Source organism: Nostoc sp. NMS2, from assembly GCF_017115105.1.
GTDB lineage: Bacteria > Cyanobacteriota > Cyanobacteriia > Cyanobacteriales > Nostocaceae > Nostoc.
On sequence record NZ_JABXKH010000042.1, the window covers coordinates 115344 to 173014 of the forward strand.

Annotated in this window: 46 protein-coding genes and 3 tRNA genes (2 of these 49 cut by a window edge); 26 read left to right on the forward strand and 23 right to left on the reverse strand. The window is 43.3% G+C overall.

The annotated features are described in order from the left end of the window. Window positions 1-2007, forward strand: partial view of a DUF3769 domain-containing protein gene (locus tag HWQ36_RS06045; protein ID WP_292699111.1) — the 3' portion only. It extends 930 nt beyond the left edge of the window; only the last 2007 of its 2937 coding nucleotides appear in the window; its start codon lies off the left edge, out of view; the stop codon is at window positions 2005-2007. Window positions 2008-2515: 508 nt separating this feature from the next. Continuing rightward, window positions 2516-2674: a hypothetical protein gene (locus HWQ36_RS06050; RefSeq protein WP_292699114.1), complete on the forward strand. Its 159-nt coding sequence runs from the start codon at window positions 2516-2518 to the stop codon at window positions 2672-2674. Window positions 2675-2790: 116 nt separating this feature from the next. Here HWQ36_RS06050 and HWQ36_RS06055 read toward each other — a convergent pair whose 3' ends face one another. From HWQ36_RS06055 to murJ, 3 genes are all read right to left on the reverse strand, one after another. Then, window positions 2791-3069 (reverse strand): hypothetical protein, encoded by a 279-nt coding sequence (locus HWQ36_RS06055; protein WP_292699115.1) that lies wholly within the window; start codon window positions 3067-3069, stop codon window positions 2791-2793. A 222-nt stretch (window positions 3070-3291) separates the two neighbouring features. Further along, entirely contained in the window at window positions 3292-3804 is a 513-nt protein-coding gene (locus HWQ36_RS06060) for an outer membrane beta-barrel protein (protein ID WP_292699117.1), read from the reverse strand. A gap of 263 nt (window positions 3805-4067) precedes the next feature. Then, entirely contained in the window at window positions 4068-5672 is a 1605-nt protein-coding gene (gene murJ / locus HWQ36_RS06065) for a murein biosynthesis integral membrane protein MurJ (protein WP_292699119.1), read from the reverse strand. A 649-nt stretch (window positions 5673-6321) separates the two neighbouring features. On the opposite strand from murJ, the gene HWQ36_RS06070 reads away from it, so the two are divergent. After that, entirely contained in the window at window positions 6322-7521 is a 1200-nt protein-coding gene (locus HWQ36_RS06070; RefSeq protein WP_292699121.1) for an acyl-CoA dehydrogenase family protein, read from the forward strand. 108 nt (window positions 7522-7629) lie between these two features. On the opposite strand, the gene HWQ36_RS06075 is transcribed toward HWQ36_RS06070, so the two are convergent. Together HWQ36_RS06075 and HWQ36_RS06080 are read right to left on the reverse strand one after the other, a co-directional pair. Beyond that, window positions 7630-8232, reverse strand: a complete 603-nt coding sequence (locus HWQ36_RS06075) for a hypothetical protein (protein WP_292699123.1) — start codon at window positions 8230-8232, stop codon at window positions 7630-7632. A gap of 169 nt (window positions 8233-8401) precedes the next feature. Continuing rightward, window positions 8402-9286, reverse strand: a complete 885-nt coding sequence (locus HWQ36_RS06080; protein ID WP_292699126.1) for a LysR family transcriptional regulator — start codon at window positions 9284-9286, stop codon at window positions 8402-8404. A 105-nt stretch (window positions 9287-9391) separates the two neighbouring features. Between HWQ36_RS06080 and ilvD the strand changes: the two genes are divergently transcribed. Next, window positions 9392-11080 carry a dihydroxy-acid dehydratase gene (gene ilvD, locus HWQ36_RS06085; RefSeq protein ID WP_292699128.1) on the forward strand — a complete coding sequence of 563 codons (1689 nt, stop codon included), beginning with the start codon at window positions 9392-9394 and terminating at the stop codon, window positions 11078-11080. A 194-nt stretch (window positions 11081-11274) separates the two neighbouring features. On the opposite strand, the gene HWQ36_RS06090 is transcribed toward ilvD, so the two are convergent. Beyond that, window positions 11275-12621, reverse strand: a complete 1347-nt coding sequence (locus HWQ36_RS06090; RefSeq protein WP_292699130.1) for an NAD(P)/FAD-dependent oxidoreductase — start codon at window positions 12619-12621, stop codon at window positions 11275-11277. A 383-nt stretch (window positions 12622-13004) separates the two neighbouring features. On the opposite strand from HWQ36_RS06090, the gene HWQ36_RS06095 reads away from it, so the two are divergent. Together HWQ36_RS06095 and HWQ36_RS06100 are read left to right on the forward strand one after the other, a co-directional pair. Next, entirely contained in the window at window positions 13005-13361 is a 357-nt protein-coding gene (locus tag HWQ36_RS06095) for a hypothetical protein (protein WP_181930530.1), read from the forward strand. Window positions 13362-13645: 284 nt separating this feature from the next. Beyond that, window positions 13646-14665 carry a spore photoproduct lyase family protein gene (locus tag HWQ36_RS06100; protein WP_292699363.1) on the forward strand — a complete coding sequence of 340 codons (1020 nt, stop codon included), beginning with the start codon at window positions 13646-13648 and terminating at the stop codon, window positions 14663-14665. 65 nt (window positions 14666-14730) lie between these two features. Here HWQ36_RS06100 and HWQ36_RS06105 read toward each other — a convergent pair whose 3' ends face one another. Continuing rightward, window positions 14731-14877: a hypothetical protein gene (locus HWQ36_RS06105; protein WP_292699133.1), complete on the reverse strand. Its 147-nt coding sequence runs from the start codon at window positions 14875-14877 to the stop codon at window positions 14731-14733. A 416-nt stretch (window positions 14878-15293) separates the two neighbouring features. Here HWQ36_RS06105 and HWQ36_RS06110 point away from each other — a divergent pair, with 416 nt between their 5' ends. Further along, window positions 15294-16775, forward strand: coding sequence for a site-2 protease family protein (locus HWQ36_RS06110; RefSeq protein WP_292699135.1), 1482 nt, complete (start codon window positions 15294-15296; stop codon window positions 16773-16775). A 336-nt stretch (window positions 16776-17111) separates the two neighbouring features. Here the strand turns inward: HWQ36_RS06110 and HWQ36_RS06115 are convergent. The 4 genes from HWQ36_RS06115 to HWQ36_RS06130 form a co-directional block, all read right to left on the reverse strand. Continuing rightward, window positions 17112-17185, reverse strand: a tRNA-Pro gene (locus HWQ36_RS06115). Window positions 17186-17235: 50 nt separating this feature from the next. Beyond that, window positions 17236-17601 (reverse strand): DUF1818 family protein, encoded by a 366-nt coding sequence (locus HWQ36_RS06120; protein WP_292699366.1) that lies wholly within the window; start codon window positions 17599-17601, stop codon window positions 17236-17238. 287 nt (window positions 17602-17888) lie between these two features. Further along, entirely contained in the window at window positions 17889-18497 is a 609-nt protein-coding gene (locus HWQ36_RS06125; RefSeq protein ID WP_292699137.1) for a hypothetical protein, read from the reverse strand. A gap of 24 nt (window positions 18498-18521) precedes the next feature. Further along, complete coding sequence (locus HWQ36_RS06130; RefSeq protein WP_012412301.1) at window positions 18522-18758, reverse strand: DNA-directed RNA polymerase subunit omega; 237 nt, start codon at window positions 18756-18758, stop codon at window positions 18522-18524. A 159-nt stretch (window positions 18759-18917) separates the two neighbouring features. On the opposite strand from HWQ36_RS06130, the gene HWQ36_RS06135 reads away from it, so the two are divergent. Beyond that, a complete protein-coding gene (locus tag HWQ36_RS06135; RefSeq protein WP_292699143.1) occupies window positions 18918-19337 on the forward strand; it encodes a fasciclin domain-containing protein in 420 nt (139 codons plus the stop codon). Between the two features lie 127 nt (window positions 19338-19464). On the opposite strand, the gene HWQ36_RS06140 is transcribed toward HWQ36_RS06135, so the two are convergent. Next, window positions 19465-20919: a glycoside hydrolase family 13 protein gene (locus tag HWQ36_RS06140; protein ID WP_292699146.1), complete on the reverse strand. Its 1455-nt coding sequence runs from the start codon at window positions 20917-20919 to the stop codon at window positions 19465-19467. Between the two features lie 723 nt (window positions 20920-21642). On the opposite strand from HWQ36_RS06140, the gene HWQ36_RS06145 reads away from it, so the two are divergent. From HWQ36_RS06145 to HWQ36_RS06155, 3 genes are all read left to right on the forward strand, one after another. Next, a complete protein-coding gene (locus HWQ36_RS06145) occupies window positions 21643-23370 on the forward strand; it encodes a S8 family peptidase (protein ID WP_292699149.1) in 1728 nt (575 codons plus the stop codon). Window positions 23371-23444: 74 nt separating this feature from the next. Beyond that, window positions 23445-23579, forward strand: a complete 135-nt coding sequence (locus HWQ36_RS06150; RefSeq protein WP_292699152.1) for a pentapeptide repeat-containing protein — start codon at window positions 23445-23447, stop codon at window positions 23577-23579. Window positions 23580-23848: 269 nt separating this feature from the next. Next, complete coding sequence (locus tag HWQ36_RS06155) at window positions 23849-24148, forward strand: hypothetical protein (protein WP_292699155.1); 300 nt, start codon at window positions 23849-23851, stop codon at window positions 24146-24148. A 43-nt stretch (window positions 24149-24191) separates the two neighbouring features. On the opposite strand, the gene HWQ36_RS06160 is transcribed toward HWQ36_RS06155, so the two are convergent. Continuing rightward, on the reverse strand, window positions 24192-24323 hold the full coding sequence (locus tag HWQ36_RS06160; protein WP_292699158.1) for a hypothetical protein: 132 nt from the start codon (window positions 24321-24323) through the stop codon (window positions 24192-24194). A gap of 117 nt (window positions 24324-24440) precedes the next feature. On the opposite strand from HWQ36_RS06160, the gene gshA reads away from it, so the two are divergent. From gshA to HWQ36_RS06185, 5 genes are all read left to right on the forward strand, one after another. Then, the gene (gshA, locus tag HWQ36_RS06165; protein WP_292699160.1) at window positions 24441-25580 is read left to right on the forward strand and encodes a glutamate--cysteine ligase; all 1140 of its coding nucleotides are present in this window, start codon (window positions 24441-24443) and stop codon (window positions 25578-25580) included. Window positions 25581-26054: 474 nt separating this feature from the next. Further along, window positions 26055-26516, forward strand: a complete 462-nt coding sequence (locus HWQ36_RS06170) for a tRNA (cytidine(34)-2'-O)-methyltransferase (protein WP_292699163.1) — start codon at window positions 26055-26057, stop codon at window positions 26514-26516. Window positions 26517-27307: 791 nt separating this feature from the next. Then, window positions 27308-29623, forward strand: coding sequence for a peptidoglycan DD-metalloendopeptidase family protein (locus HWQ36_RS06175; RefSeq protein WP_292699166.1), 2316 nt, complete (start codon window positions 27308-27310; stop codon window positions 29621-29623). A gap of 168 nt (window positions 29624-29791) precedes the next feature. Further along, window positions 29792-29865 (forward strand) — tRNA-Met (locus HWQ36_RS06180). 81 nt (window positions 29866-29946) lie between these two features. Beyond that, entirely contained in the window at window positions 29947-30276 is a 330-nt protein-coding gene (locus HWQ36_RS06185; RefSeq protein WP_292699168.1) for a DUF3596 domain-containing protein, read from the forward strand. A gap of 21 nt (window positions 30277-30297) precedes the next feature. Here HWQ36_RS06185 and HWQ36_RS06190 read toward each other — a convergent pair whose 3' ends face one another. Further along, window positions 30298-30834, reverse strand: coding sequence for a transposase (locus HWQ36_RS06190; RefSeq protein ID WP_292699171.1), 537 nt, complete (start codon window positions 30832-30834; stop codon window positions 30298-30300). A 563-nt stretch (window positions 30835-31397) separates the two neighbouring features. Further along, window positions 31398-32735: a DEAD/DEAH box helicase gene (locus HWQ36_RS06195; protein WP_292699174.1), complete on the reverse strand. Its 1338-nt coding sequence runs from the start codon at window positions 32733-32735 to the stop codon at window positions 31398-31400. Window positions 32736-32993: 258 nt separating this feature from the next. Between HWQ36_RS06195 and infC the strand changes: the two genes are divergently transcribed. Next, window positions 32994-33461 (forward strand): translation initiation factor IF-3, encoded by a 468-nt coding sequence (infC, locus tag HWQ36_RS06200; RefSeq protein WP_292699369.1) that lies wholly within the window; start codon window positions 32994-32996, stop codon window positions 33459-33461. A gap of 180 nt (window positions 33462-33641) precedes the next feature. Here the strand turns inward: infC and HWQ36_RS06205 are convergent, their stop codons facing one another. Next, complete coding sequence (locus HWQ36_RS06205) at window positions 33642-34256, reverse strand: TetR/AcrR family transcriptional regulator (RefSeq protein ID WP_292699177.1); 615 nt, start codon at window positions 34254-34256, stop codon at window positions 33642-33644. 367 nt (window positions 34257-34623) lie between these two features. On the opposite strand from HWQ36_RS06205, the gene HWQ36_RS06210 reads away from it, so the two are divergent. The 5 genes from HWQ36_RS06210 (at window position 34624) to HWQ36_RS06230 (ending at window position 39648) form a co-directional block, all read left to right on the forward strand. Then, a complete protein-coding gene (locus tag HWQ36_RS06210; protein WP_292699180.1) occupies window positions 34624-35931 on the forward strand; it encodes an HlyD family efflux transporter periplasmic adaptor subunit in 1308 nt (435 codons plus the stop codon). Between the two features lie 165 nt (window positions 35932-36096). Next, window positions 36097-37272: an ABC transporter permease DevC gene (gene devC / locus HWQ36_RS06215; RefSeq protein WP_292699372.1), complete on the forward strand. Its 1176-nt coding sequence runs from the start codon at window positions 36097-36099 to the stop codon at window positions 37270-37272. Between the two features lie 68 nt (window positions 37273-37340). After that, window positions 37341-38045 (forward strand): DevA family ABC transporter ATP-binding protein, encoded by a 705-nt coding sequence (locus HWQ36_RS06220; protein WP_292699183.1) that lies wholly within the window; start codon window positions 37341-37343, stop codon window positions 38043-38045. A gap of 151 nt (window positions 38046-38196) precedes the next feature. Beyond that, window positions 38197-38281 (forward strand) — tRNA-Ser (locus HWQ36_RS06225). A gap of 194 nt (window positions 38282-38475) precedes the next feature. Then, entirely contained in the window at window positions 38476-39648 is a 1173-nt protein-coding gene (locus HWQ36_RS06230; protein WP_292699186.1) for a CapA family protein, read from the forward strand. Window positions 39649-39691: 43 nt separating this feature from the next. Here the strand turns inward: HWQ36_RS06230 and HWQ36_RS06235 are convergent, their stop codons facing one another. The 4 genes from HWQ36_RS06235 to HWQ36_RS06250 form a co-directional block, all read right to left on the reverse strand. Then, a complete protein-coding gene (locus HWQ36_RS06235) occupies window positions 39692-41293 on the reverse strand; it encodes a protein kinase (protein ID WP_292699189.1) in 1602 nt (533 codons plus the stop codon). 585 nt (window positions 41294-41878) lie between these two features. Then, a complete protein-coding gene (locus HWQ36_RS06240) occupies window positions 41879-43207 on the reverse strand; it encodes an ATP-binding protein (protein ID WP_292699192.1) in 1329 nt (442 codons plus the stop codon). A gap of 96 nt (window positions 43208-43303) precedes the next feature. Beyond that, on the reverse strand, window positions 43304-44593 hold the full coding sequence (locus HWQ36_RS06245; RefSeq protein ID WP_292699195.1) for a tellurite resistance TerB C-terminal domain-containing protein: 1290 nt from the start codon (window positions 44591-44593) through the stop codon (window positions 43304-43306). Between the two features lie 253 nt (window positions 44594-44846). After that, window positions 44847-46202 carry an ATP-binding protein gene (locus HWQ36_RS06250; RefSeq protein ID WP_292699197.1) on the reverse strand — a complete coding sequence of 452 codons (1356 nt, stop codon included), beginning with the start codon at window positions 46200-46202 and terminating at the stop codon, window positions 44847-44849. Between the two features lie 189 nt (window positions 46203-46391). On the opposite strand from HWQ36_RS06250, the gene HWQ36_RS06255 reads away from it, so the two are divergent. Continuing rightward, window positions 46392-46712, forward strand: a complete 321-nt coding sequence (locus HWQ36_RS06255; protein ID WP_292699374.1) for a TMEM14 family protein — start codon at window positions 46392-46394, stop codon at window positions 46710-46712. A gap of 212 nt (window positions 46713-46924) precedes the next feature. Here the strand turns inward: HWQ36_RS06255 and HWQ36_RS06260 are convergent, their stop codons facing one another. Next, window positions 46925-47785: a fructosamine kinase family protein gene (locus HWQ36_RS06260; protein WP_292699200.1), complete on the reverse strand. Its 861-nt coding sequence runs from the start codon at window positions 47783-47785 to the stop codon at window positions 46925-46927. Window positions 47786-48461: 676 nt separating this feature from the next. Here HWQ36_RS06260 and HWQ36_RS06265 point away from each other — a divergent pair. The 3 genes from HWQ36_RS06265 (at window position 48462) to HWQ36_RS06275 (ending at window position 55614) form a co-directional block, all read left to right on the forward strand. Further along, window positions 48462-49724 (forward strand): DUF4912 domain-containing protein, encoded by a 1263-nt coding sequence (locus HWQ36_RS06265; RefSeq protein WP_292699203.1) that lies wholly within the window; start codon window positions 48462-48464, stop codon window positions 49722-49724. 262 nt (window positions 49725-49986) lie between these two features. Beyond that, a complete protein-coding gene (locus tag HWQ36_RS06270) occupies window positions 49987-50913 on the forward strand; it encodes a phosphodiester glycosidase family protein (RefSeq protein ID WP_292699206.1) in 927 nt (308 codons plus the stop codon). Window positions 50914-51339: 426 nt separating this feature from the next. Further along, complete coding sequence (locus tag HWQ36_RS06275; RefSeq protein WP_292699376.1) at window positions 51340-55614, forward strand: ATP-binding protein; 4275 nt, start codon at window positions 51340-51342, stop codon at window positions 55612-55614. Between the two features lie 267 nt (window positions 55615-55881). On the opposite strand, the gene HWQ36_RS06280 is transcribed toward HWQ36_RS06275, so the two are convergent. Both HWQ36_RS06280 and HWQ36_RS06285 read right to left on the reverse strand, forming a co-directional pair. Then, window positions 55882-56355: a response regulator gene (locus HWQ36_RS06280; RefSeq protein ID WP_292699209.1), complete on the reverse strand. Its 474-nt coding sequence runs from the start codon at window positions 56353-56355 to the stop codon at window positions 55882-55884. Then, window positions 56352-57671, reverse strand: partial view of an ATP-binding protein gene (locus tag HWQ36_RS06285; protein WP_292699212.1) — the 3' portion only. It continues 939 nt past the right edge of the window; only the last 1320 of its 2259 coding nucleotides appear in the window; its start codon lies beyond the right edge, outside the window — the gene reads right to left on this strand; it ends in the stop codon at window positions 56352-56354. Before HWQ36_RS06285 ends, HWQ36_RS06280 begins: the two co-directional genes overlap by 4 nt.

Sequence of the window (57671 nt, forward strand, 5' to 3'; positions counted from 1 at the left end):
CTAAAATTCCAGTCTCGTAAACCGACAAAGGAACTTTCAACGCCCATCACTGTAGAATTCAGTTCCCAAGTCCAACAACAAACTCAAGCACCAACATCTACACCACAAGTAAATACCACCAATCAGCCACAAGCACCAGCTAGCAAGCCGCCAGCCAAACCGAGAATTGTAGAAGTCACTTCAGATCGGCAAGAGTATGATGAGCAACGACGAATTATTACAGCTGTTGGAAATGTAGTTGTGCGATTTGATGGGGCAGTGGTGGATGCCGATCGCTTGCAAGTCAATTTGGACAACTTAATTGCCGCAGGGGAAGGCAATGTAACTTTAACCAGGGGCGATCAGATACTGCGTGGACAACGCTTTACCTATAACTTTGTTCAAGATAGTGGAGAACTCTTAAATGGTACAGGAGAAATTTATGTGCCCTCAGCACAAACAGATTTTGCTTTTTCACCCATAGATGCAACTGCTGGTGGAGTTACAAAACGCCCGCCCAGCGATCGCATTAGAGCCAATCAGCCCCTTTCGGCTGTGAGCAGCCCTGGACAACTTGATTTGACATTGGGTGGTCAGGCTGATGCTAGCAACCTCTCACCCCCGAAAACAGGGGGTGCAGTCAATCGGCTCAGATTTGAAGCTGAACACATTGATTTTTATCCGCAAGGCTGGCAAGCAAGAAATGTTCGCCTTACCAACGATCCTTTTTCGCCTCCAGAACTAGAGTTACGCGCAGATACAGTAACTCTGACGCGAGAAACACCCTTGCTAGACCGCATCAGGACACAGCGACAGCGTTTGGTATTGGATCAAAAAATCTCCTTACCAATTCCGGTGAATCAGCAGAAGATTGACCGCCGGGAGCGGGACGTTACACCTGCAATTGTTTCTCCTGGCTATGATGGAGATAAGCGGGGTGGTTTGTATATTGAGCGTGGCTTTCCAGTGATCGATACAGAGCAGACAAGCTGGACGATCACGCCTCAGTTATTAGTACAGAGAGGTGTGCAAGAAGGTGCGGGTAACTTAGGCTCGCTGTTTGCTATAAAGACAAAGGTAAATTCTGTTTTGAATCCACGAGCAGTAATTGAAGGAACTGGGGAGTTAACCAGTTTTGACTTAGACAAGGTGGAAGACAATTTGCGGGTGAATTTGGGATTGCGCCAGACAATAGGCACTTCCCTTCCTCATATATTGAATGTGCAATATAATTACCGCGATCGCCTCTACAACGGTACTCTCGGTTTTCAAACTGTCCAGAGCAGTTTTGGCGGCATTCTTACCTCTCCTGTGATTCCTTTAGGAAAAAGTGGCATCAACCTCACCTATCAGGCAAGCGCCCAGTATATCGATGCCAATACCGATCGCCAAGACTTACTAGAACCCCTACGGCAAAACGATCGCATCTCACTAGGTCGTTTACAAGCTAGTGCTGACCTCAGTACTGGGGTGTTACTGTGGCAGGGAAAACCATTACCACCCACTGCCACTGAAGGATTACGATACACGGCTAACCCTGTAGTTCCTTACTTGCAAGCGATCGCTGGACTTACGGGCACTACGAGTTATTACACCAATGGTGATAACCAAAGCACCCTAACTGCTAAAATTGGTTTACAAGGACAAATTGGTCATTTTTCTCGCCCTTTTTTCGACTATACCGCCTTTAATATTAGTTACTCTCAAGGCTTAAACAACGGATTATCACCCTTTTTGTTCGATCGATCCGTTGATAACAAAGTTTTGACTGCTGGGATATCACAGCAAATCTACGGCCCTTTTCGCTTAGGCTTTCAAACATCTGTGAACTTGGATACAGGTAGAGAATCTAGTACCGACTACATTTTAGAATATAGCCGTCGCACCTATGGCATCACCTTGCGTTACAATCCGGTGTTGGAATTAGGCGGCTTTAGCATCCGAATTAGTGATTTTAACTGGGGTGGCGGCACTGATCCATTTTCTGAAGTTAAGCCAGTAGTAAACGGTGTGCAACAGAATAATTAACGAGAAGGAGGCAGAATAATGCCTCCGGCACGCTCTTCGCGTTCAGAATTTTGAATAAGGGACTTCCAACAAATAAATTATCCAATCTTGTGAGGTGGGCCGAAAAGCCATTGGTGTCAACTTAACGTGAAACCCTCGCAATGACGTTATATTAAGCCTACTCAATTACCAATTAAGTCGTCGGAACCCCACCCCGCTTTTGTCTAGCGACAAAATCTCCCCTCCCCGTGAACGGGGAGGGGATTAAGGGGAGCCAGTGCGGTCTTGGGGTCTCCCCAAGTGGAGCATCTGGCGTGTGGGGTAAAACGCCTGTGGAATAGGCTTTCTGACTTAAGTTGACACCAATGGCTTTTCGGCCCATCCCACAATAAATAGTTGAATATTTTTTATTTGGAAGTCCTTAACCATAATAAAGTAGGACTTACGCATTGACAGGAAAGACCAAGTATAGATGATTTGAAAAACCAGATCAGTTGTAAGGCAATACAGTTCGGTTAAGGTTTTTTTGATGAAAATTTTAGATCGCAAAGACGCGATAAATCGCTGTCAAGACGAAAGACCGATTATTGTAGAGACGGCGATTCATCGCGTCTCTTGCCTTAATAGACGAAAAGGATTTGCCCTCATCCCCCAACCTATCCCCCAAATATGGGATTCGGGGAGCTAGAATTTCAAAGTCCCTCTCCCATATCTGGGAGAGGGATTTAGGGTGAGGGCGAAAACTACGGTTCTCAACTTAGATGAGGCTTAAGTCTTTAAGCGGAGATGATTTAAAGTGCAACCTCACATAGAATCTGTATGAGGAATCGCACAATTGGTTGATGCACCCCCAGGTATTCTCAGGTTGGCATAGTCGCCGCTTAATTGAACACGTGAAGGTGGTTGATGTAGGATTGCACAACATCTTTGAACTGCGGCTTGATATTCTCGCCATTGCTTACGGATTGCAATACTGGCGGCATCGTTACCTAAGTCTGAAAATCTTAGCCCAGACCGAATTAGCCAAGATTCTACATCAGTTGTTTCACCCAGTATTTCTGAAATGGGATTAATCTTTTCCATGAGTAATATCTTTTATTCATATTTAAAATCGGTCATTTCACTTTAAGAGAAACTATTCATAATAGCTAATATAATTGGTTATCAAAATCATAAATAAAAATGATTAAAAAAATGTGTCATATCTGAGTATCCATACTCAGATATGACAGAACGAATCACTATTACGGCTGGTAAACATCATTGCTTTAGCTTGCGAATAAGCTGTTTCCTAGCTCGTAATCACTAGAAGCGATAGCCTAATCCAGCTTGGAAGCTGACAGCATCAGCATTACTATTTCTGTAGGCATCAATGCCCCATTTAGTATCGCCATAAGCGATGACATTATTGCTAACTTCTGATTCAATACCAAGGGTGACTACAGGTGCATTCTGGTTGCCCAATGGAGTTTTTTGACCTTCGTCAGTTACAAAAGAATAACCACCACCGAAGTAAACGTTAGTATTTTTGGCGATGGGCGCATCGTAAGTCACGATGGGCATAATTGCAGCAGCATCACCACCATACAGCACAGAACCCCGTAGTGAAACAGGCGCATTGGGAACGGCGTAACGTCCTTGAATATTACCGCCAAGTTGTGCTTCATCGTTTCCTTGTCCGCCACTGGTTGCACCAACCGCAATCCCAGCACCGATATAATTACCGTTTGTACCAGCTGTTTGAGCAGAAGCAATTCCCGCCGAGAGGACAATGGAAGCAACAGCAAAGAAAGAGGCAGCGAATTTTGTCAGTTTCATAGAATTCTTCTCACTAGAGTTAGGTAAAATCAATGTTCTCTAGTACTAGAATCTCTTTTTTTACAAAATGTAACCTCGCACACTTGGTTCACCCTACTGGCTGAATTATTTCTCACCCACTTGGGTATACGATGTTGCGGAATAGAAGTATGAATCTGGATGTAGAGACGTTGCAATGCAACGTCTCTACAAGGATTTTGAAATTACGCAAAATTATCACCCTGGCTACTTCGGTGTATTTAACTCAAAAATTAAAATACTGGTTATTTTTTCAAAAAGCGTTGACGCAGACGAAATATAAAAAGATTCACCTCTGGTATTTTCATCCACGAAGCGATCGCAGCAAACACCGCAATCCCCACGAAGCCAGATATACACAATTGCAAAACCAAAATCAGTAAACCCGTTTTACCTAGCAATTGCTGAGAACCAACCAATGTCCCATAGCTAGCTACCCCAGCTACCACGCTCCCAGCAGCCAAACCCAAAATCGGCAAACCCCACTCCCGCCAAGGTAAACCATTGAGTTTGCGATCGAGCAACCACAACAGCATCAACATTGAGCTACAATTTACACCCACTGTTGCTAACACCAAACCGGGAGCGCCAAAAGGTTTAACGAAAAACCAATCTAATATGATGTTGAGCAAGATGTTAAAAATACTGATGCGAAAAGGTGTTTGTCCATCGCCTAAAGCGTAGAATACTCGCACCAAAACATCACGTCCCAAATAGACAAACATCCCAATTCCGTAGGCGACTAGCAAGGATGAAACTAGCTGTGTGGCTTCTGGCTTGAAAGCACCGCGTTCATATATCACCTGCACAATGGGTACAGATAGCGCTACCATCAACGCCCCTAGCGGTAGCATGGTGAAGGCAGTGAGTAGTAGTCCTTGGCGAATGCGTAATTTTAAATCTGGCCAATTTTCGGGGCCCGCAAGTTTGGCAAATATTGGTAAAAGGGGCAGTAAAATGATATTAGAAATAATCCCTAACGGAGTTTGAACTAATAGATTCGCATAGTTAAATCCTGCCGCAGCACCAGGGATAGGACTAGCAAAATAAAGGTCAGTGGCAACATTAATTGGCATCATTCCAGAAGAAATTGTTGCCGGAGTCATGATTTTAATTACTTCTTGAACGCCTGGGGATTTAAACTCAAACCGCAGGCGTAATGTGCCTAATCCTAACCGCCACTGGACAATTAGCTGCACTAACCATTGGAGAATTGCTCCTGCTAAGGTTCCCCAAGCTAAGACCATTCCACCGATTAAAGCGTACTCCGGTTTAATAATGTCTTTGCCCAGTTGCATCGCCAGGATACCAAGACCGGCAACAACGGTAATACTGGATAATAAAGGACTAATGGAAAGTAACCAATATTGATTGGCTGTATTGAGAGTACCAAAGCCAATGCCAATTAAACCGGCAAATAAAGCCATTGGTGCCATAATGCGGAGTTGTTGAATTGCGATCGCTCTGGTTGTCTCTTCCAAACCATGACCGACTATATCAACGATCGCATCCGCAAATAAAACTTGAGCCACTGTCACCAGCAACAGCACTCCAGCCACCAGCGTTGTCACAGTTTCCACTAGAGGAGCCGCTTCTTCTCGCCGCCGCTTGGCTAAAACGCTGACAACTGCACTGTGTAATGGCCCATTGACACCACCGAGTAAGATCAACAGAAAGCCAGGGATAATATAGGCGTAGCTATAGGCGGTAGCAGCAGCACCAACACCAAAAGCCGCAGCGATCGCTTGCTGCCGCACTAAACCGAAGACTTTACTAATTAATGTGGCTGCGGCAACAATGCCAGCAATTCCAGCGAAAGAACGAGAGGGTTTTTGGTCTTGTTGTGTCACAAATAATATCCGACAACTCTTGCACAGGGCATACTTTAAAACATTTAACCTGAAATACCGCAGTCTGTCAGGTAAATTTTGGCAAATCAGTCATTAGTTTATAGTCATTTTAAGTAGGTCGGCGTAATTAAAGCTAATTGGCTAAGGCTGTCATTTGTCCTTTGTCACTTGTACTGCCCTTCGACTACGCTCAGGAACCGCGTAGTCGAAGTATTGGTCATTAGTAAGAGTTTTAAGCCTATTTACGTTTCGTAACATACTTGAGTTTTTTCGCGCTAACTTACTTAAGTGTGATGCCTGCGGGGGATAGAGCGAAATTACTGCGATCGCCTGGCTTGCTCTCTGAAAGCTGTTTGTGTCATACTTACAAAACTTACTAATCACTAAATTCCGAGCGACTTTAAGTTGTATTCTGAAGGATCGCCAGAAGACCTAAATTCCACGTCAAAAACTGAAGAAGAAAAGAAAGTAGGATTTAGACTACAACTATGTAGTCTGTCCGATTAATTCTGATAGGTGAGGGTGAGCAGATCCCCGACTTCTTGAAGAAGTAGGGGATCTTACAGTCCCGCAAAATTAATGGGAGAGACCACTAGTTGCGATCGCTTAACTCCGATGCAAGCATCTTAAGCGCTTTGAAGGAGTATTTATGTCACAGTTGGAGCAAGACGTGCCAGAAACCTTTGTAACCAAAAGCTTAGAAACTCTCCCTAATATTTTTGATCGGGTCGAGACTCTGGCTAAAGACTTTGCCACTCGTGCAGGCACACACGATAAAGAGGGTTCCTTTCCCTTCGAGAATTTTACAGCTTTGCATGAGGCAAAATTACTCAGCCTCACCATTCCCCGTGAATTAGGTGGTGAGGGTTTAGGGCTAACAACTATCTGCCGAGTCATTGAAGGGATAGCGCGTGGCGATGCTTCAACCGCGCTAGTGTTGACGATGCACTATCTCCAACATGCCAATGCGGCCCGTAGCCGTCGTTGGCATCCAGAAGTATATAAACGGTTGTGTCGTGAATCCATTGAAGCCATTGCCCTGATCAATGCAGCCCGTGTCGAACCAGAGTTAGGAACGCCAGCTAGAGGCGGATTACCTGCCACAATTGCCGAACGGACAACAGAGGGTTGGCGTTTAACAGGCCACAAGCAATACACTACGGGTAGTCCCATCCTCAGTTACTTTGTTGTTTGGGCACGGACAACTGAAGATGAACCACAAGTTGGCAATTTTTTGGTTCCGCGCGATTTGCCCGGTTTGCAAATTGTCGAAACCTGGGATCACTTGGGGATGAGAGCGACAGGCAGCCACGATCTGATTTTAGAGAATGTATTAATTCCCTTAGAATATGCCCTGAATATCAATCCCATACCTGCTGCACCATTAGTTGATCCACTGGTTTCCACTTGGGGCAGTTTGACAGTGAGTGCTTTATATCTTGGTGTGGCTACCAGTGCGCGTGACTGGCTGGTTAAATATCTTTGGGAGCGATCGCCTTCTAATCTCAAAGAGCCACTGGCAACTCTGCCACGCTTCCAAAATGCTGTGGGTGAAATAGAAGCACTGCTATTTGCTAACAATAGATTAATTTATAGCTTGGCTCAAGATATTGATCGGGGCGAGTCTGATGCTAACGTAGGATTACAGGCACAAGCTGTTAAATATCTTACTACAACTAACTCAATTCGTGCTGTGGAGATTGCCTTAGAACTAACTGGTAATCCTGGTATGTTAAAAAGGAATCCTTTAGAGCGACACTACCGTGACGTTCTGTGCAGCCGTATCCATACACCGCAAAACGATGTTATTTGTCAGTCATTAGGTAAGTCAGCACTGAAAGTCGAGTAAGTAAATTTGCCAAATATATGATATTGGGGTGCGACTAGGGAGTTTGCTCTAGCTGCTACAAACATCGCGTCAAAAATCATTCTAATCTGATCGCAAAACTACATAATGTTATATTTTTAATTCACATTGTTGAAAAATATAATTTACCGCAGCAAATAATTTATCTAAATCTTGAATTACATACAAATTTTTATTTCGAGTAAACACATTAGCAATCAACTTTCCAAATTGCCATATTTTCCCATTAGAAACAATCCCAAAAACATCGCTGACAAAATCATCATTAATTCGCTGCACTGCAATCATTTCAGCTAAACACTGACCCCAACCTTCTTCAAATTTGTCTTGTTTAGCTTCAACCATCAAAAAATAAGGTTTATCAAAAACAATCGTACCTAGAGGGTTTCGCTGTGTCACCGTATAATCTGGAACCCCTGATAAATCTTCATCATAAGCTAATTTTTCATGACTCCAAAGTGTTAATTTACTTCGGTAAGGTTTCCATACTTCTTTCAATACTGGATAGATGAGATTTTCACAAATAGCATTTTCCGAATTATCAATAACTCCATCCATTAATAGCAAATCTAATTCTTCTTTGAATGATTCTTTAACAGGGAAATCTACTTCCAACATAAAATTAGACTGCACATATTTGATTTGGAATTTTTTAATGACTGCACTAATACTTTTATAATTATTAAATGCCATTTTAATTTACCTTTTGTTAAAAACTCTGTCTCCATTTAAACGCAGGTAAGGAGGCAGGAGGTAGAAACATCTATCTAATGCGTGAGTCCTGCTGCATTTGTACTTCACTTACTTGCAAGGTGCTGTATCTTCATTACTAATGGAGGCGATCGCCTTTTTAACTGATTAATTAACCACAGACACTTCTCACAATTTGTAGAAACTCCCGTAAAACAGGTGTCATATCCTCTTGTCGCCACACTACAGCCGTTTCTACCAATGGTGTTTTTTCTTCTAAAGCGCGATAAACTACACCAGCCCTTTGAAGATTTTGCAAAGAAGACGGTACGATCGCAATCCCCATTCCTGCTGACACTAGCCCGATAATTGTCTGCATTTGGATTGCTTCTTGAGTCACTTTTGGGCTAAAATTTCCTTGCTGGCAAAGACTCAAGATTTGATCGTAAAGTCCAGGACCCAAATTGCGGGGGAACATAATAAAATTTTCGTTCAATATCTCGCGCACTGAAATATTTTCTTGTCTAGCTAAGAAATGAGTTTCTAGCAAAGCTACAATTAGTCCTTCTTGCTGAATGCATTCTTGATTGAGAGTGTTGTCTTCTAGAGGTGGATGGGCAAAACCTACATGGATGCGGCGATTGAATAGCGCTTGCTCTTGCTGAGTTGTCGTTAATTCTTGCAATACTAACTCCACCTCTAGAAACTGTTCTCGAAATTGCCGTAAAATTACAGGAAGCAAATCGTAAGTTACCAAGCTAGTGAAACCTACTCGTAGTTGTCCTTTCTCACCCCTACCTGTCCGTTGAGTCAGATCAATTGCCTTGGACAGTTGAGCGAACAATTGATAAGCTTCTTGCAAAAATACTTGTCCGGCTTCCGTTAGCTGCACCTGTCGTTTGGTTTTGCGTTGAAAAAGTTCTACCCCAAGTTCTGCTTCTAGCTGCTGAATTTGCTGGCTTAAGGGAGGTTGAGCGATATGAAGTCGCTCTGCGGCTTTACTAAAGTGCAGTTCCTCAGCTACAGCAATAAAGTAGCGCAGGTGTCGCATTTCCATAGTTTTGATATTTTATAAGTCTCAAATATTCATAAATATATATTGGACATCGGAAAAATTGCTATTTATGATACTCATACACGGAAGTTATAGGATGATGTAACTATGTCGGAGAATTTGAAAAGCCAAGTTGTGACGCAAGGAGTACAGCGATCGCCAAATCGAGCTATGCTGCGGGCAGTTGGTTTTAAAGATGAAGATTTCAATAAAGCTATTGTCGGTATTGCCAACGGTTACAGCACGATCACTCCCTGTAATATGGGGATAAATCAACTAGCGCTCATAGCAGAAGTTGCGATTAAAACCGCCGGAGCAATGCCACAAATGTTTGGCACAATTACCATTAGCGATGGGATTTCGATGGGAACTGAAGGGATGAAATATTCCCTCGTGTCGCGGGAAGTCATTGCAGATTCCATTGAAACCGCCTGTACTGGGCAAAGTATGGATGGTGTACTAGCCATTGGCGGTTGTGATAAAAATATGCCAGGGGCAATGTTAGCGATCGCTCGGATGAATATCCCTGCAATATTTGTTTACGGTGGCACCATTAAACCCGGACACTATAACGGTAAAGACTTAACTGTCGTCAGTTCTTTTGAAGCGGTAGGACAATACAGTGCTGGAAAAATTGACGAAAAGGAATTATTAGAAGTTGAAAGTCGCGCTTGTCCTGGCGCGGGTTCCTGTGGGGGAATGTTTACCGCTAACACCATGTCTTCAGCATTTGAAGCACTGGGAATGAGTTTGCCCTATTCCTCAACAATGGCAGCAGAAGATGCCGAAAAAGCCGACAGCACCGAAAAATCAGCGTTTGTGTTAGTCGAAGCGATTCGCAAACAAATCTTACCCCGGCAAATTATCACCCGAAAATCTATAGAGAATGCCATCTCTGTGATTATGGCGGTGGGTGGTTCCACAAATGCAGTATTGCATTTCTTAGCGATCGCCAGGGCTGCTAATGTAGAGTTAACCTTAGATGACTTTGAAACAATCCGTGCCCGTGTTCCCGTTTTATGTGATTTAAAACCCAGTGGTAAATATGTCGCTACAGATTTGCACAAAGCTGGTGGTATTCCCCAAGTAATGAAAATGCTACTCGTGCATGATTTATTACATGGTGATAGCCTTACCATCAGCGGCCAAACAATTGCAGAGATATTGGCAGACATCCCAGAAGAACCATCTGCCAATCAAGATGTGATTCGGACTTGGAATAACCCGATGTATGCTCAAGGACACTTAGCCATCCTCAGAGGTAATCTGGCAACCGAAGGCGCTGTCGCTAAAATTACCGGGGTGAAAAAGCCAGTAATTACTGGGCCTGCGAGGGTATTTGAATCAGAAGAAGCCTCTTTAGCTGCAATTTTGGCGGGTAAAATTCAAGCAGGTGATATTTTGGTTATCCGCTATGAAGGGCCTAAAGGCGGCCCTGGAATGCGGGAAATGTTGGCTCCCACTTCGGCAATTATCGGGGCTGGTTTGGGTGATGCGGTGGGATTAATTACCGACGGACGCTTTTCTGGCGGTACTTACGGCATGGTGGTTGGTCATGTGGCTCCAGAAGCAGCAGTTGGTGGTGCGATCGCTCTTGTAGAAGAAGGCGATAGTATTACTATTGATGCACCCGCTCGTTCATTGCAGTTAAATATATCTGAAGAAGAATTGGGCCGTCGTCGTGCCAACTGGCAACCCCCGACTCCACGTTATACAAAAGGCGTGTTGGCGAAATACGCCTTTTTGGTATCTTCTAGCAGTCTTGGTGCTGTGACAGATTTGGATTTGTTCAAATGATAAAGGACAGAAGCGAAATTAGGCGCTGCTGAATTAAGGGATGATTCTTGTAGGGTGGGCATTCTGCCCGCCCGGAAATACAAAGCATCGGCATCTTGCCCATCTCTGATAGTTGTTTACGGGCAATTGAGATTCAACCTGATTTAGCGATCGCCTGCTTCCAAGAAACGCTGCGGATTAACCCGGACTTGAAGTTACACCTCTGTAACAGAAGGCTGTTGCACCCTATTCTTAATAGTTTTTGCTTCTACCAAACCTTCTCGACCTGTAATCAATCTAGAGCGACGATTACGAGTAATATAATTCCATCCCCACTGAATTGCTACTACTAATTTAGTATCAAACTCGATTAAGAAGTAGATGTGAATTACTAGCCAAAAGAGCCAAGCAATGAAACCTTTGAGTTTGATTAAGCCTAAATCTACAACAGCTAAATTTTGCCCAATCATCGCCAAAGTACCCACGTCATTGTAACGAAATTGTGGCAAAGTATCACCTTGAAGCCGCCGTTTAATGAGTTTAGCTACATACTCTCCTTGTTGTTTAGCTACAGGTGCAACACCAGGTAAGGGTTTACCATTTTGATGGGAGAAGTTGCCTAAATCTCCCACAACAAAAATGTTTTTATAACCCTTGATAGACAAATCCGGTTCTACAATTACACGTCCTGAGCGATCGCATTCTACACCTGTACTTTTTGCTAGGGCTTTCCCCATAGGCGAACCTTGAACACCTGCTGCCCACAATATAGTTTTTGAGACAATTTCTATCAATTCATCGCCTTGCTTGAAAGTAACGATGTTATTTTCAATATTTGTCACTCTGGTGTTAGTGTAGACAGCCACACCCAACTTTTGCAAAGATTCTACTGCTACTTTCGATAACTCTGGCGCAATGTGTGGGAGGATGCGATCGCCCCCTTGCAATAGTAAAATTCTCGCTTCTGAAGTGTTGATGCTGCGGAAATCTTCTGTGAGAGTTTGGTATGCCAATTCCGCGATCGCACCTGCTAATTCTACACCAGTGGGACCACCCCCCACAATCACAAAAGTCAACAAAGCCCGGCGAATTTCTGGATCAGTTTCTTTTTCTGCCGCTTCAAATGCCGAAAATATCTGGCGACGCATTTCTATCGCATCTTCAACAGTTTTCAAGCCAGGAGCAAACTCTTTCCATTTATCTTTACCAAAATAGGAATGGTTAGCACCTGTAGCGACAATCAATGTATCATAAGGTACTACTTCATCACCCAGAATAACTTGTTGCGCTTTTGGATCAATATCATTGACTTCTCCCAACAACACTTTTGTATTCTTGCTTTTGCTGAATACAGATCGCAATGGTGCAGAAATATCAGCAGGTGATAGCGTCCCTGTGGCAACTTGATATAAAAGCGGCTGAAATAGGTGAAAGTTACGTTTATCAATGAGAGTAACATCTACATTTGCTGTCTTTAGAGCTTTTGCCGTATACAGTCCACCAAAGCCACCACCAACAACTACGACCCGATGTGGTGCATTCTTTTCAAGTGAGACCACCATAATAAATATTTCCTTGTGTTAAGAACTTGTAACTATTCTTAACAAAGATGTAACAGCATTTTGATACTGGTTGCTGTTTATTTAGAACAATTGAAAAAATCATGAAAGTAGTCAATAAGAAGAAAAGGGGCAGGGAGCAGGGGAGCAGAGATTTTCAGCGTAGTCTTACCAAGGGGAAAGGAGACAAAGCGTAGCTTTGGCGGGGTGGGATAAAATGCCTGTGGGATAAGCGTTTGCTTTTAAGTTGACACCAACGAGCATTGCAGTGTCACTACTAGGAAACTACTACTTTGAATTGGGTATAACCCGTATGGTCTATGGCTTTAAGTCACTTTTCTAGATTTTACAATATAAGTAAGACTTAAAAATAACGCCTCAATTATATGAAAATCCTCTCATCAGAGCTAGTCCATTTAGGATTTGGCAAATATGTGCGTTCTGACCAAGTGACAGCAGTTATACCAATAGAAGAGGAGCGAGGACCAGGACGGCGAACCTTTGTTCACATTCAAGGGCAAAGCGATCCAATTATCGCCTCTCGCGCCGAAGATACCATCGTGCGTGATTTAGTACAAGAGCCACGCGAAGTTACCCAAGCCCGTCAGCAGCAGGAAATTCTTCAAGATTTATTGGTTAATTTAGGTAATGTTAATTCGACTGTGCGACGAATTAGCCGTGATGAAGGCACTTTGGATCTTGATTTGCTAGAGCGACGACTTAAGCAAGTGCTTGAAAATTAATTGCAGAAGTCATCGAAGGGGAGCAGGGGCAGGGGGTAGGGAGCAAGAGAGCAGGGAGCAGGGGGCAGGGGGAAAATAGAAGCAGGGGAAGAGAAGAATTACTGAATAAGATAGCTATCTTTCCTCCCCTGCCTCCCCTGCCTCCCCTGCTCCCTGCTCCCTGCCTCCCCTGCCTCCCCTTCCTCTTCGGTCAGCAAACTAAATAACGGAGAACGATATTGCTAAATACAATTACAGACCAGGTTTCAGTATCAGAGACACAAACAAGATCGCCAAGGTTGTGGATGCCTGAACGGGTACTGTTTACACCTGCTGCCCTCAATGAGGTCTGGGGGCAGCAGATTCTTGCACGTGTGCAGTCACTCAACTTAGCAATAGAAGAGTTATCACAGAACCGCCTGAAGGGACTGCGCGGTGAGTCTGAGCGCGATACTTACAATATCGCCAAACGTACTTTAGCTGTGGTTACTGCACCACCCAGTTCTTTTAAGCTGAGTCCAATCCCACCTTCTGCGGATTGGCAGTTTCACATTGCCGAAGGTTGTCCCGCTCATTGTCAATACTGCTACCTAGCTGGTAGCTTGTCGGGGCCACCTGTCATCCGAGTTTTTGCTAACTTACCGCAGATATTAAAGAACTTAGCAAACTACGAGCAACAGGAGAAAACCACGAGTTTTGAAGTTAGCTGTTACACAGACCCATTGGGTATTGAGCATTTAACTGGAAGTCTGGCTGAATGTATCCGTTACTTTGGCACTCGTACCAATGCACATCTACGTTGGGTATCGAAGTTTGATGCTGTGGATGGATTACTAGATTTACCACACAATGGCAATACTCGCTGTCGGATGAGTGTTAATGCTGCACCGATTTCTGGCAAATTTGAAGGTGGCACAGCATCCGTAACATCCAGACTAAATGCGTTGCGACGGTTGGCGCTACCATTAGATGGCGGTGGCGGTTATCCAGTAGGCTTGGTTATCGCGCCAATTATGCCGATAGACGATTGGCAGATGCACTATAGTCGTTTGTTTGACCAGATAAACGAGGCACTGGATTTTGACTGTAACCTTACCTTTGAGTTAATCTCGCATCGGTTTACACCTGGGTCAAAAGAAGTGTTACAAACTTGGTATCCCCAATCAAAATTAGAGATGGATGAGGCAAAACGCAGTGTCAAGCGTAATAAGTTTGGTGGAACGAAGTACGTTTATGATAAGGACACAATGAAAGCGTTACGTTGCTTTTTTGAGAGTGAGATTAGTAGACGCTTTCCAAATGCTGAAATTCTTTATTGGACTTAGTACAGCATTTCATTAATTTGTAGCGAATTAAATTTGGCAATATTCTGTAATGCCAATGCGTCGGCTTACATTGTTAATGCATCGGCTTGCATTGTTAATGCTTCGGCTTGTATTGTTAATGCTTCGGCTTGCATTGTTAATGCATCAGCTTGCATTGTTAATGCTTCGGCTTCTCTATGAGACGCTACGCAAACGCTAAGTACAAGTGACAAAGGACAAATGACAGCCCTTGCCAGTTAACTTTAATTGCGCCAACCTACTTACGCTACATTTTTACGCAAAACTGTACTTAGAAGACTACTTTGCTCAAATACAGGCTGTAATTATTGAGTAAGAGAGCGATCGCATAATATATAGCAGTCCTAAATCATTTGTGAAAATTATATATTTATTCCTTTTTTTTTTCCTTGGCGTTCTTGGCGGTTCGTTTCCTTGTCTATATTTTTCACGAATCAAATAGGACTGCTATATCACTCTACGCTTTTTAAGCGCTTCCGGTAGTTCTAAGGCTTCTCCAACTACGCAAAACGGCATAATTTGAGCAGACGACAGGCGGCGTTATACATTAATAAGTGTATCTGCAATACCGGACTTGTTCTGGCTTAGTCTCAATAGCAAAGGTTTGGAGATGTTTACTTTATCAGAAACTTCTATCCTGGCGGCAATCCTACTGGTAGCTTTAGGCATTTTGGGCTGGGGCTTTTATCGCGCCAGACCTTTTGGTAAACTGGGAATCTTAGCCTGGTTGCAGTCGGTGGTGTTGATGACTCCCTGGCTCCTGTTTTTTGGATTGTTTGCCGCAGGGATTTACATCAATATAGCGGGTATATTGTTCTTAGTGGTGACTTCCGCCGGATTGTATGTCTACTTAGGCAGACAGTTACGCGCAGCTGGGCAAGATGCTATCCTCAAACAACGCGCAACAGAAAGACTTGCTGCTAATTCCTTACTTGAAGCCAATTCTCCGCAACCAACACTAGCAGAACTCAAAACCGAGATTCCGCCGATACCAGAAGAGGACTTGAATGTAATTAAAGGTATCTTTGGTATCGATACGTTTTTTGCCACAGAAACCATTGCCTATCAAGATGGAGCTATTTTCAAAGGCAATTTGCGGGGAGAACCAGAAGAAGTTCACAACCGTCTAACTGCAAGTTTACAGCAACGCCTTGGTGAGCAATATCGCCTGTTTTTAGTGGAAAACACCGATGGCAGACCAGTGGTAATTGTCTTGCCGAGTCGCAATGATCCCCGGCCGATGTTGTTATCGCAAAAAGCTTTTGCAGGTATTTTGTTAATAGCAACCATTGCCACAAATCTAGAAGCTGCGGGATTATTGCTGAATTTTGATTTATTTGCTAACCCAGAGCGATTTCAAGAAGCTTTGCCTATAGGTGCTGGGATATTTGCAATTTTAGTAGCTCACGAAATAGGTCATTGGTTACTTGCTAAACGTCACAAAATCCGTCTTAGCTGGCCTTTCTTTCTACCCGCCGTGCAAATTGGCTCCTTTGGTGCAATTACTCGCTTCGAGTCTCTGTTGCCCAACCGCAAGGTATTATTTGATATCGCCTTAGCAGGGCCAGCCGCAGGTGGTATCGTCTCTTTAGTAATGCTGGTGACAGGCTTACTGCTTTCTCACCCTGGTAGTTTATTTCAATTGCCCAATCAGTTTTTCCAAGGGTCGATTTTGGTGGGGAGTTTGGCGCGAGTTGTCCTTGGTTCGGCGTTGCAATCATCCCTGGTAAGTGTTCATCCCCTAGTGATAATTGGTTGGTTGGGGTTAATTATCACCGCTTTGAACTTGATGCCCGCAGGACAACTAGATGGTGGACGAATTATTCAGGCGATTTATGGACGCAAAACCGCAGGACGCGCAACGATCGCAACTTTAATTTTACTGGCGCTAGTGTCTCTTGGTAATATGATTGCCATGTACTGGGCGATCGTGATTTTCTTCTTGCAACGAGATCAAGAACGCCCCAGTTTGAATGAAATCACTGAACCTGATGATGCTAGAGCCGCTTTGGGGCTTTTGGCTCTATTCTTAATGATTACTACACTCTTACCTCTAACTCCCGGCTTGGCTGGGCGTTTGGGAATAGGATAATACTGAGTTAAACCTCATATAAGTTGAGAACCGTAGTTTTCGCCCTCACCCTAAATCCCTCTCCCATATCTGGGAGAGGGACTTTGAAATTCTAGCTCCCCGAATCCCATATCTGGGGGATAGGTTGGGGGATGAGGGCAAATCCTTATTCATTAGAGTTGAACTACAGGTTTCAAGATAGACGTGGTTTAGCAATACAGACGCGATTAATCGCGTCTGTACAGGAAAAGTTGATGCTTAACCAACCAATGAGTTGTAGTTGGAGATTTTGCGATAGAATTTATTGAAAAACCTGCTAATCTTTTAAAAAGACTAGCAGGCATGGCTTATCATCAATCGGAGCGGCGGGATTCGAACCCACGACCTCCACTACCCCAAAGTGGCGCGCTACCAAGCTGCGCTACGCCCCGGTCAGAATTACTATCATATAGCAAAACTATAAAATAATCAAGAAGCTAATTTAAAAAACTTTAAGCATCCCAGCAGCTTGCAGTAAATCTGGAACAGCAGAAGCACTCCATTTACCCTCTACACATCGCCCTGTATTCAAAATAAAGCGCAAACTGTAATCGTGAGAATAGCCTTCTACCTCCATCCATAATAAATCGCTTTCGGCTTCACAAGCAATTTTTTCATCTTCCATTAATTCCGTTGCGAGTTGCTTCATGGTGTCTGCTAACTGTGCTAGTAGACGGCAAAAATCATTCAACTCGGCTTCGGTTAACTCAATTGCCCAATCATCTGTACCGACTAAACCTTGAAACTGAGATGCATCGGGGTTCCAGCCAATACGCCAACCAAATCCGATTTTTACAACACGTTCCATAATTAGCGCTCTTTTATACTCCGAAAAAATCAAATATTCGTAGGTTGGGGAGCCACTGCGTTGGACGGGTTTCCCGGCTTGAAGCAAGTGGCATTTGAACGAAGTGAAACCCAACAAAATCAGAGATTGTTGGTGTTGGGTTTCGTTCCTCAACCCAACCTACGCCTAAGTTCATCAAAGTCCTTAAAAATAAGGGTGGATGATTTTTATCCCACGAGAGTCATAAAAGAGCGTTAGTTAGGAGTTAGGAGTTATGAATTTACAACTTATAACTCCTAACTTTCCCACTATCTAAGTAGTTCAGCACCTCCTCGTTGGGGTGGTTGTGGGGTAGTTGATCTACTAGGATTAGGTGGGGTATTGGGTTTAGGAGATAGGGTATTTTGGGAAGTAGGATTAAATATGTTGACTAAGACTTGCACTAAGTCATCTCGCTGAGTGCGGGTAAGATTGGTTATGGCTTTGCGATCGCCTTCTATCGGATTTTCCTTTAATGAATCATTCCCTGGATAGGTAGTATCATACATAATTTCATTCACACCCAGGTAATCAGCTAAAGTCAGCTTCCAATCTAAGCGATAAATTGGTGCCCGCCCTTTGGTATAAATGTGATATCTAATCAGGCGATTTGCCAGGGTGTTGTTTTCGGCAACTTTCCCATTTTCTTTGCTGATATACTTATTTTCCCGTGGGAAATCTGGCAATTGCTGGTACACTAACTGCCAAACATCACTAGGTGTGATTCTCTGAGCATAAACAGGTTGGATACTAAACAAACTTGTGTATATTGATTTGCCCACCCCTGAACTCAAAGCAATTACACCCACTACCATTAAGGCAGTGAGTGTTTGCCAGGGCTTGAGTAGGGGTTGAATGAACGATTGATGTTTGCTCATCCTGCCTTTTCTAAAGCCTTTTTTTTATAGTTCGCCAATAATCTCTGGTTGAGTCAATTCATCGGACATTTCGATAATTGCTCTTAGCACTGGCTTCATCATCGCATCTTCGTTATTTTCAAAATCTTCATAACGCCGACGTTTAGCACGATTTGCCACCTGAACCGTAATGCGGTAACGATTTGAGGCTGCACTAATCAGTTCCTCAGCCCGATGCATAATCTGAGACTGAGTTGTCTCGAACTTAGAACGCTTTAGCATAATCAGTGGTTCTTGGGGTCATTCCCCAGTGTAGCAGTACTGATAAATCTGTTGCCGTGTATTTAATCGCCAGCAACCTTTCTGTTGATAGAGGCTAAGAGCCTTCTAGTCATTTTATAAGTTACTTATAATACTACCTGACTAAAGTCACATATCCTTATGGCTGACCTTGTGGAAACTGCTATCAATGCGGGAAACTTCAATACCCTGGTGAAAGCTGCTCAAGCTGCAAATTTCATAGAAACTCTAAAAAGTCCTGGTTCTTTCACACTATTTGCACCAACTGACGAAGCTTTTGCCAAGCTGCCAGAGGGAACTTTAGATTCGTTACTACAAGATATCCCCAAGCTCCAGAAAATTGTGGCATATCATGTCGCTAGTGGGGATGTTCGGTCTGATGACTTGGTACAGATTAATGAGGCAGAGACGCTTGAAGGGTCAATTGTAGCCATTGAATCTGCCGATGGCAAATTTAAGGTGAATAACGCCAATGTCCTCAAAACAGACATTTTGGCAGATAATGGCGTGATCCATATTATTGATGCGGTGTTGATGCCTGCAATGGTGGCAGGGAGATAAGGGAATTGGGCACAAGAGGCAGAGGGCAGAGGGGCAGGGGGACAAGGGGGACAAGGGGGAATTATTGAACAAGTCTCTCCTGTCTCCCCCCTCTTCCTAGTCTCTTCTTCATGCCCCTGCCCTCTTCCTAGTACCCAGTCCCCAGAATGCAGCCACTGCGTGCGGGAAGAGTGAATAACAACTGTTCACCATTCCACTCAACTTCAGCAGTACCATATAACAGCTTGTTGGGTTGAGTATGCAAACTAGCCACATCTGCATTCGCAGTTACCGAACTTGTACCAGCGTTTATAGCAATTATCAATTCCTCTGTGCCTAAAGTTCGTGCAAAGATATAAAGTTGTCCTTGAGCATGGAGAACTCGGTAATCACCTGTACGCAAAGCTGGGTAAGTTTGGCGGATGGCAATTAATTGACGATGAGTATTGAAAATTTCTTGATTCCAGTTAGCCTCTAAAGGAAAGCCACGTCGTGAATCTGGATCTATGCCACCAGGTAAGCCAACTTCATCACCATAGTAGATGCTGGGGGCACCGGGAAAGGTGAGTAACAGTAGAGTTGATAATTCTACACTCGCTATATCACCGCCTGCAATGGTCATCAATCGGGCTGTATCGTGACTTGCTAACAAATTGAGTTGAGTTAGCTGAATTTCCCAAGGGTAAAGTTGCAGTACTTCTTGGATTTTGGTGGCGTACTCGGCAGCAAATAAGGGTGGGTAGGGTTGATAGTCGCGGCTTTGGACTTGTTCTAAGACTACGCGATCGCCAGCTGCAAAGGCAATTGTCGGCCCAGCAAATAAATAATTCATCACGCCGTCAAATTGCGTTCCATCCAACCACTGGCGGGAATCTCCCCACACTTCTCCCACAATATAAGCTTCGGGATTGATGGCTTTAGTGCGATCGCGGAATTCCTGCCAAAAACCAGGAGTTTTTATTTCAAATGGTACATCCAATCGCCAACCATCGATGCCGAACTTAATCCAATATTCGGCAATCTCCATAATGTATTCCCGCACTTCTGGATTGTCGTGGTTAAATTCTGGAAGGGCACGATTTCCCCCCCAACCTACGTAGTTTGCAGGAAAATCACCAGTGTAGGGTGCCAAAGGCCAGCCTTCAATTTTGAACCAATTTACCCAAGGTGAATGGGGGCCATTCTCTAAAACGTCGTGGAAGAAGAAAAAACCACGGCTAGAATGGTTAAACACGCCATCTAGAACGACTTTGATATTTCGTTGATGAGCTGCATCAAGCAATTCTTTAAAAGCTTCGTTGCCCCCTAACATCGGGTCAACTTGGTAATAATCGTGGGTATGATAGCGATGATTGCTGGCGGATTGAAAGATGGGTGTGAAATAAATCGCGTTAATCCCCAAATTCTGGATGTAGTCTAAATCCTCCATAATGCCCCATAAATCACCGCCTTTATAACCCTGGAGTGTTGGCATAGCCTCCCAATCTTCCCAACGGGCTTCGTGCAACAGCCGTTTGCGTGGCTGTTTGCTTCTGGCAAAGCGATCTGGGAAAATTTGGTAGAAAACAGCGTGCTTTACCCAGTCTGGTGTTTGAATTTGCATGAATAACTTTTTGTACCTTCAGAAGCGATCGTTGCAAATATTAGCTTCTTTATGGCTCTTACTTATGATAGAGAATCTCTAATTTGCCAGTAGTCATTAGGAATTTATACCAATTTAACTATTTTGGCTACAGGACTCATCTTTGATTTTTGCGAAGCTAAGTACAACTTAAAGAGTCTTATTGCCTATTGCGCTGCGCGAACACAAATCAAAGCTGATTATTACACAACTTGTTAGTATTTAGTGTTTTTTAAATTTATCTTTTTTATTCATTACTTAATCATTCTTAATTTTCTTGTTTTACCAATTCTGGGGGTTTAAGTCTCCCGCCACAAAACTTAATTACGAATTACGAATTACGAATTATTTTAACTTTGTCCGTAATGATTTAAGCAGATAGTGGATTAGTTTAATAGCTCCATAAAAATTACCTGTTACCTCAGTCTTGGGTAATTCTGAGATGCGTCTGCTCAAAGATGTCTCATGAGTACAGAAAATCACTATAGGAGACATAATTCAAGAATATGAGTTATGAATTAGCCATTGTCTTAGGAATTACTTCCCGCCTCCTAAGCTTATTTGATGTTATCTATAAAAAGATAGATAACTATAGTCGCATCAAATAATCAAGGCGAAAAAACTACATAGTTTGCATTAGTGCCATAGCGACTTATGCTAATAAACTACTTTGCTTTCACCCAATAAATTGAATTTGAGGTAAAAATGAGACACGAAAAACTTTCTCCCGGACTACTGTTGGCATTTCAAGACTATCAAAATGAGGGAGATAAAGCTTTAGTTACACACAAGCGATCGCTTGGCATCATTGCCCACAAAAGCCCAGTCAAGCCAACAAAGAGCGTCGTTTTTATCTATTGCGATCCTGATGCAGACTTGAGTTACTTATCACAATATAACATTGAAGTCAATCAAAACTCTGGGAGTGTGCGGACGGCTTTTTTACCGATAGAGAGTTTAGATGTCTTGTCTGAAGAAGATGTTATCCAACGCATCAAGCCATCACGCAAACTTCATTTGAGGATGGACACTGCAATGGGAACAGTCAAGCTGCCGGAGTTCCAGAATAAAACCGGACTGACTGGTAAAGGAGTAATCATCGGCATTATAGACAGTGGCATCGATCCAAAACACCCCGCCTTTGCTGGACGAATTTTACACATTTGGGATCAAACACTGCCAGGGCCAGGAGTAACGGAGGGCGGCTATGGGGCTGAATTTACGGGAGCGCAACTGACAATTTCTCAGGATACTGGCGGTCATGGTACTCATGTTGCCGGAATTGCCGCCGGTGCCGATGCTAGCTATGGCGGTGTCGCACCAGAAGCGGAATTAGTTGTCGTCAGGTCAGATTTACAAGATGCCCATATTGCTGATGGTGTGCGTTACATTTTCCGAATTGCTAGAGAGTTAGGACGCGCAGCTGTAGTAAATCTCAGCTTGGGTGGACACGCTGATGCCCATGATGGTAGTGATTCCTTATCCAAAGTTATTGACGCGGAAACCGGCCCTGGAAGAATAGTTTGCTGTGCTGCGGGTAATGAAGGGAACGCTAACATTCATGGTCAAGCGATAATACCCAGTGGACGCACTCGTGGTATGCGCTTTAATGTTCCTTTGAATCAAATAGGCATAGTTTGGTTAAACGCCTGGTATTCCAAAGACAGCGAATTAGAAGTGTCTGTGCGGAGTCCTAACGGTTTTGTCACCCCCTTCCAAAAAATAATTACTGACGGTAATGCCGCACAAGATTACCAGTTACCAGATGCAAGAGTACAATTAGCGACACCAGCGCCAGATAAAGCCAATGGCGATCATAATTTCTTTGTGCAAATCCGGGGTATTGACCCCTCGCCAGTAATGGGAGGTATTTGGCAGCTGCGAGTCCGCAACAGTTCTGCAACTGACACACGTTTGGATGTGTGGACATTAGATGACACTTCGTCAGTATTTTTTACAGGTAAAAGTGTAAAAGATGCGCTAAAAATTGGTTCACCAGGAGCCGCCAGCAGTGCAATTACAGTTGCCGCCTATACTACTAAAACCAAGTACACAGATATTGATAACCAAGTGCGAGAAATGGGCTTAGAATTGCAAACTATTTCGGAATTCAGTAGTGAAGGCCCACTACGGAATGATGGACATAAGCCAGATGTAGCAGCACCAGGAGCAATGATTGTTTCTACCCTTTCTGCCGATGCCAGTTTTGACCGCTCATCGATGATTAATTCCAAGTTTGTGGTACAGGCTGGTACGAGTATGGCGACACCATTTGTTAGTGGATTAGTAGCATTACTATTGCAGCGAGATCCCAACCTCGATCCGGCTGCTGTGAAAGACTTACTACGTAAAAATAGTGCAATTCCCGGAAAACCCGCAGGCACATTTGATGAGAAATGGGGTTATGGAGTGATTAACGCTTTAAATCTGTAATTAGCCTCAGAGATGCGATATATTTAACACAATAGATATATCGCGTCTCTTGAACAAGATTAGAATTCTCTCGATTGCAAGAAATAATACTAGGAAATCCAAAAATTAGAAAATTGCTAGTAAATAAAAGAGGAAGTGATGAAGATTATACGGCTGCCAAATTAAACGGTGCTAATTTAAAAAATGCTGACTTTACAGAGGCAATTTAAATCGGAACAACTGCTTTAGATGCTGATTTTTCAGGAGCAACTTTGAGCGGTGCTTGTATCCGAGAATGGAGTATTAATATAAAAGTATACTGGTCATTTAGGCTTTAAATAAACCTCGAAGCCAGAGATAACAGCAATTAATCTGTAATTGGACATAGTAAATCGCCCCTTAAATCTATACAAAGATAGGCAATGAAAACTCGTAAGTTTGATAAATTAATTGTACGATAGGCTAAAAATCGCCTGCCTTTTTTACCCACTTACTGCTCATGAATTTTCAAAAGCTAGATGCTGCTCTTGCTACAGCGCTCAATGATGTTCAAAACCCAGAGGAACCGAGTTTAGATGTTTTCATTCATACTGAACCAATTTTAGACTCTGCTGCAACTGCTGTTTTAGAAAATTTAGGTGTCAGTGATGTTACCAGTGGAAAAGATATATTTACGGCAGCACTGTCACTAAATGCAATTTCCCACCTGTCAGAGGAACCTTGGGTGAAATATTTGAAGCGATCGCAGCAATTGCGTTTGGTTAATAGGAGAATCAATACAGGCAAGTTGGGTGTTTAATGGCCATTGTCTAACCCTACACTAGGCGGATATTTTTTTGCATTTACTGTGAATTAGGTTGTTGTTTATCTGGAAACTTACACTTCACCTCAATTTCCAGATTACTTGCAGCAGAGCCTTGAGTAATTTCACTAGTAATAATTTTTTGAAGAACAGCCAAGAAATCTGTCATCATTACTTGGCATAAATTATCAATTAAATGATTCTTAACCTTTGATTGACTGAAAGATAGATCCTAAGGATACGTCTAATTCGATACAATTTATAGGCAGAGAGAGCCGAGGAGAACAAGGTGGTCTTATTAAAAGGCTTTGAGATCGAGATGTATACTGGCACGCCTCAAGGTGAAATCGTCGGTCTCTCCGACAAAATTGTTGCAGCCTTGGATGGATTTATGCGGGAGCCAGATAGCCGCAATGTAGAATACATAACCCAACCATCACATAATTACGAAAATTTATTGTGTGCCTTGCTGCGTCCCCGGCGGGAGTTGCGAAACTATCTCAATCGCTTGGGCGATTACACCTTGATACCGGGAAGTACTTTATCTTTGGGTGGCAGCGATCGCTTTCGGCGTTCCGATCCGGCAAATCCTTATCATGACTACATTGAGAACACCTACGGGACAAAAGTAGTTACCGCCAGCGTACACATCAATATAGGCATCAGCGATCCAGAAGTATTAATGCGGGCGTGTCGGGTGATCCGCATGGAAGCACCCTTATTTCTCGCCCTCAGCGCCTCATCTCCCTTCCTAGATGGCAAAACTACTGGCTATCACTCCACTCGCTGGGGCCTATTTCCGCAAACGCCTAACCACGTACCGTTATTTGCCAGCCACGCCGATCATATCCAGTGGGTGGAAGATCAACTCGTTGCCGGAACCATGCAAAATGTTCGGCATTTGTGGACATCAGTACGACCAAATGGCGATCGCCGCCCTTACGATCTAAATCGCCTAGAACTACGAATTTGCGATTTAGTCACAGATCCCATTGTCTTGCTAGCCATTACTGCCTTATTAGAAGCACGTTTATTGCAAGTAATCGAAAATCCCAACATCGATCCTTTAACTCAAAGTACCTTCTCTGGCGAAGAACTCGTCACCCTGACTGCTGACAACGAAGCGGCGGCGGCTGCTGGTAGCATCGATGCTCATTTGAGACATTGGCAAGATGGTAGAAGTATCCTAGCCAGAGATTGGATTACCCAAATGTACCAAGATGTTTGGGCGATCGCTAAACAACGAGGCTTTAGCTGTTTCCTTTCCCCACTGCACAAAATTCTCCGCGAAGGCAATGAGGCTCAACAGTGGTTGCAGCTCCACGCAGTCGGTTTTGATAGCCAGCGCGTCATCACCCAGGCTATTCTCGCCACCCAAGAACGCGAAATCGAACTCGAAGACAAATTGTGTTCGTCCCTATCGGCTTAATTGAAGAGGCAGGAGAGCAGGGGGCAGGGAGCAGGGAGCAGGGGAGGATGAGGGGGATGAGGGAGACAAGGAGGACAAGGGGGACAAGGGGGAATTATTGAATAGTCTCTTCCTTGTCTCCCTTGTCTCCTATGCCCCTCTGCCTCTTTTCCATGCCCCATTCCCCATTCCCAATTCCCCATTCCCAATTCCCAATTCCCCATTCCCAATTCCCAATGGTAGATTTCCTTGGAGATACTACCAGCCCTAAAATACACAAGTAATTAATTTTTCTACATAAAACTTAATGTTTACTAATTTTAGCCAAATATCCTCTCAGGGATTGCTCTGGGAAGGTTTGTGCTATTGTTTTAAAAATCTAATCGATGGAGGATGCTTGATTATTATTAACAAAACCTATGAATAGCCTCTACCCTTTGGTAGATTTAACATTGACAATAAATTGTTTTATACAATACTTAGATTATACGGACAATGCCGCAGGTCGTTTTAGTTAACCCACAAATTCCTCCTAATACAGGTAATATTGCTCGTACTTGTGCAGCGACAGGTACGGAGTTGCATTTGGTAGGGCCCTTGGGGTTTGAAATTAGCGATCGCTACCTCAAAAGAGCCGGCTTAGATTACTGGCCTTATGTCAAACTGCACTATCACGAATCTCTAGAAGCCTTTAAAACCGTACATCAAGAGCGTGGAGGCAGATGGTTAGGTTATACCGTTGGTGGAAATTTTAATTACGTCAGCTTTCAATTTCAAGCCGATGATTGGCTACTATTTGGTAGTGAAACTACGGGCTTACCAACAACAATTTTGTCAGATTGCGATGCTACTCTGTATATTCCCATGAGCCAACCAGGGGTTCGCAGCTTGAATCTGTCGGTAAGTGTGGCAATTGGCTTATTTGAAACCCGTCGTCAGTTGGGCTATCTACAATAATTGTTTACATTCACCAGCTAAGTATATTTACTTGTAAAATCTAAAAACATCTATCTAAACAGGAGAATTGTAGCAGCAAATTTTTTTTGGTTACGGTAAAATTTGTAAAAGAATATACCGAAATTTAGATTTATTCGCCAATTGTAGTGGAAGATACTTACAAACAGAGGAAGGTTATTATAAGAAATTTATATATAAAACTTGAGATAATGCCAAATTTGAATGATAGATTTTGATGAATTTGAAGCATCCTAAATTGGGAACAAAAGCGCTAAAATGCAGTCATGTCATGTATTTGAGCTATTTTTGCTCGATGAACTCCCAAAAGCAGCCCAAAAGTAGACGATAGTTAATACGGTTGTTTTTTAGGGAATAATCAACGTAAAGTCTCGTGTTGAGAAGACTGATGGGGTAGAAATATCTTGAAGATATCTACAGCAGGGCACATCACTTTTCCAGAAGTCGCAGCAATTTCATTTTCGGCAGCGACTATGGACTAGGCAAATAATTTGTCTAGTCCCCGTGATTGACGCAAGACAAGCGCGGATAATGGTAAAGAGTTAAAACGTCCTAAGTGGTGTTAGGAGTGGTTCGGACAAGTAAACACAGCAAACTTTAAGTTTTGCTAATTACGTGTAAACTTGTCTAAATCAGAGAAGCAGGTTAATCTTGCGTAAGCATCTCTGGTGAATGTGATCTTGATCTATCATTTATTGTGATCTAAGTCATTGACTTGTATCCAACTAAAAAATCGAGGTCAGTTAAGCGCTAGTGATCATAGGAGGTCGTCTTTGAAACGAGCATTAAAAAAGAGAGTAAAAGCTGTGTTGAACAATAACCCCAACAGCGATGATGCCCCGGTAGAACTGCTAAATGTGATGAATCCAAAAGTTAACCGCCGGGTGCGGACAAAAGCCGCCATGATTGGCTTGGCAATCTCTATGGGAGCAACCAGCCTTTTGGTGACTCGACAAAGCGATCAAGCCCAAGCAGCAGTGCCAGTAGGCAGCCAAAAGGCAACATCAACGATTCCTGCTGTTCCTGACACTGAAATGAAATTTGCCTCCACAAAGCTGGAGTCCCAAGCAGCCTCATCAGCGAGCGTGCCGGAAAATCCTGCGATCGTGGAACCAACGGCAGTCTCACAAGTGCCTGGGCTTGAAGCTAAATGGCAAGTCGCGGCGAATGGAATGTCTTTACAAATTCCGGCATCAGAAACATTTTCCCAAGCAAAAGCTAGTTATAAAAATTCCACCAACCTGAAGCCGCAAGTGGCACAGGGATTGAACAACACATTAGCCGAGACTAGTTTCCCAACAGTCAATAATTTGTCTGACTATAGTGCTGATGGTGTTGGCAGTACAAATGTTTTATTGAATGCCCAGCCACAAACAGTGGCAACATCTGGTGCAGTCAACGGTGAAATAAATGCACAACTTAAGGCACAACAAGAGTTTGCACTAAATCGCTTACAAGAAAAATCTAATCGGTTAAGAAAAAGTCTGGCACAGTTACAGTCAGGGGAGACTGAAAACTTATCACAAGCTGATATTGGTTTGGCACGGCCAACGACTGGAGTTGAGAAAACTGCATTAGCCCAGCCGAATACTTCTGACGATGCAAGCAAAGCAAACTTGATATCGAAGTTAAAACAGAAGAATCAGACGAGTGCAATTGCACCAGTACCAGCTACACCAACAGTTATTGCGTCCTCGGCTCGAACCGCCTACGAAGTTAAGCCTGGAGACACACTAGCAGCGATCGCCAGCAAATACAATACTTCAGTATCAGAACTAGTTAAGGCAAATAACCTCAACAATCCCAATGAACTGCAAATTAGTCAAAAACTAATTATTCCTGCTGGTCAAGTTGAGGTAACAATAGCGAACCAACCTACTGTAGCGAGTAAACCTACTTTTGTGGAATCCAGCAAAACTCCAAAAGTATCTACCTCTCCTATGAACATTGGTAGTGCCAACTCCTATCTACCAACTACTTCACAGTCACCATCTATTGCCGACAACAGCAGCGTTACCGTCCCTACACCAGTAATTGCGAACAATCAGAGTCAGGCAAATAGTTCCACTGACTTAGAAGTCCGCCCTACCACTTCTACTAAGTCTTATGGTGTTGGTGGTGAAGATGCAGTACCAACAGCTTTTGCTGAAATACAACAGCCCAAAACACCAGCAAATAGGGTAGCACGAGGAAATAATAATGACCGGTTGCACAGCTTGCAAGCGGAAATTCAGAGATTACAGCAGAAATACCGCGCTCAACAGTCTGGTAATTTAGTTGTGCCAGCAGCTAGCGATACTAATAATGCTGCAATGCTCACTCCTATTTCTACTCCCAATAATTTCATAGTACCTAACTCTGCTGCTAGACCAAATAGTGTAGCGATACCAATTCCAGTTCCTACACCTATTAGAGCTACCTATACCGCTCAACCAATCAAGTCCCAATTCCGTACCAGTGTACGTCCTACCGAACTAGTAAACCCAGAATTCTTGCCCAATCTTGGTTCTGCTAGTCAGTGGACTCCTGGTCGCACTCAAGCTGCTACAAGAATTGCAACCCCTCCTGGAAGAGTAAATGCCTCTGACTCCTTAGGAAAGATGCGGGGAACAACAGTTACTCCACAGATATTACCGCCTTTGGCAGCAGTGGATCAATATCTGCCCAGACCCATTGACGAACTGACACCTCCTCCATCTTCCTCAACCATAGCTTACACATGGCCGGCAAAAGGTACCCTTACCTCTGGCTTTGGTATGCGTTGGGGAAGACCCCACAAGGGAATTGACGTTGCTAACTCCACTGGCACGCCAGTTGTCGCCTCAGCTGAGGGGACGATAGAAAAAGCAGGCTGGAACAATGGTGGCTACGGCAACCTTGTCGAAATTCGCCATCCTGATGGCAGTACGACTCGCTATGCTCATAACAGCAAGATTCTAGTCCAACCTGGTCAGCAGGTACATCAAGGAGAAACAATTGCTTTAATGGGTAGCACTGGTCACAGTACAGGCCCACACACCCACTTTGAAATCCATCCATTAGGTAAGGGTGCTGTCAACCCAATCGCCATGTTACCGGATCGCATATAATCGCTTGGCTATCTGTAACTAAATCATTGCCTTGTTTTGTTGAGGGAGGTAAACTCCCTCATTTGCTTTCTATAAACTCAACAGAGATGAAAGCTGCAAAAAAATTGCAAAAGGGGCTAGCCTCAAGCAAATTTGTATGCTATAGTAGTAAATGATTTGAAAAGATATGGCTCAGTAGCTCAGTTGGTTAGAGCACGGGACTCATAAGCCTGGGGTCGTTGGTTCAACTCCGACCTGAGCCACTTTAAAATAACGATAATATAAGGGTTTCAGCTTCTGTACGTTGGTGGTCATGGAAGCTGAATCTTTGTTTTAACTCTCCAATGACTATCCAAAATAGTCAAAGGATTACCATTAAAGTTGGTATTGAAGTATCTAAAGGTTATCTTAGATTAAGATTTCCTAGAGCTTTATTTAATGGCAATCAGAAATACTTATCATTAAATCTAACTGACACTCTTGAGAATAAAGTTGCTGCTGAGATTCAGGCACGACGAATAGAGTTAGATATCCTAGCTGGTTATTTTGACCCTACCCTTGCCAAATACAAAGCTGACTACACCGCTACCCCTAAGAAACAAAAGGTATACAGCCTCCTTGAGTTATGGGAAAAGTATACTCAGTGTGACGTACCTACACCTCTCTTCGAGTAGGTGTAGGCTTCTCAAAGACTCCTAAGAAGAGGACATTGATTGAGCTTTAAGACCGTGCGTCCCACGGTTCTTTATGTTGATAGCCGCGTTCCAATCCCTGCACAAACTTGCATGACAAACAGGACAATTGTGCATTCTTTGAGACAACGGTTTTTTTACTTTGTGACCACAACTAGAACATTCTTGACTAGTACCATTTGGGTTTACAGCTATTACCTTTAAACCAGCATTTTCGGCTTTGTTTGAAAGAATAGAAATAAATTGTCCCCATCCAGCATCATTTACACTTTTAGCCAATCGTGACTTAGCTAGTCCTTTAATATTCAGTTTTTCTACTGCAATAACATCATATTTTTTCAGTAGATTGTTAGCGGTTTTGAAATGAAAATCTTTTCGAGTATCCGCTACTTTTTTGTGTTGAATAGATAGCCTTTTTATTGCTTTCTTTCGTCGATTAGAACCTTTTTTTCTCCGAGAAACTTTGCGTTGTGCTGACTTTAATTTACGTTCAGCTTGCTTTTTAGTCGGCTTTAATCGGTATTGGTAGGATGTTCTCATTTTGTTCCCCTTGTTTTTCGACCTGCATTTATACTAACATTAATGGGTAGCGTTTAACCACCCACAATGAAAGAAAAAAGACTAAGTTTGAGACTCAGTGCGAAACGAATGTATGCTTTGCAAGTTTATGCAGCCTCAAAAGAGAAGAGCATTACGGCTGTTATTGAAGACTGGATAGATTCTTTCAACTCAGAAAAAGTTCGTTCGTCATCGACCAACGATTCTAATTGAACTGCGTTCAATATCGCTTGTTGGTCAATTCCTTACTCACGCGCATTCATGAGCGAAAATGCGGTGTAGCTCTGCTTCCCGCATTATTCGCGTCCCACACTGACTGAGTACAGTACAGATGTGGGACTTCTGCTGTTTTAGTTAAAAGTGGTCAGGTACAGGAATCAACTCTTGCCCGTGACTACTCATTAGTAGAGAAGCGGATCAGAGCATTACCTACTACTGATGCTAATCAAGCAGTGATGATAAGGAATCATTTACTGAGTACTTATTCTGCTGAAACAGCCAAGCGCACTCTTAAACAAATGAATGCCTTCCCCAGTAACCAGTCCCTAGTCAGAACGAGAACGGCGCGATGCCGACGAACGAGCTCCAGGTTTATCGCCATTAGTCGCAGGTGGCGCTGCTTTCCGTTTAGCCGATGTCCGTGGTAACGGTTTAGGAGTCCGAGGCGAACGCTTTTCACCTCCTGATTTGGGTCTGTGTTGCCGTCCATTGGGAATTGCTTCGGGTTTTATATCGGGGTTAGGGCCAAAGCCAGCCACCACTTCCCTTGGTAAACGCTGCTCAATCAGTTTTTCGATATCTGTCAATAAACTGTATTCATCGACGCACACCAGCGATACGGCTTCACCTGAAGCGCCAGCACGACCAGTTCGCCCAATGCGATGAACATAATCTTCTGGTACATTGGGTAGATCGAAGTTGACTACATGGGGTAGTTCGCTAATGTCAAGACCCCTAGCAGCAATGTCTGTCGCCACTAATACCTGTAAGCTACCATTCTTGAACTTTGCCAAAGCATTGGTACGCACCGGCTGGCTTTTATTCCCGTGGATTGCCAGTGCTTGAATTCGGTCTTCACCCAACTGCTTAACTAAACGGTCTGCGCCATACTTGGTACGAGTAAACACTAGCACTTGATACCAATTATCTCGCCGAATTAAGTGAGCAAGTAATTGGCGTTTCTTGTCACGGTCTACTTGGTAAATTTTTTGGGCGATTGTCTCGGCAGTAACGTTGCGGCGTGCCACCTCAATCATCTTCGGGTTATTGAGCAGTCCGGCGGCTAGTGCTTTAATTTTGTCCGAAAAAGTAGCGAAGAATAGCAAATTTTGGCGATTTTTGGGCAAAAGCGCAAGGATGCGGCGGATATCATGGATAAAGCCCATGTCCAGCATCCGATCTGCTTCATCTAGTACTAAAACCTCAATATGTGACAGGTTCAGCGTGCCTTGCTGCACGTGGTCTAGCAGTCGCCCTGGAGTAGCCACTAAGATATCGACTCGGTTCTTCAAACGCTGTTTTTGCAGATTAATACCGACTCCGCCAAACATCACCATCGAGTTTAACTGCAAGTATTTGCCGTATTCGCGCACGCTTTCTTCCACTTGTGCGGCGAGTTCACGAGTCGGGGTGAGAATCAGTGCCCGAATCGGGCGGTATCCATTCGATGTAACTTTGACGTTCTTATCGGACGATAACCGATGTAGAAGTGGTAGGGTAAAACTAGCAGTCTTTCCAGTGCCCGTTTGGGCCCCAGCTAGCAAATCGCTACCCGATAAAACGGCAGGAATCGACTGGATCTGAATTGGCGTAGGTTCGGTGTACCCTCGCTCTGTAACCGCACGGATAATTTCATTGGACAAGCCGAGAGTAGAAAAATTCATAAAACTCCATAAATAACATCGGCCTGTCGCCAATGGCGGCGTCAGTCTTAGGCGGACGGATAAAAAAGTCTTGAAGGGCTGAATGGGCAGTAACGCAAAGACTGAAGAGCGAGTGCCGCAGTCCCACATTCTAACAGATTGTAGTCTATTGTGTGGTTAAAGTTGCTCTGATTCAGTGTTGTGTTAAATTAGCATTACTTGGAATGTAAAGTGTTGAACAATTAGGAGAAATTCGTTATCGCAATCCAAAAGCAACTGATTAATTCACAAATCAAGTCACCTCATGTCTTCTTGATTGACCATGAGAACAACAATCGTGGTCTGATCGACACCAATGAGGCGCTACAGTTAGCCGAGAGCTTGGAGCTTGACTTGGTTGTAGTCTCTCAAGGCAAAGAGGCCCCAATCGCCAAAATCCTGAATTATGGCAAGCTTCAGTATCAAAAGAAAAAACGTCAAAGCCAGAGTGCTAGACCGACGGTAAAAGAAGTTCGGTTTGGATTAAACGTGGGTGTGGCTGATTACAATTTACGTATTGAAAAAGCAGTTGGTTGGTTGAGTAAAGGCGATTCGGTGAAGTTTGCCATTCGTTTACGAGGCCGAGAACATCAATATCGTGACCAAGCGGGAGAACTGCTAGACAGAATTGCAAAAGACCTCAGTCAAGTAGGTAAAATCCAGTCACTGGATAAACGCTCATTAATTGTTCAAGTCATTCCTGCCTAGTTAATTTTGCGATCGCTGGAGGATGTTTTGGTGCCAGCTTTTGAAACTCCCACGGCCATGAAAACATTGCTATTGCTTGTTTTCAGTTCAAGCCGTGGGATTTTAACTCAAAGCTCAAAAACCAAAAAAGCCAGAGGATAGGCAACAGCACTCCATCAGCTAAGAATGGGACATAGCCAATCAATCGGCGCATTTAGTGATTAGGTGTGTCAACGCATCAATCAGGCGATCGCTTTCCATTGGTATAATGTCCTGTCCATGCATTACATTTTGAGTAATATGAAAATGCACTAATGCTCCTAAGAGAATTCTCGCTGTTGCCTCTGGGTCAGGTATCTTTAATTCAGGAGCCGCCAAGTAGTGAGTGAGAGTTTCCGCTACTGGCTTAATCATCACCCGAACACAAATTTGAGCTAACTCAGGAAAACGCCCAGATTCACCGATTACTACCCGCATAAATGCACTATGTTCTTGGTCGTTAATCATCTGCTCTAATGCTTTGGTTGCTATTTGGCGCAGTATGGCGGCTGGTTCTCCCTCAATCGGTTCTGTGCCAAAAATGGAGCTGTTCTTTTTGCTTGTCAGTTCCTCTAACAGTACTTTAAAAAGTCCTTCTTTATCTTGAAAGTGGCTGTAGACTGTCGCTTTAGAAACACCTGCTGCTACCGCTACCCGATCCATGCTTGTACCAGCATAGCCATGTTGCAGGAATTCTTGCATTGCCCCTTGCAGAATTTGCTCCACTTTATCAACAGAATTGTCTCGATCCGCTTCGCCAGTTTTGATGCGTACCATTTATTAATCATCCTTTCTTATAAACAATATTAATAGATGCTGCAAAATGCCCTAGTACCGCTTCGCGTAATTCGTAATTCGTAATTCGTAATTCGTAATTACCGTTGCGTAAGGATTTTAGACATTTCAAATGGTCTGTTTATTTCCGCCGTACTGTACTAGTACAAAATGGCGAAAATAAATATACCCTTTTTTGGAGGGTGCAGGGGGAAGGGGGAAGGGGAATGCTATTCCTCTGCACAATGCCTTTGCAAATTGATTGACAAGTTTAGTTGTATCATCTTGACTAAACTAGTCCGTTTAGTTTAGCATAAATTGAACTGGACAGTTTAGTACAGGTTGCTACTGGTGGTAAGGGGAAAATAGTATGGAGCAAAACAGGAATTCAGAGGGTTTAAGGTCTTCTCAGAATTTTTTGCGATCGCCACTTCTACTTACAATACTTGCATCTCTAGCAATAGGTGGAAGCATTGTTTATGCTGTGATGAAGTTTCAGGCTACAGCTAATGAGAAACAAAAAACACCAGTAGCAGTTCAGCCTGTGGTAAAAACAGTCACAGCATTAGGGCGGTTGGAACCAAAGGGAGAGGTAATAAAACTATCAGCGCCTTCTTCTACAGAAGGAAATCGAGTAGAGCAACTATTGGTGAAAGAAGGAGATAGCATTAAAGCTGGACAGGTAATTGCAATTATGGATAGTCGCGATCGGCTCCAAGCGACTTTGGGTGAAGCACAAAAACAAGTTAAAGTTGCCAAATCCCGCCTTAACCAGGTAAAAGCTGGAGCTAAACAGGGAGAACTTGGAGCTCGTCAAGCTGGCGTAAATCGTCTGCAAGTAGAACTAGAAGGAAATATAAAAACTCAGCAAGCCACAATTAATCGTATACAAGCAGAACTCCTTGGGCAACAACGCAGCTTGCAAGCAACAGTGGCTCGCGTCGCAGCCGAGAAACGTAATGCCCAAGCTGAGGTGCAGCGCTACGAGACTTTATATAAAGCAGGAGCAATTTCTAGTCAGGAAGTTGATAGCAGACGTTTAAGTGCAGAAACTTCCACTCAAGCGTTAATTGAAAGCCAAGCCACTCAGACAAGAACTGTGGCTACCCTACAACAGCAACTTAACGAAGCAAAAGCTAACCAGGAGCAAACACTCGCCAGCTTGCAACAGCAGATTAACGAAGCAAAAGCCAACCTGAATCAAACTGCTGAAGTCCGTCCAACAGATATAGCAAATGCACAAGCAGAGATAGAAAGCGCTCAAGCCACCGTAGAGAAAATTAAAGCAGAACTGGCGCAAGCTTATGTTGTGGCTCCTAAAGCCGGTCGAATTTTGGAGATTAATACACGAGCCGGAGAAACTGTTGGCGATGAAGGAATTGTGGCTTTAGGTCAAACCGACCAGATGTATGCAGTAGTAGAAGTCTACCAAAGTGATATTAAGAGAGTGCGTCCGGGACAGGAGGTGCGGGTAAGCAGTGATTCCTTACGCAATGAATTAGAGGGAAGAGTGGATTGGATTGGTATGCAGGTAAAGCGGCAAAATCTGATCAACGCTGATCCCTCTAGCAATATTGATGCCAGAGTAGTGGAAGTCCATGTGCAACTGAATAAACTATCTAGTCAAAATGCTTCTAGCTTAACTAATTTGCAAGTCAAGGCGGTAATTGAACTTTAAAGGGAATTGGGAATTGGGCATGGAGAAGAAGCAGGGGAGCAGGGGAGCGGGGGGCAAGGGAGAGAATACAAAATTACATCTTTCTCCTCTGCACCCTTCCCCCTGCCCCTCTTCATCTCCCTCATCTCCCTCATCTCCCTCATCTCCACCATCTCCCCACTCCCTATTATGAAATTAATCGAACAAATGCGGCGGCGAACACCTTTAGGATGGCTGCAACTGAGTCATGAAAAAGGTCGTCTTTTGGTGGCATTGTCAGGCATTGCCTTTGCCGATGTTCTGATGTTTATGCAGCTAGGGTTTCAGACTGCTTTGTTTGAAAGTAACACAATCCTGCATCGCAGTATGCAGGCTGATATGTTTGTCATCAGCCCCCAAGCACGTAACCTAGCAAATATGTCTAGCTTTACGCGGCGGCGGCTGTATCAAGCAATGGATGTACCAGGTGTAAAGTCGGCAGAAGGAATGTATGTCAACATTGTTGATTGGAAAAATCCTCAAACACATCAGAAGACGACAATATTAGTTATGGGGTTCAATCCCGATCGCCAAGTGTTTTACTTAGCGGATGTCAATCGCCAGCTAGATGCTGTGAAGCTACCAGATACCGTTTTGTTCGATCGCGCTTCTAGAGGAGATTATAACGAAGCGATCGCTAAAATTGACCAAGGTAAAACTGTCACAACCGAAATAGAACGGCGAACAATTACCATTAGCGGCTTATTTTCAGTCGGGGCTTCCTTCATAGCAGATGGTACTTTGATCACCAGCGACCAGAACTTTCTGCGACTATTTCCTAGACGAGAAGCCAGCAGTGTCAGTCTTGGTTTGGTGCAACTGCAACCAGGCTATGACCCAAAACAGATGAAAGCAGCTTTAGAATCTCATTTAGATGATGATGTCAAAGTTTTAACCCAAGCAGAATTTATCGAATTTGAAATAAATTACTGGAAAACAAATACTGCGATCGGATTTATCTTCAGCCTGGGTGTAGCAATGGGGTTTATGGTGGGCGTGATTATCGTCTATCAAGTTCTTTCTACAGATGTGAATTCTCATATCAAAGAATACGCTACTTTCAAAGCAATGGGGTATAACAATCTCTACTTATTAGGTGTGGTGCTTGAAGAGGCGATAATTTTGGCAATCTTGGGCTTTATCCCAGGAGCGATCGCACCTTTAGGACTTTATCATTTAACTCGTAATGCTACTAATTTACCACTTTACATGACCGTAGCACGGGCTTTGACAGTATTAACGCTAACTATGATTATGTGTATAATTTCTGGTGCGATCGCAACTCGTAAATTACAGTCCGCCGATCCCGCAGATATGTTTTAGAAATTGTCATTGGTCATTTGTCATTGGTCATTTGCAAATGACAACCATCATTAGTAATCAAGCTATTTATGATTAGTCAACCCGTAATCTCTGTTAAAAATCTTGACCACTACTTCGGTCATGGTCAACTTCGTAAGCAAGTTCTCTTTGATGTCAACCTGGATATTAGCGCTGGTGAAATTATTATTATGACTGGGCCTTCTGGTTCTGGAAAAACTACACTTCTCACCTTAGTCGGCGGCTTGCGTTCTGCCCAATCTGGCAGTTTGCAGATATTAGAACAAGAACTGTGTGGCGCGAACAAAGCCCAACTTACCCAAGCGCGACGTAGTAACGGTTATATTTTCCAAGCGCACAACTTGCATGGTAGCCTAACAGCACTCCAGAACGTCAGAATGGGTTTGGAGGTGCATAATAATATTTCGCCAGCAGAAATGAAAACTCGGTCAGCCCAAATGTTAGAGGAGGTAGGATTAGGAGAGCGCCTCAATTATTATCCTGATGACTTATCTGGTGGGCAAAAACAAAGAGTTGCGATCGCTCGTGCGTTGGTCGGTCGTCCTAAAATTGTCTTAGCAGATGAACCCACCGCCGCCCTTGATAGTAAATCAGGACGAGATGTGGTCAACCTCATGCAAAAACTAGCTAAAGAACAAGACTGTACCATTCTCTTGGTGACTCATGACAACCGCATTCTAGATATTGCCGATCGCATAGTCTACATGGAAGATGGCAAATTAGTAAATGACGGTGCTGTTGTTGCAGCTAGTTAGTTACGCTGGTTGTTTTTGATGAAGCGTAACTATCCTGCGACTACGCAGATAAAGCGGTAATGTTGTAGTACTATAGGAAATAGAATAAAATTTCCCTAAATTCACGGCATTTGAATATAGAATAGATACTCAAGTGTGTGAATAAATATCTGGAGAGGTGTCCGAGCGGTTCATGGTGACGCACTCGAAATGCGTTTTGGGGAAACCCAACGGGGGTTCGAATCCCCCCCTCTCCGTTTAAAAATATTCCTAAAAAACTGGACAAACAGATGGTGTTTGGCTTGATAACTGGCACGTATAATTATTTGCAAGTGAAACGAGCTTATATTTCCGTGACTACTGAGTAAAATATTGCCCAAGAAATACTAAAATATACAGCGATAGCACAGATTTTTGGGATAAACTAATGCCATCGTGTGAGGAGTGAACGATGGCAAATCTCAGCCTGGGGAGAGGGCTTTCATTTAGTTTTATTAGTATCTGTTTATATATGGGTATTAGTATAGGAGTCTTTATTCGGCTTGGGCAATCACAGCAATTAAACGCTGCTACTACACCCACTGAACCTGTATCATTACCGTTTGCTATTCCTGAACCTGCGGCATTAAAACAAAAACTGCAAACTTCTTCAGATATTATTACGATCAAAGCCGTTGGAGATATTATTCCCGGCACTAATTTTCCTAACTATAGATTACCCCGGTTTCGAGATCAATTATTACCAAAGTCAGTGAGATCCCACTTGCAAGGATCAGATATTTTATTTGGTAACTTTGAAAGTAGCTTAACTAATTATCCTTACACTACCAAAGATACTAGTAGGGGACAAGTCTTTGCTTTTCGCTCTCCGCCTGGATATGCTCGGCTATTTGCTGAGGCTGGTTTTAATGTGTTTAATATGGCGAATAACCATGCAATGGATTTTGGCCCGGTAGGGTTCAAAGATACAAAGAAAAATCTTGAGGCTGTGGGCATTGCAACATTAGGTCATAAAAATCAAATTCTCTATTTGAAAGCTAACAATATCCCTGTGGCAATGGTAGGTTTTTCTCCTTATGAAATGTATAATTCCATCCATGATTTAGGAGCAGCCCAAGCACTTGTAGCAGAAGCTAAAAATAAAGCAAAGATTGTAGTAGTATCGATGCACGCTGGAGCCGAAGGAACGGGGGCACTACATATTAAGAATCAGACAGAGTTTTTTTATGGAGAAAACCGAGGTAATTCAATCCAGTTTGCTCGAAAAATGATTGATGCGGGTGCAGATTTAGTATTAGGACATGGGCCTCATGTTCCGAGAGCGATGGAAATTTATAAGGGAAAAATTATTGCCTATTCTTTAGGAAACTTTCTAGGATATCGGACTTTATCTACAAATGCCCAGACAGGTGACTCTATGATTTTAGAAGTTAAACTCAACTCTCTGGGAGATTTGGTATCAAGTAAAATTATCCCTGTGCGAATGGATAGGCAAGGAATTCCTCAAATTGATCGGTATTTTCAGACTGTGAGACTTATGCGTGATTTGAATAATCAAGCTTTTCCCAAAAATCCGGTGAAGATTAATAAGAAGGGGGAAGTTGTTGTACAGAAGAGGAAATAAACGTTGAGATGAATTTTGGATTGAAGAAAAAATCTAAAATTTACTAATTATTGTCATCTTGTAGCTTTTCCGGCAATTTGCGATCGCTCTGTGGTAGATTATCACTCGGTGGATTTTGCTTTTCCAGTGTTGGTACTACTACAGCAGAAGGATCTGACTGTTTGGATTGTGGCGGTGGTGCTGCTGGTATAACCACAGAATTTGACGGAATTACCGATTCAGGGGAAGCAGAATTCTGATTAGAAGCGGGTGAGTTATTTTGTGGCAATGGTGCGGGGGAAGCACTACGAGATGACCGGATAGCTCGGAGTTTTTCCACTAGCGAGGGTGTGGAGGAAACGCTAGGTGCAGGTGCAGATTTCTTCAAATCGCCCCGTTGTGATTCTCCTCGAGAGCTGCTAGGAGTTTCTTCGGGGGAAGAACGGCGATTCCGTCGGCGCTGCTTGGAATTAGAAAGAGGTGCTGATTCTGTTCTTGAGGTGGTGTTAGTTTTTTCACCATTTTCTAAGCTAGGTACTTTCGCGGCTGGTTGTTGAGTAGGCTGTTCAAAAAGCGGCTTTGTGGTTGGCTGCGGCTGAGATTTGGGTAAAATGCTAGTGATGCCAAAACCTGCTGTAGCAGCAACCAAGGCTACACCTATACCAATGAGTATTTGAGATGAACCCGGTTTTTTTGCTAGTAGATTTTCTTTAGCGATGCCTGGGTTGGGCTGTGCCAACACAGATGGCTTATGAAGACGATTTTGGGCAGTTTTCCCAAGTAAAGTTGCAGATTGTTGGGCAGATAAATTGACAGTTGGGACTGCATAAGTTGCTAAGGCTTGCGGTGTCATACCCTCATTTCCAGGTAGCAGTTGTAACCACTCGGCAACTGTCGCTGGACGAAAACGAGACTCCACCGCCATCCCGCGCATTACTGCCTGGTTGACAGCAGCACTCAAGTGTGGTTGCAGTTCGCGGGGGGAAGACATTTGTTCGCGATCGCGCAATAATGCTGGTATAGGAACTTGTGCTGTCAACAGTGCATACAAAGTTGCGGCTAAACCATAAACATCTGTGGCGGGTGTGCGCGGCGCTTGCGTCAAATACTGCTCAATTGGAGAATAGCCTTCAGAAACTAGACCAGTGTGAGTCTGTCTGACACTGCCATTAAATTCCCTGGCAATGCCAAAATCAATTAGTACTACTTCTTGTGTTCCTTGACGAAGAATAATATTATCTGGTTTGACATCTCGGTGCAGCAAACCATTGTTATGTACTACCTGTAAAGCTGCTCCAATTTGCCGGATGTAATGAATTGCTGTGGCTTCAGGCAAACTTATTCCTGGTAATACAAATGCATCTCCCAAGGTTTCACCACGAATGTATTCCATCACCATGTAAGGCAGTCCAGCTTCCACAAAAAAGTCACTGACTCGGACTATATTTGGATGAATACACGTAGCTAATCGTCTGGCTTCATCTTGGAATTGGCGCTCAAACTTCGCAAAATCAGGATGTTGTCGCAGCCGTTCATTGATGGTTTTCATCACCACCTCCTGGCCCAAGTAGCGATGGGTAGCTTTAAATGTAATACCAAAGCCACCCCGCCCTATTTCTTGAATTAGGGTATATTTTCCATCTTGCAAAATTGTGCCTGCTAACATAAAGAGTCCTGAGTCCTGAGTGAGCAGATAAATAGCGAATCCTGAGTCTTGAGGAATTTCTAAAAATTTTCCCGTATTTTACATGAGGCAGGGTTTTCACCTGTCTATTTTACGGGATGATTTAGTTGTCGGAACTCCCTAAGCGAGAAAACCTCCCCACGCTCACAAAAGTTTTATCTTTTTCAGATGATAACGCGGGGTAAAGAAATTCTGAAGTAGGAAACAGACTTAAGCTATCTGCTACATCCGTAATGTCAAGGAGAAAGTACGACTCGACGCGCTAGTTGATACAACATTGTTTGTTAATTGACGCTTTAATTTTGTCCTATTTCAGCACATAAGTAATTTAGGACTAGCACTTTCAATGTGGTGAAATTTTTGGACAATAATTCATATTTTCTCTGTGTTCCCTGCGTCTCTGTGGTTAAATAAATTACTTTTAAACCGCAGAGGCACAGAGAACGCAGAGAGAAGGAAAGAGATGTTACTAGTCACCTTGAAAGGGCTAGTCCTATAATCTTCCAGTAGGTTAGAAGCAAGCAGGAAAGCTATAAAAGCGATAAAGTTGAGTGTCTTTATCATTAATCACAAACTAAATTCTGCTGCGCCATCCTCATCCACATTTGCATCTTTACCCATAGCAGTAGGTTTAAATTTAGAGCCATGAATTAATTCAGCAAACGCAATTCCTGGATTTTGGTGAAGAATATTCAGCACACTCATAAAATCTCGCACAATTTCCCCTGGTGTCATTAATGCTTCTGCACCCAAGCGATTAATAATTTCTTGTACAAACTCCTTCAACTCACGATTTGTCAAAGTCTGTTCATACCCAAAATTGAGTGCATGAATCTCAGCTAAACGTTGCAAAAGCGTCAATATTTCTCCTTCACTCAACGGATTTAGCCGAATCACTGGCCCAGAATGTTCTTGAACATTAGCTTGGGCAACAAAACGGCTTTCTTTTGTGCGTCTTTGCCAAGCTTGGTCTGCAAAAAGTCCCCGTTTGGGGTCTTCTAAAAATTTGGTTGTTCCACCAACAACAATGCCAAGATGTTCTGCTTTGCACTGCATGGTATCGTTAAACATGGTCAGGAGTCGATTATAATTCTTTTCTCGCGTGACTGTAGTAGATATTTGATATAAATGTACGGCTTCATCAAATATAATTAAAAGTCCTTTATAACCAATTTCAGCGACAAATTTCGCAAATAGTTTTATATAGTCATACCAGCTATCATCATCAATAATGACGCGCACTCCTAAAGCAGCCTTAGCCTCAACTTTAGTAGTAAATTCTCCACGCAACCAGCGCATCGCCGCATTTTTTAAATCATCATCATCCAATCGGTAGCCACGCCAATAAGCAATAATCACGCTACCAAAATCAAAACCGTGAACTAAGTCTTCAATATACTGAACTACTTCTCTAATTTTTGATTCAACTTTGTCATCAAAACCATCGTCATTGGGACGCATTTCAGTTTCTTTAACTACTTCTTGTTGAATTTTATTAATCCATCCTTCTAAAATCGAGACTAAAGCACCACCATCAGGACGAGTTTTTGTAGCTAGGTGGCTCATCAATTCTCGATAGGTGGCTACACCTTCATTGTTGCTTCCAGCTAATCGGCGTTCAGGGGATAAATCAGCATCCGCTACTACAAAACCTTGCTCCATAGCGCGGTTACGAATTAGTTGCAGTAAAAAACTTTTCCCGGAACCGTAGTTACCAATTATAAAGCGAAACGCTGCTACACCTTCGGCAATATCATCAAGATTTTGTAATAGGCTTTTTAGTTCTTTTTCTCGACCTACTGCGATATATTCAACTCCCAATCTTGGTACTACCCCCGCACCAAGGGAATTAATTAAAGCAGTGGAGATTTTTTTCGAGATTTTGAGTTTTGCCATGTATTACACTTCACTTTATTCTAAACGCATAAGCACGCAGTAAATAGGTAAGGTACACATTTACCTTACTACTAATCTTACGACGGCAATAATATTTTAGTTTGACGATGTATGTCTAGCCATGAGACTTTCATGCATTGCAATCATTTTTTTGACATGGGTAATATGCTCATGGTAAACTTCTGGAATTGCCGAATCTGAGTTAATTATTAATTCTCCAATAGTATCATTTGCCCGTTCATTTATAGAATCGATTAAAAGATTCGGCATAGTGATGTTTGCTTCGGCAATTTTTTTTATAGCAGCTTTGGGATTATCTTGTTCAACTATAGCTTTTAATACTTGTAGTTCGTATTCTGGGAGCTTTTCTAAAAAATTAGTCCATTCTTCAGGTATATTCTCTGATGTATCAATTTCCGAATTGTCTATGACTGCTGTAGTTTCCATTATTTCAGAAAAGGGAAACAATTCAGTATCATCTTCTTGGGAATTATCAACTAAAGGTTCTTGATTAAATGTTTCTAGTTGTTGGAGTAATTCCCATACTTGATTTTGCAATGAATCTCGTTCTTCTTGCAATAATGAAATTTGCCCTTGCAACTGCTGTAATTCGGCTTTGTGTTCTGCTAGTTGGGTTTGTGAAGAATGCAGGATGATTTGGATATTTTCTCTTTCGGTTTTTGTCGCTACCAATAACTGATTTTTTTGGGTTGTCTCAACTTCTAACTCTTGAATTGCAATTCGTAGTTCGTATAGTTTTTCTTCTAATTGGGGTTTGAGTCTGCCTAAAAGAGTTAAATTACTTTCAACTTCTTGTTTCTCTTGCTGGAGTTCGGAAATTTGGCTTTGCAATTGGGTGATTTCAGCACGGGATACATTACAATTCGACTCTAGACGACGCTTCTCTGCTGTGAGTATAGAAAAAGCATTGTTCAATTCTGTTTGATTTTTCTGCAAGTTATTAATTTCAGTTTGCAGAGTATTTATTTCAGTTTCTAGCTGTTTTTTTTGTCCTGCGAATGTTCTTAATTCCCGATGTAAACTATCCCTTTGGTTACGACTTTCTGTGACTTGATTTTGCAGTTGTTGTGATTCTGCATATAATAAATTATGATGTTGTTCGATTTGATTTATTTCTCTGACAACACGAGCTTTCAATTCCTCCATTTCTTTAATTCGTTTGCGGAGAGAACCTAAAACAAACATTTCATAATTTCTCCGCCGCTTATCTACGAATAATGCTGCTGCATAGATAGTAGCGGCAGTAATTAAACCTGTGAGAAAAGCTTTATTGAAATCCCAGCTGGGGACGAGACTAAGACCAAAACTCACACTAAAGGCAACTATTCCTAGTATAAATCGATTGCTGATCGTTACTGATTGCATATTGCTCGTTTTTAGCGTAGTGAAATTATCAAAATAAGTAACTCTCATACTAATTCGTAATTCGTAATACTTCGACTTCGCTCAGTACAAGTTCGTAATTCGTAATTAGAATACACAGGTTGTTCTGTTTGGTTAAGTAAGACATTTTTCTAAGGTTTTGTATCATAGTAGTTCTGAAATATATAGTTTTAGTTACGGGTGCATAATATTGTTATCTAACTAATAAGAAAGTGTAATCATCAATAAATTAATTTTAATCAGAAGTATTGGATGTATTGTTATTTGCATGAAAAAGTCTTAAATCTGCTTTTAAAAAATCAACAAATTGTCTTGCTGTGCGTCCAGAACGTCCGTTGTGGCGAGTTGCCCACTGTAATGCTTGAAACTCCAACTCTTCTTGGGTAATATTAATTTCAGCTTGTGCCGTTAGATGTTGTACAATCTTCAAATAAGTTTTTTGATCGGCTGGTTCAAAGGTCAAGGTTAAACCGAAGCGATCGCTAAACGAAAGTTTCTCCTGCATCGTATCCCAAGCATGGATTTCCTCATTATCCTTGGGAGTAGGTCTATCCACAAAAAATTCCCGTATCAGGTGGCGGCGATTGGAAGTCGCATACACAACTACATTTTGCGGCCGCGCGGTTAAATTACCTTCTAAAACTACCTTGAGCGCTTTAAAGGCATCATCATCTTCTTCAAAGGAAAGATCGTCAACAAAGATAATAAATTTTTGTGACACTCCTCGTAAATGTTCCACAATTTCTGGTAAGTCTTTTAAATCAGATTTTGTTACTTCTAACAAGCGGAGGCTGCGATTACTATATTCATTTAACAAAGATTTCACTAAAGAAGATTTGCCAGAACCGCGACTACCGTAAAGTAATACATGGAGTGCCATCTCTCCTGATAATAAAAACTCTGTATTTTTTAGCAAAGCATCTCTTTGAGACTCGTAACCTACAAGCGCACTCAGCTTAACCGGATCAGAATATGGGATACCGATAAACTGCCCAGCTTGCCAACGTAAAGCGCGATATTCTGCAAATAAACCAGAGCCACATTGCCGATAATAAGCCGCTAACTCTTCTACAGCATCACCCCAATTATCTAATTCTTGTAGATATGTAGCGAACTTTGTCTCTACTCCTACCAATTCTTGCTCTTTATACCACACTACTGGCGAAATCGGCATGTGAGCTACGCTTTGTATCCACTCACTCAAAGAGGCGCTGCTACATTCATAAAGACTTTGCAATATTTGTAAATCATGCTGTACTGCTGCTAATAAAGCTGGGGGCAATTCTTTAAATTCTTTCACTTGGGCCAGTTTTGTAAAAGGATTCTTAGAGAAGAGAAGTTGAGTAATTAAATAGTCTTCCCAGGTTTGATTTTTAGCAGCCAAAGCGTGGAAGTAACTACCGTAGGCTTGGAGACAACCCCGTGCATCGGAATCGGTGTAACGTATAGCTTGCAACAGTTCCAGAAATGCCATCCCCACTTCGCCTTGGAGAACAGACTGGTACAGTAAAAGTGAGGCTGCTTGACGCTGGAGATATTGGACTTTTGTATATGAAGAAGTACTTGTTATTGGCATCGCTTGATTATCCATCAGTGAAAAAGCAGGGGAGCAAGGAGCAGGGAGCAGGGGAGCAGGGAGCAGGGGAGCAGGGAGCTTTTGCCCACAATGGGTTTGTAGCTTTTCCCTTGCCTCTTATCAACTGTGTGATGTAGCTATTTAGCTATGGTAAATTGTCTGCTGACCTTGGCAGTAAAGTCAAAATCTACAGATGTTTTAACAATGAATTTAAGTATAATTGCTGCTTTCGCCTACGGCATATTAGCGATCGCTGGTGGCATTATTGGCTATATTCAAGCTAGAAGTAGGGTTTCACTGTTAAGTGGTGGCATTAGCGGTTTATTGCTAATACTTGCCGCTTACTTTCAACTCCAAGGACAAACCTGGGGTTCAATTTTAGCAGTGTTAGTTACTGCTGTTTTAGTGGTAGTTTTTGCAGTTCGACTAGCTAAAACACGTAAGTTTATGCCGGCGGGATTAATGACGATTTTAGGGATGTTGGTCTTGGTGGTGATGGTAAATCAAATGGTGGCTTTAAGGTAGCATCAGTCTACAAGCAATAATCACCTTCCTGTTTTTTTCAAGAGTATGCATTCACAATGCAAGCCGACGCATTCACAATGCAAGCCGACGCATTCACAATGCAAGCCGATGCATTCACAATGCAAGTTAACGCATTCACAATGCAAGGCAACGCATTCACAATGCACAGTATTGCCAAATGAAATCCGCTACGAGTTAATGAAATGCTGTAGTTAGCGCAGAATCTGCTCAATCATCCGGTTCGCTTGGGAAGCATAACCGCCCCCGAATAAATTGAAGTGATTCAAAATGTGATAAAGGTTATAGAGTGTTTTTCTCTGCTCATAGCCTGCATCTAAAGGAAAAACTTCGTTATAACCTTTGTAAAAAGCTGCGGGGAACCCACTAAATAATTCTGTCATGGCAATATCAACTTCGCGATCGCCAAAATAAGTTGCCGGATCAAAAATCACGGGTTCTCCTGAGTTGGTACATCCAGCATTTCCACCCCATAAATCGCCATGCACTAAAGAAGGTTGCACCTGGTGCGCCAATAGTTCAGGGATAGCTGCTAGTAATTTTTCTTCCTGGGGGAAATTTCCTCCCCGTCGCCTTGCTAACTGAAATTGATAACCCAGGCGATGTTTAAGATAAAATTCTGTCCAGTCTGCTGTCCAAGTATTGATTTGGAGCGTTGAACCAATGGTATTGTTAATTTTCCAACCAAAACCTTGACTACTGCTAGCTTGATGCATCGTCGCCAACTTGCGCCCCATCTCTTCCCACGAATTGCTGTTGCCATTACCAAGTTCTAACCATTCCAGCACCATGTAGCTAGAATTATCAGCTACACCCCAGCAAATAGGTTTGGGGATGCGAATACTAGCTGTTGCTAGCATTTCCTTTAAACCCAATGCCTCAGCCTCAAACATGGCAATTTGGGATGCAAGGTTCAGCTTGACAAAGTAGATAATCTCACCATTAGAAACAGCATAACCTTGGTTGATACATCCGCCACCAACCGATCGCCGTTGCTGACTCTGAAATTTTTCGCCAGTCACTTGGGTAATATGGGTGTCGATTTGAGTCCACATGATTGAATTGGGGATGAGGGAGTCGCTACTTTATGACAGGTTAGTGTTGGAGGTGCTGTTGATGCTAATTTGTCCATTACTAGTTTAGATAAGCTACCACAAACTCATGTTGCACGACGCAATTTTCAAAATAGTGTCTTCCATCGTTGTCTCTCAAATTACCTTCTCCACTGCTTGATTTTTAAATACCTACCCTTGAAAGGACAAGTCTCCCCCCTCTCCCTTGTCTCTTCTTAATGCCCCCCTGCCCCCTTCCTTGTAAATTGCAGTTTTTAGCTAACTCACAGCCAAATATCATGAAAACTTGACATTGCCACTAGCGGCAATACGATGCTAGCTCAAAATGTCATAGTTTCATGACAATAAGATCCCAGAAAAGCTTATAAATTCGTAATATACGTAAAAAAGCTATAGAAACCACTTGATCCCTAGATATGCTTAGTGGTTAATATTGACTTAACAAACAGAACTTCTTCGATCCCAAAGAAATGCTAACTTTGGCATAACCAGGAATTAGTTAGAAGTTACCTCAATTTAAAAACAGATTAAAAAACTTAAAACTGGGCAACACCAGGAGTCAGTAATAAGAAATTCATCTGGATGTGGATGAGCTTTTACATAGCATTCTTTAACCAGGGGAAATCATTTACCGCTTACACTACTGGAGGCCAAATTAATGGCAAAAGAACGCCCGCCACTAGAAGAGATGACCTTACGGCAACTACGAAGAGTTGCTAGCGAATATAGCATCTCTCGCTATAGCCGAATGCGTAAATCACAATTGCTGGCATCAATTTTAGAAGTCCAGCGAAGCAAAACTTTGCTCAGTCCATCTCGTTCATTGGAGGCACAGGAAACCGTGGAAGCTGCTAAGTTTGAATTAGGTCAGGAAGATCGTACAGGTGGATCTCTAGCTGATGTTGATGAAGGACTCGCAGATTTGCCTTCTGGCTATGGTGACAGCCGGATTGTCCTCTTACCGCGCGATCCACAGTGGGCTTATACTTACTGGGATATCCCCAATGAACATAAAGAGGAACTGCGCCGCCAAGGGGGACAACAACTCGCACTACGGATTTATGATGTCACCGACATCAATATCGAATACCAAAGTCCCCACAGCATTCAAGAATATCCTGCTGATGAACTAGCTAGAGAATGGTATTTACCAGTTCCAGTTAGCGATCGCGATTATGTGATAGATATCGGCTATCGTGCTGCTGATGGTCGCTGGTTAGTACTAGCTCGTTCTACTAAAGTACATATTCCCCCCGTCTATCCTTCAGACTGGATTGAAGATGTCTTCATCACTGTCAACTTTGAAGAAGATTTGCGCGCTAAGACTCAGTACGAACTAGTTCCCCCCGCCAAAAAGATTGCAGCTACTACCGCCAATGGTAATGCTGTGAATACCAACGGCAATCCTATCTACGACCAAATCTTTGGTTTAGCCGAATCTGCCGAAGCACTACGGGTTGCTGGTTCTATCTTCGGTTCTCAGCATCAAGTACCAGGTTCAGCGCGTCCAGAACAAGCCCTTAGTTCCTACATTTTCCCATCTGGTGTAGGTATGTGGGCAGTTCCCACCGTCTCAGGCTTAACCGCTTCCGGTGCAGGAATGTCAGGTGTTGGCTTCTCCGCTTCCGCCGTCCCAGTGCGTCCGCGAAAGTTCTGGTTAATCGCCGATGCAGAATTGATAGTTTACGGTGCAACTGAACCCGACGCTACCGTAACCATTGGCGGCCGTCCAATTCAGCTAAATCCAGATGGGACATTCCGCTTTCAAATGTCCTTCCAAGATGGTTTAATTGACTATCCAATTTTGGCTGTAGCTGCGGATGGTGAGCAAACCCGGTCAATTCAGATGAAATTTAATCGTGAGACACCATCTCGGAATACTAACACCAAAGAAGAAGCTGTTTTAGAATGGTTCTCTTAAGCTGTGGTTATCAGATTAATTTCAGACTGAAACTTTAAAGCAAGAATTCAGAATCCAGAATCCAGAAGTCAGAATTAAGAAGACTTTGAAACCCAAGCTTAATAATTTGAACAAAATTAAGAAGCTATAGCACCCTTGATTTTCTAATCATTCTGGATTCTGACCGGAGGCGGAGCGTCTCCGGCTCCGCTCCTGACTTCTGAATCCTTACATTTTAAATTATTCCCCGCTATAGTAATTCTGTAGCGGTTTTTTGTATTATATGTCAACAAAAAAATTATTTTTATTATTTATCTCGATAATTGGTGCAAGCTTGTTATCAGGTTGTCAACAGATTGAAGCAAATTCAGTCCCCAAAGCATCTAAAACTTGCCCTGGCAAAGATCCTAAATTCAGTATCGATTTTTTTAAAACCAATAATCAAGGTAAAAAAAATTCCAAAGGTATTAATAATGTGATTATTTTTAATCCAAAATCAGCAAAATTAGATTTTAAAGTTAATGTTGGTCTATCTCATAAACTCTACGCCAAAGATGCCAAAGGTAAACTGCGTAAAGAATACATTCCAAAACAGTTTCATGAACTCATCAGCGATGAGAATGCCAAATTAAACGGACAGCTACCCATTGCCGCAATTAATGCCGACTACATAGGTACTGATAATAAACCACAAGGCTTAAATGTCTCTCGTGGTGTAGAGTATTCAGGAGCATTTAAAAACAAGCGTTCTTCCTTTGGGATATCAGGAGGTACACCCAACCAAAGGCAGGCTACTATCCAAGCCGGTAGAAGAGAGAACGATATTCTCAATTATAATTTAGTGGGCGGTAATGGCAGATTCTATCGTCAGGGTAAGTTTAAAGATATTTGTCAAGATTTGGGAGAATTTGCTTGTAAAAATGCGACTAATCGTTCTCTGGCAGCTATCACTAATCAAGGTTATGTAATACTATTAGTTAATGATTTGAAAGCTCATTCAGAGATTGAATTATCTCAACTTAATCAAGAGTTATTGCCAAATATGTTTGATAATGTCCTACAAGGCATTGCTAGTAATAACTGTTTAGGTAATATTCAAGAAGGGATTTTATTTGATGGAGGGATGTCTCCAGGATTGCATTATAACCAGAAGACTTATGTAGAAAATCTTGGGCCAATTGGTTCAGTTTTTTTGATTTACAAAAAATAAAACAGTTGAAAATTATCGAACAGAATTCAGGAGTCAGGACGGGCTAAACGCCCCGCTATCGCTAACAGAATAATGCCTCCGGCACGCTCTTCGCGTTCAGAATGAATTCTGTATGACTGGCGGATGAATAACCGGGTTGAAGACCACCAAATCTACGATTTGGTGGTCTTCAAGATAGTCGCGGGTCTGAATCCCCGACTGATTTATTCTGACCGGAGGCGGAGCGTCTCCGGCTCCGCTCCTGTTAGCGGTAGCGGGGGTTTAGCCCATTCAGAATAGCTGAATTCTTCTTCAATTGTATATGTCTTTGAATATCCTCTAAAATGACTCTTTAGGAGCATCAAAGTCTAATGTAGATGATATGTTGACGAAAAGACGACCACCGATGTAGCCTGTAACCGACGCATGACCAACCGAGAGGAATTAATGAAGAACGAGTCAACGTCAGCAAGCAACGCCGACGCAAATTTCCTTATCTGCGGGGGTGAAATGGGTGCTAGGATGCGAGAATGTGACTGGTCAAAAACCTCCCTTGGCCCAACACAGCAGTGGCCGCAGAGTTTAAAAACTGCCGTGCGAATTATGCTGACTTGCCGCCAACCTATGTTTGTTTGGTGGGGCGAAGAACTGATAAACCTTTATAATGACGCTTACAAGGCTATTATTGGCGGCAAACATCCAGAAGCACTTGGGCAGCCAGCTTCCTGCGTGTGGCGGGAAATATGGGATCAGGTTCGGCCTCGCGCTGAATCAGCAATATTGAATAACGAGGGCACTTACGACGAAGGGCTGCTGCTAATTATGGAGCGCAACGGCTACCCGGAGGAAACCTATTATACTTTTTCATATAGCCCAGTTCCTAATGACCAGGGTGAAACAGGTGGGATCATCTGTGCAAATACAGATGACACTCAGCGCATAATTGGTGAGCGTCAGTTAGCACTTTTGCGCGACCTAGCGGCGAAGACAGCAGATGCGCGAACATTCGATGAAGCCTGTACACTGAGTGCAAATTGTCTGGAGAGCAACCCCTACGACCTCCCTTTCGCAATGATTTATCTGGTTGATCCAGATCAGCAGGAAGTTTTTCTGGCTGGAACGTGCGGCATCGGGCAGAATCATGTAGCCGCTCCTGAAACAGTCAATCTGGATTCTGATTCAGTTTGGCCCTTTGCGGAAGTTATCAGAACGCATCAGGCAAAACTGATTTCTAATTTGGAAGTGTCTTTTAGTAGCTTACCCTGTGGTGTTTGGGAGCGATCGCCCCATCAAGCGATCGCAGTGCCAATTGCACCATCCGGTCAGACAGGAAAAGCTGGTATATTAATTGCTGGGTTGAATCCCTTCAGGCTATTCGACGATAATTACAGAAGATTCATCGATTTAGTTGCGGCTCAAATTGCAGCCAGCATCGCCAACGCCCAAGCTTACGAGGAAGAACGCAAACGCGCCGAAGCCTTGGCAGAAATTGATCGCGCTAAAACTGTTTTTTTCAGCAACGTCAGCCACGAGTTTCGTACCCCTCTGACCCTGATGTTGGGGCCATTAGAGGAAACCTTAGCTAATTGTGCCACTCTGCTTCCAGCCAACGAACGAGAGCAGTTAGAAATGGTGCAACGGAATGGACTCCGGCTGCTAAAACTGGTCAACAGCCTGCTAGATTTCTCGCGCATCGAAGCCGGACGGGTTCAAGCTTCTTATGAACCAACCGATCTAGCTACTTTCACAGCAGAACTAGCGAGTGTATTTCGTTCAGCAGTAGAACGCGCAGGGATGGAATTATCAGTCAATTGTCCTTCCCTTCCAGCACCAGTGTATGTAGATCGGGAAATGTGGGAAAAGATTGTTCTTAACCTGCTCTCGAATGCCTTCAAGTTCACGATGGCTGGAAAAATCGCGGTAAGCTTGCAGTGGGCAAACGAACATATTGAGTTTGTAGTTAAAGATACAGGAATCGGTATCCCAGCCGAAGAAATCCCCCATCTTTTTGAACGATTCCACCGCGTCAAAGGGGCGCAAGGACGAACTTTTGAAGGGTCAGGAATTGGATTATCACTGGTGCAAGAATTGGTGCAAATGCATGGCGGAACAGTCATGGCGACAAGTGTTTTAAGAGCAGGTAGTTGCTTTACTGTATCAATTCCAACGGGATATGCTCATTTGCCTCTAGACCGGATTAGCGCCCCTCGAACCTTAGCTTCAACTGCATTAGGTGCAATACCCTATCTAGAAGAAGCTCTGCGTTGGCTGCCGGAAGAAGAGAGCAGGGGGAGAAGAGAAGCAGGGGGAGAAGAAATAATTCAAGAAGACTACACATATATAAATTCTTCCCCTACCCCCTCTGCCTCCCCTGCCCCCCTGCCCCTCCGCACCTCTGCCCGAATTCTTCTGGCTGACGATAATGCAGATATGCGCGATTATGTCAAGCGACTGTTAAGTCAGCAGTATGAGGTGGAATCAGTGGCGGACGGTTTAGCTGCTTTGGATGCTGCTCGTGGGCGTGTCCCAGATTTGGTACTGACGGACGTAATGATGCCTGGATTAGATGGCTTTGGACTGCTGCAAGAATTACGAACCGATCCGCAAACGAAAAAAGTTCCCATCATTCTGCTGTCGGCGCGGGCGGGGGAAGAGGCACGGGTGGAAGGTTTAGAAGCGGGAGCCGATGATTACTTAATTAAACCGTTCTCGGCTCGGGAATTGTTGGCGCGGGTAGAGGCAGCCCTAAAAATGGCTCGTCTCCGCGAAGAGGGAATGCAACGAGAGCAAGGTCTACGAATTGAAGCTGAGGTGGCAAAAGCACACCTAGAGACTGTCCTTGCTGGCATCCAAGACCAATTTTTTGTGTTGGATCGGGAGTGGCGTTATACCTTTGTCAACGATCGCGTCGCAGAAGTTGTGGGCATCCAAAAGGAAGAGTTGCTAGATCGGATCATTTGGGAAGTGTTTCCAGATGTGGCCAAAAGCGAGTTTTATACCCAGGTTCATTGGGCGATGGCACAACAGACGGTTGTTCAGTTTGAATACTTTTATCCCCCTTGGCAACGCTGGTTTGAGAATCGCGTTTACCCCTTTGGTGAAGGAGTAAGCGTCTTTGTTACAGAGATCAGCGATCGCAAACAGGCAGAGAAAGCACTTCGTGAAAGCGAAGAACGGTTCCGCAACATGGCTGATAATGCTCCGTTCATGGTTTGGGTAACAGATACCAGTAGCTACTGCACCTATCTGAGCAAAAGCTGGTATGACTTTACCGATCAAAGCGAAGAAACGGGTCTGGGATTTGGCTGGTTGAACGCCGTACATCCCGAAGATTACGATGACGTTAGGAATATTTTCCTGGAAGCTAGCAAGCTGTGTGAGGCTTTCCGTATGGAATACCGCTTACGGCGCAAAGACGGCGAGTATCGCTGGACAATCGATGCTGCTAATCCTTGGTTTGGGGTGGATGGTCAATTTAAAGGTTACATTGGCTCAGTAATTGATATTACAGAACGGAAGACAGCAGAAGCCGAACGCGATCGCCTCCTGGAACTTGAGCAAGCTGCTAGAACTGAAGCCGAAACAGCTAACCGGATTAAAGATGAGTTTTTGGCGGTGCTTTCCCATGAATTGCGATCGCCTCTCAATCCCATTCTTGGTTGGGCAAGACTTTTACAAACCCGTGAATTTCAACCAGCAGAGATCAAAAAAGCGATCGCAACCATCGAGCGGAATGCTAAATTACAAGCTCAACTAATTGAAGATTTGCTCGATGTCTCTCGGATCTTACAAGGCAAGCTCAACCTGAAGATGTTTCCCGTCAACCTAATACTGGTGATTGAGGCGGGATTGGAGACAGTCCGTTTGGCAGCAGAAGCTAAAGATATTCAAATTCAGACAATACTGGATGCTTCTTTGGGGCAAGTTTTGGGTGATTTTGATCGCTTACAACAAGTAATCTGGAATCTGTTATCGAATGCCGTCAAATTCACTCCTGAAGAAGGAAAAATTAATATTCAACTCGAACGCATTGATTCTCAAGCTCAAATTACCGTCAGCGACACAGGTAAAGGGATCAGCCCGGAATTTCTCCCTCATGTATTTGAATATTTTCGTCAGGCGGATGGCACGACAACTCGAAGGTTTGGTGGTCTGGGGTTAGGGTTAGCAATTGTCCGTCATTTGATAGAATTACATGGTGGCACGATTTGGGCAGAAAGTTTAGGGGAAGGACAAGGAGCTATTTTTAGAGTTAGGCTCCCCTTGATTAAAAAAGAGTTAACCCCAAAACAACAGATAAACATTGATCCTTTAAATGCCTCTTCTACAGCTGAAATCCTTACAGGCATTCAAATCTTAGTGGTGGACGATGACGATGATACCCGTGAGTTTCATACATTTGTGCTAGAACAGGCTGGGGCAAGGGTAATTGCTGTGGCATCAGCAAAAGAAGCACTGCAAGCATTAGCAGAGTCAGAACCAGATATTTTGCTCAGTGATATTGGAATGCCAGAGACAGATGGCTATATGCTGATCCGCCAAGTTAGAGCATTACAGCCAAAGCAAGCTAAACAGATTCCCGCGATCGCTTTAACTGCTTATGCGGGAGAAATCAACCAGCAACAAGCGATCGCATCAGGATTTCAAAGGCATCTGTCTAAACCCGTTGAACCAGATGAGTTAGTCAAGGCAATTGCAACTCTGATTGGCAGGAATGGCTGAGTTCCAACGAAGAGGCAGGGGGAATGGGGAATGGGGCATTGGGCACTTGTACTGAGCGACTTGTGCCGAGCCTGTCCTGAGCGTAGCCGAAGGGCGAAGTCGAGGTAAGCCGAAGTATTGGCCAAATAGGGTATAGAAAAGAGACAAGGGAGACAAGGAAGAGGGGGGAGACAAGGGAGAGACTTAATTTTAATAATTCCCCCTTGTCCTCCTTGTCCTCCTTGTCCTCCTCATCTCCCCCTACCCCCTGCGGTCTTCATAATATGACTAATACTCTGGCAAATCAGGCAGTGTCGTCACTTCAAACCAATATTCCACTAGCATCTGAATATCTCGTTTCAGTTGAGCAAAATTGATTGGCTTAACAATATAGCTGTTAGCACCATATTGATAACATACTTCAATATCTTTGGGATTGTTAGAGGTAGTAAACACCACCACTGGAATCATTTTCAAGTTGTCATCCTGTTTAATCCGGCGCAACACTTCTCGGCCATCGGTTCCGGGCAGGTTTAAGTCAAGGACAATCAAGCCGGGACGGGGCGCACTTTCGCGTTCAACATAGCTGCCAGTCCGGTAAAGAAACGCTAAGGCTTGTTCCCCATTTACACACCGTTGGATGGCGATCGCAATGGAAGATCGCCCTAAAAATCTTTGCAGTGCCTCAAAGTCTTCGTTGCTGTCCTCCACAATTAAAAGTATTGGCGTTTGCTGGATTAGGGAGGCTGAAATCTGAGTCATACGTCTGCCTCCGCCGACAGGGTAAAGTAAAAGGTACTGCCAAGAGTTGGGGTAGATTCCACCCAAATTCTACCACCATGCCGTTCCACAATTTTGCGGGCAATGGTTAACCCTACGCCAGTCCCACCACCAAAATCGTCCCTTCCATGTAAGCGGCGGAAGATTTGAAAGATTTTGTCGAGATGTTCTGCTGGGATGCCAATACCGTTATCACGAACGTAGAAAGTCAGAGAAGTAGGAACAACTTTGCTTTCGCCATTCCCTTCAATGCAACCAATTTCAACCCACCTTTGGGGTTTATCATTGTACTTAATGGCGTTGCTGATTAGGTTGCTGAAGAGTTCATTAATCTGAGCGCGATCGCATTGAACGCTTTTTAGGGGTTGAGGAATGCGAAACTCGACTTCGCTTTGTGGTCTGGCAATGGTCAAAGTGCTGATTACCTGCTGCACTAACTCATTCAGATTCACTGGTTGCCGAATCAGTTCGGCGCGTCCCAAGCGGGAGAAATGGAGGAGTGAGTTGATCAGGTCTTCCATTCGCTGCGTCAGGCGCACTAGGGTTTGGAGTTTGGCAATTCCATCGTCATTCAGTATGTCTGCATAGTCTTCCATTAAGAAGTTGGCATAGTTGTGAATCCCCCGCAGAGGTTCCTTTAGGTCATGAGAGGCAACGTAAGCAAAGGAATCGAGTTCTTCATTACTCCGTTGTAATTCAAAATTCATCGATGCCAGTTTGTCTGCCTGCCGCAACACAACACCCACAACCAGGCTTCGCAGTTCAGTAACCGCTTCAATTTCGCAAGGTTTCCAAGGTAGGGCACACCCTTGCACCGTTTCTTGCCACAATGCAAAAGATTTGCGAGGAGACATTCGTAAACTGCCATTTGACAAAACTTCTACAGGTTTGTTGGGGTTGCCGCCCCAATTCACGCTTTGAATTACTTCTGGACGAAACCAGAGAATGTAATTGTGATGAACTCTAGAAATTTCCAGGGCTAACACCCCACTGGCGATCGCTTTATATGACTCGGCGGCAGGATAATTTTTCGTGAGCGATCGCGTCTCAAACAAGTTATGATAAAGCTGCGGCTTAATCCAGTCGAGTAAGGTATGAACATCTTCCTCAGATGGCGTTTTACCCACTCGAATACACTGGTTGCCACTGCATATCGCCGCTCCCGTGGCGCTGACCAGATTAAGTAATTGAGATTTTAGTTGCACCATACCATCCAGGAAATACTCAGCCTGAGACAACTCTTCAACAAATTGAGTTTGCAATGATTTCAATTGACTTTTGTAATCAATGTCTTCACT

What these genes read in the sequence shown, in the direction of transcription:
- HWQ36_RS06075 (WP_292699123.1), bottom strand. Translation starts at nt 8,232, where the DNA reads ATGGCATTTAATAATTATAAAAGTATTAGTGCAGTCATTAAAAAATTC.
- HWQ36_RS06265 (WP_292699203.1), top strand. Translation starts at nt 48,462, where the DNA reads ATGGCAAAAGAACGCCCGCCACTAGAAGAGATGACCTTACGGCAACTA.
- HWQ36_RS06270 (WP_292699206.1), top strand. Translation starts at nt 49,987, where the DNA reads ATGTCAACAAAAAAATTATTTTTATTATTTATCTCGATAATTGGTGCA.
- HWQ36_RS06055 (WP_292699115.1), bottom strand. Translation starts at nt 3,069, where the DNA reads ATGGAAAAGATTAATCCCATTTCAGAAATACTGGGTGAAACAACTGAT.
- HWQ36_RS06145 (WP_292699149.1), top strand. Translation starts at nt 21,643, where the DNA reads ATGAGACACGAAAAACTTTCTCCCGGACTACTGTTGGCATTTCAAGAC.
- HWQ36_RS06205 (WP_292699177.1), bottom strand. Translation starts at nt 34,256, where the DNA reads ATGGTACGCATCAAAACTGGCGAAGCGGATCGAGACAATTCTGTTGAT.
- HWQ36_RS06135 (WP_292699143.1), top strand. Translation starts at nt 18,918, where the DNA reads ATGGCTGACCTTGTGGAAACTGCTATCAATGCGGGAAACTTCAATACC.
- HWQ36_RS06255 (WP_292699374.1), top strand. Translation starts at nt 46,392, where the DNA reads ATGAATTTAAGTATAATTGCTGCTTTCGCCTACGGCATATTAGCGATC.
- HWQ36_RS06260 (WP_292699200.1), bottom strand. Translation starts at nt 47,785, where the DNA reads ATGTGGACTCAAATCGACACCCATATTACCCAAGTGACTGGCGAAAAA.
- HWQ36_RS06110 (WP_292699135.1), top strand. Translation starts at nt 15,294, where the DNA reads ATGTTTACTTTATCAGAAACTTCTATCCTGGCGGCAATCCTACTGGTA.
- HWQ36_RS06095 (WP_181930530.1), top strand. Translation starts at nt 13,005, where the DNA reads ATGAAAATCCTCTCATCAGAGCTAGTCCATTTAGGATTTGGCAAATAT.
- ilvD (WP_292699128.1), top strand. Translation starts at nt 9,392, where the DNA reads ATGTCGGAGAATTTGAAAAGCCAAGTTGTGACGCAAGGAGTACAGCGA.
- HWQ36_RS06130 (WP_012412301.1), bottom strand. Translation starts at nt 18,758, where the DNA reads ATGCTAAAGCGTTCTAAGTTCGAGACAACTCAGTCTCAGATTATGCAT.
- HWQ36_RS06155 (WP_292699155.1), top strand. Translation starts at nt 23,849, where the DNA reads ATGAATTTTCAAAAGCTAGATGCTGCTCTTGCTACAGCGCTCAATGAT.
- HWQ36_RS06080 (WP_292699126.1), bottom strand. Translation starts at nt 9,286, where the DNA reads ATGGAAATGCGACACCTGCGCTACTTTATTGCTGTAGCTGAGGAACTG.
- HWQ36_RS06090 (WP_292699130.1), bottom strand. Translation starts at nt 12,621, where the DNA reads ATGGTGGTCTCACTTGAAAAGAATGCACCACATCGGGTCGTAGTTGTT.
- HWQ36_RS06140 (WP_292699146.1), bottom strand. Translation starts at nt 20,919, where the DNA reads ATGCAAATTCAAACACCAGACTGGGTAAAGCACGCTGTTTTCTACCAA.
- HWQ36_RS06240 (WP_292699192.1), bottom strand. Translation starts at nt 43,207, where the DNA reads ATGGCAAAACTCAAAATCTCGAAAAAAATCTCCACTGCTTTAATTAAT.
- HWQ36_RS06190 (WP_292699171.1), bottom strand. Translation starts at nt 30,834, where the DNA reads ATGAGAACATCCTACCAATACCGATTAAAGCCGACTAAAAAGCAAGCT.
- HWQ36_RS06210 (WP_292699180.1), top strand. Translation starts at nt 34,624, where the DNA reads ATGGAGCAAAACAGGAATTCAGAGGGTTTAAGGTCTTCTCAGAATTTT.
- HWQ36_RS06160 (WP_292699158.1), bottom strand. Translation starts at nt 24,323, where the DNA reads ATGATGACAGATTTCTTGGCTGTTCTTCAAAAAATTATTACTAGTGAA.
- HWQ36_RS06230 (WP_292699186.1), top strand. Translation starts at nt 38,476, where the DNA reads ATGGCAAATCTCAGCCTGGGGAGAGGGCTTTCATTTAGTTTTATTAGT.
- HWQ36_RS06060 (WP_292699117.1), bottom strand. Translation starts at nt 3,804, where the DNA reads ATGAAACTGACAAAATTCGCTGCCTCTTTCTTTGCTGTTGCTTCCATT.
- HWQ36_RS06280 (WP_292699209.1), bottom strand. Translation starts at nt 56,355, where the DNA reads ATGACTCAGATTTCAGCCTCCCTAATCCAGCAAACGCCAATACTTTTA.
- HWQ36_RS06050 (WP_292699114.1), top strand. Translation starts at nt 2,516, where the DNA reads ATGAAAATTTTAGATCGCAAAGACGCGATAAATCGCTGTCAAGACGAA.
- HWQ36_RS06250 (WP_292699197.1), bottom strand. Translation starts at nt 46,202, where the DNA reads ATGGATAATCAAGCGATGCCAATAACAAGTACTTCTTCATATACAAAA.
- HWQ36_RS06185 (WP_292699168.1), top strand. Translation starts at nt 29,947, where the DNA reads ATGACTATCCAAAATAGTCAAAGGATTACCATTAAAGTTGGTATTGAA.
- HWQ36_RS06235 (WP_292699189.1), bottom strand. Translation starts at nt 41,293, where the DNA reads ATGTTAGCAGGCACAATTTTGCAAGATGGAAAATATACCCTAATTCAA.
- HWQ36_RS06070 (WP_292699121.1), top strand. Translation starts at nt 6,322, where the DNA reads ATGTCACAGTTGGAGCAAGACGTGCCAGAAACCTTTGTAACCAAAAGC.
- HWQ36_RS06245 (WP_292699195.1), bottom strand. Translation starts at nt 44,593, where the DNA reads ATGCAATCAGTAACGATCAGCAATCGATTTATACTAGGAATAGTTGCC.
- HWQ36_RS06220 (WP_292699183.1), top strand. Translation starts at nt 37,341, where the DNA reads ATGATTAGTCAACCCGTAATCTCTGTTAAAAATCTTGACCACTACTTC.
- HWQ36_RS06275 (WP_292699376.1), top strand. Translation starts at nt 51,340, where the DNA reads ATGAAGAACGAGTCAACGTCAGCAAGCAACGCCGACGCAAATTTCCTT.
- HWQ36_RS06170 (WP_292699163.1), top strand. Translation starts at nt 26,055, where the DNA reads ATGCCGCAGGTCGTTTTAGTTAACCCACAAATTCCTCCTAATACAGGT.
- HWQ36_RS06195 (WP_292699174.1), bottom strand. Translation starts at nt 32,735, where the DNA reads ATGAATTTTTCTACTCTCGGCTTGTCCAATGAAATTATCCGTGCGGTT.
- HWQ36_RS06120 (WP_292699366.1), bottom strand. Translation starts at nt 17,601, where the DNA reads ATGGAACGTGTTGTAAAAATCGGATTTGGTTGGCGTATTGGCTGGAAC.
- HWQ36_RS06125 (WP_292699137.1), bottom strand. Translation starts at nt 18,497, where the DNA reads ATGAGCAAACATCAATCGTTCATTCAACCCCTACTCAAGCCCTGGCAA.
- HWQ36_RS06100 (WP_292699363.1), top strand. Translation starts at nt 13,646, where the DNA reads ATGCCTGAACGGGTACTGTTTACACCTGCTGCCCTCAATGAGGTCTGG.